The organism is Mesorhizobium sp. M0910, from assembly GCF_040319465.1.
GTDB lineage: Bacteria > Pseudomonadota > Alphaproteobacteria > Rhizobiales > Rhizobiaceae > Mesorhizobium.
Window position 1 is genome coordinate 57,073 of record NZ_JAMYNZ010000006.1, and the last position, 54,451, is coordinate 111,523.

At 61.9% G+C, this 54,451-nt stretch carries 60 protein-coding genes, 2 tRNA genes and 4 pseudogenes (2 of these 66 running past the window's edge); 35 read left to right on the plus strand and 31 right to left on the minus strand.

Annotation, left to right across the window (positions count from 1 at the left end; translation table 11 throughout):
* Both pgl and edd read left to right on the plus strand, forming a co-directional pair.
* Positions 1-104, plus strand: partial view of a 6-phosphogluconolactonase gene (pgl, locus tag NKH78_RS16285; RefSeq protein ID WP_352883287.1) — the final stretch only. The gene continues 610 nt to the left of window position 1, outside the view; the window shows 104 of its 714 coding nt (coding positions 611-714); its start codon lies beyond the left edge, outside the window; it ends in the stop codon at positions 102-104.
* Between the two features lie 72 nt (positions 105-176).
* Positions 177-2,000, plus strand: coding sequence for a phosphogluconate dehydratase (gene edd, locus NKH78_RS16290; RefSeq protein WP_352644218.1), 1,824 nt, complete (start codon positions 177-179; stop codon positions 1,998-2,000).
* A gap of 47 nt (positions 2,001-2,047) precedes the next feature.
* Here edd and NKH78_RS16295 read toward each other — a convergent pair whose 3' ends face one another.
* The 4 genes from NKH78_RS16295 to NKH78_RS16310 form a co-directional block, all read right to left on the minus strand.
* On the minus strand, positions 2,048-3,715 hold the full coding sequence (locus NKH78_RS16295; RefSeq protein WP_352883289.1) for a vWA domain-containing protein: 1,668 nt from the start codon (positions 3,713-3,715) through the stop codon (positions 2,048-2,050).
* A 111-nt stretch (positions 3,716-3,826) separates the two neighbouring features.
* Entirely contained in the window at positions 3,827-4,825 is a 999-nt protein-coding gene (locus NKH78_RS16300) for a GlxA family transcriptional regulator (protein ID WP_254820541.1), read from the minus strand.
* Between the two features lie 16 nt (positions 4,826-4,841).
* Positions 4,842-5,741, minus strand: a complete 900-nt coding sequence (gene folD, locus NKH78_RS16305; protein ID WP_352644222.1) for a bifunctional methylenetetrahydrofolate dehydrogenase/methenyltetrahydrofolate cyclohydrolase FolD — start codon at positions 5,739-5,741, stop codon at positions 4,842-4,844.
* A gap of 201 nt (positions 5,742-5,942) precedes the next feature.
* Positions 5,943-6,680: a hypothetical protein gene (locus tag NKH78_RS16310; RefSeq protein ID WP_352702158.1), complete on the minus strand. Its 738-nt coding sequence runs from the start codon at positions 6,678-6,680 to the stop codon at positions 5,943-5,945.
* A gap of 224 nt (positions 6,681-6,904) precedes the next feature.
* Here NKH78_RS16310 and proC point away from each other — a divergent pair, with 224 nt between their 5' ends.
* Positions 6,905-7,720: a pyrroline-5-carboxylate reductase gene (gene proC, locus NKH78_RS16315; protein ID WP_352644226.1), complete on the plus strand. Its 816-nt coding sequence runs from the start codon at positions 6,905-6,907 to the stop codon at positions 7,718-7,720.
* A 14-nt stretch (positions 7,721-7,734) separates the two neighbouring features.
* On the opposite strand, the gene NKH78_RS16320 is transcribed toward proC, so the two are convergent.
* The 3 genes from NKH78_RS16320 to NKH78_RS16330 form a co-directional block, all read right to left on the minus strand.
* The gene (locus NKH78_RS16320) at positions 7,735-8,127 is read right to left on the minus strand and encodes a type II toxin-antitoxin system VapC family toxin (RefSeq protein ID WP_352644228.1); all 393 of its coding nucleotides are present in this window, start codon (positions 8,125-8,127) and stop codon (positions 7,735-7,737) included.
* Positions 8,127-8,369 carry a type II toxin-antitoxin system VapB family antitoxin gene (locus tag NKH78_RS16325; protein WP_254820546.1) on the minus strand — a complete coding sequence of 81 codons (243 nt, stop codon included), beginning with the start codon at positions 8,367-8,369 and terminating at the stop codon, positions 8,127-8,129. The genes NKH78_RS16320 and NKH78_RS16325 overlap by 1 nt, the downstream gene beginning before the upstream one ends.
* A 102-nt stretch (positions 8,370-8,471) precedes the next feature.
* Positions 8,472-9,785, minus strand: a complete 1,314-nt coding sequence (locus tag NKH78_RS16330) for an NAD(P)H-dependent oxidoreductase (RefSeq protein ID WP_352644230.1) — start codon at positions 9,783-9,785, stop codon at positions 8,472-8,474.
* A gap of 421 nt (positions 9,786-10,206) precedes the next feature.
* Between NKH78_RS16330 and NKH78_RS16335 the strand changes: the two genes are divergently transcribed.
* From NKH78_RS16335 to NKH78_RS16365, 7 genes and pseudogenes are all read left to right on the plus strand, one after another.
* Positions 10,207-11,400 carry a pilus assembly protein TadG-related protein gene (locus tag NKH78_RS16335; RefSeq protein WP_352883293.1) on the plus strand — a complete coding sequence of 398 codons (1,194 nt, stop codon included), beginning with the start codon at positions 10,207-10,209 and terminating at the stop codon, positions 11,398-11,400.
* 26 nt (positions 11,401-11,426) lie between these two features.
* Positions 11,427-11,846 carry a TadE/TadG family type IV pilus assembly protein gene (locus tag NKH78_RS16340; protein WP_352702162.1) on the plus strand — a complete coding sequence of 140 codons (420 nt, stop codon included), beginning with the start codon at positions 11,427-11,429 and terminating at the stop codon, positions 11,844-11,846.
* Between the two features lie 40 nt (positions 11,847-11,886).
* Positions 11,887-12,240, plus strand: a complete 354-nt coding sequence (locus tag NKH78_RS16345) for a TadE/TadG family type IV pilus assembly protein (RefSeq protein ID WP_352475868.1) — start codon at positions 11,887-11,889, stop codon at positions 12,238-12,240.
* Positions 12,241-12,443: 203 nt separating this feature from the next.
* Complete coding sequence (locus NKH78_RS16350) at positions 12,444-13,325, plus strand: YihY/virulence factor BrkB family protein (protein WP_352739995.1); 882 nt, start codon at positions 12,444-12,446, stop codon at positions 13,323-13,325.
* The gene (locus tag NKH78_RS16355; RefSeq protein ID WP_352739997.1) at positions 13,315-13,446 is read left to right on the plus strand and encodes a hypothetical protein; all 132 of its coding nucleotides are present in this window, start codon (positions 13,315-13,317) and stop codon (positions 13,444-13,446) included. Before NKH78_RS16350 ends, NKH78_RS16355 begins: the two co-directional genes overlap by 11 nt.
* Positions 13,413-13,553: pseudogene (locus NKH78_RS16360) on the plus strand (SDR family oxidoreductase); the annotation flags it as partial. The gene NKH78_RS16355 and the pseudogene NKH78_RS16360, both read left to right, overlap by 34 nt.
* Positions 13,554-13,671: 118 nt before the next feature.
* Positions 13,672-14,175, plus strand: coding sequence for a DUF2314 domain-containing protein (locus tag NKH78_RS16365; protein WP_352644236.1), 504 nt, complete (start codon positions 13,672-13,674; stop codon positions 14,173-14,175).
* 69 nt (positions 14,176-14,244) lie between these two features.
* On the opposite strand, the gene NKH78_RS16370 is transcribed toward NKH78_RS16365, so the two are convergent.
* The 4 genes from NKH78_RS16370 to NKH78_RS16385 form a co-directional block, all read right to left on the minus strand.
* Positions 14,245-15,006, minus strand: a complete 762-nt coding sequence (locus tag NKH78_RS16370; RefSeq protein ID WP_352739998.1) for a glutamine amidotransferase — start codon at positions 15,004-15,006, stop codon at positions 14,245-14,247.
* Positions 15,007-15,092: 86 nt separating this feature from the next.
* On the minus strand, positions 15,093-16,094 hold the full coding sequence (locus NKH78_RS16375; protein WP_352508640.1) for a rhamnose ABC transporter substrate-binding protein: 1,002 nt from the start codon (positions 16,092-16,094) through the stop codon (positions 15,093-15,095).
* Positions 16,095-16,140: 46 nt separating this feature from the next.
* Positions 16,141-17,130 (minus strand): ABC transporter permease, encoded by a 990-nt coding sequence (locus NKH78_RS16380; protein WP_352702172.1) that lies wholly within the window; start codon positions 17,128-17,130, stop codon positions 16,141-16,143.
* The gene (locus NKH78_RS16385; RefSeq protein WP_352740000.1) at positions 17,127-19,685 is read right to left on the minus strand and encodes an ATP-binding cassette domain-containing protein; all 2,559 of its coding nucleotides are present in this window, start codon (positions 19,683-19,685) and stop codon (positions 17,127-17,129) included. The genes NKH78_RS16380 and NKH78_RS16385 overlap by 4 nt, the downstream gene beginning before the upstream one ends.
* A 196-nt stretch (positions 19,686-19,881) precedes the next feature.
* Between NKH78_RS16385 and NKH78_RS16390 the strand changes: the two genes are divergently transcribed.
* The 5 genes from NKH78_RS16390 to NKH78_RS16410 all read left to right on the plus strand — a co-directional run bounded on the left by NKH78_RS16390 (position 19,882) and on the right by NKH78_RS16410 (position 23,799).
* Complete coding sequence (locus tag NKH78_RS16390; protein WP_352740002.1) at positions 19,882-21,165, plus strand: ROK family transcriptional regulator; 1,284 nt, start codon at positions 19,882-19,884, stop codon at positions 21,163-21,165.
* Positions 21,166-21,356: 191 nt separating this feature from the next.
* Positions 21,357-21,557 carry a CsbD family protein gene (locus tag NKH78_RS16395; protein ID WP_023677416.1) on the plus strand — a complete coding sequence of 67 codons (201 nt, stop codon included), beginning with the start codon at positions 21,357-21,359 and terminating at the stop codon, positions 21,555-21,557.
* A gap of 510 nt (positions 21,558-22,067) precedes the next feature.
* Positions 22,068-22,595, plus strand: coding sequence for a hypothetical protein (locus tag NKH78_RS16400; protein WP_352740004.1), 528 nt, complete (start codon positions 22,068-22,070; stop codon positions 22,593-22,595).
* A gap of 269 nt (positions 22,596-22,864) precedes the next feature.
* On the plus strand, positions 22,865-23,122 hold the full coding sequence (locus NKH78_RS16405; protein WP_352508634.1) for a hypothetical protein: 258 nt from the start codon (positions 22,865-22,867) through the stop codon (positions 23,120-23,122).
* Between the two features lie 83 nt (positions 23,123-23,205).
* Positions 23,206-23,799 carry an SOS response-associated peptidase gene (locus NKH78_RS16410; protein WP_352740006.1) on the plus strand — a complete coding sequence of 198 codons (594 nt, stop codon included), beginning with the start codon at positions 23,206-23,208 and terminating at the stop codon, positions 23,797-23,799.
* Between the two features lie 92 nt (positions 23,800-23,891).
* Here NKH78_RS16410 and NKH78_RS16415 read toward each other — a convergent pair whose 3' ends face one another.
* Both NKH78_RS16415 and NKH78_RS16420 read right to left on the minus strand, forming a co-directional pair.
* A complete protein-coding gene (locus NKH78_RS16415; RefSeq protein ID WP_352508632.1) occupies positions 23,892-24,437 on the minus strand; it encodes a group I truncated hemoglobin in 546 nt (181 codons plus the stop codon).
* Positions 24,438-24,626: 189 nt separating this feature from the next.
* Complete coding sequence (locus tag NKH78_RS16420; RefSeq protein WP_352740008.1) at positions 24,627-24,935, minus strand: hypothetical protein; 309 nt, start codon at positions 24,933-24,935, stop codon at positions 24,627-24,629.
* A 258-nt stretch (positions 24,936-25,193) separates the two neighbouring features.
* On the opposite strand from NKH78_RS16420, the gene NKH78_RS16425 reads away from it, so the two are divergent.
* The 5 genes and pseudogenes from NKH78_RS16425 to NKH78_RS16445 form a co-directional block, all read left to right on the plus strand.
* Positions 25,194-25,601: a hypothetical protein gene (locus tag NKH78_RS16425; protein WP_352740010.1), complete on the plus strand. Its 408-nt coding sequence runs from the start codon at positions 25,194-25,196 to the stop codon at positions 25,599-25,601.
* Positions 25,602-25,889: 288 nt separating this feature from the next.
* Positions 25,890-26,507, plus strand: coding sequence for a cupin domain-containing protein (locus NKH78_RS16430; RefSeq protein ID WP_352740012.1), 618 nt, complete (start codon positions 25,890-25,892; stop codon positions 26,505-26,507).
* Positions 26,508-27,403: 896 nt separating this feature from the next.
* Positions 27,404-27,787, plus strand: a complete 384-nt coding sequence (locus tag NKH78_RS16435) for a hypothetical protein (RefSeq protein WP_352644254.1) — start codon at positions 27,404-27,406, stop codon at positions 27,785-27,787.
* Positions 27,788-28,036: 249 nt separating this feature from the next.
* Positions 28,037-28,366: pseudogene (locus tag NKH78_RS16440) on the plus strand (tetratricopeptide repeat protein); the annotation flags it as partial.
* Between the two features lie 47 nt (positions 28,367-28,413).
* A pseudogene (locus NKH78_RS16445) lies at positions 28,414-29,199 on the plus strand (tetratricopeptide repeat protein); the annotation flags it as partial.
* Between the two features lie 144 nt (positions 29,200-29,343).
* On the opposite strand, the gene NKH78_RS16450 reads toward NKH78_RS16445, so the two are convergent.
* A tRNA-Thr gene (locus NKH78_RS16450) sits at positions 29,344-29,418 on the minus strand.
* Between the two features lie 174 nt (positions 29,419-29,592).
* On the opposite strand from NKH78_RS16450, the gene NKH78_RS16455 reads away from it, so the two are divergent.
* The 9 genes from NKH78_RS16455 to yacG all read left to right on the plus strand — a co-directional run bounded on the left by NKH78_RS16455 (position 29,593) and on the right by yacG (position 35,174).
* On the plus strand, positions 29,593-29,793 hold the full coding sequence (locus tag NKH78_RS16455) for a hypothetical protein (protein WP_352475882.1): 201 nt from the start codon (positions 29,593-29,595) through the stop codon (positions 29,791-29,793).
* A 158-nt stretch (positions 29,794-29,951) separates the two neighbouring features.
* A complete protein-coding gene (murA, locus tag NKH78_RS16460) occupies positions 29,952-31,244 on the plus strand; it encodes a UDP-N-acetylglucosamine 1-carboxyvinyltransferase (RefSeq protein WP_352740016.1) in 1,293 nt (430 codons plus the stop codon).
* 93 nt (positions 31,245-31,337) lie between these two features.
* Positions 31,338-31,769, plus strand: coding sequence for a DUF2948 family protein (locus NKH78_RS16465; protein ID WP_254820565.1), 432 nt, complete (start codon positions 31,338-31,340; stop codon positions 31,767-31,769).
* Positions 31,770-31,773: 4 nt separating this feature from the next.
* Positions 31,774-33,066, plus strand: a complete 1,293-nt coding sequence (gene hisD / locus NKH78_RS16470) for a histidinol dehydrogenase (protein WP_352778322.1) — start codon at positions 31,774-31,776, stop codon at positions 33,064-33,066.
* A 2-nt stretch (positions 33,067-33,068) separates the two neighbouring features.
* Entirely contained in the window at positions 33,069-33,554 is a 486-nt protein-coding gene (locus NKH78_RS16475; RefSeq protein WP_352475885.1) for a UPF0262 family protein, read from the plus strand.
* A gap of 1 nt (position 33,555) precedes the next feature.
* Positions 33,556-34,023, plus strand: a complete 468-nt coding sequence (locus tag NKH78_RS16480) for an arsenate-mycothiol transferase ArsC (protein ID WP_292663983.1) — start codon at positions 33,556-33,558, stop codon at positions 34,021-34,023.
* Positions 34,024-34,112: 89 nt separating this feature from the next.
* The gene (gene infA / locus NKH78_RS16485; RefSeq protein ID WP_006200926.1) at positions 34,113-34,331 is read left to right on the plus strand and encodes a translation initiation factor IF-1; all 219 of its coding nucleotides are present in this window, start codon (positions 34,113-34,115) and stop codon (positions 34,329-34,331) included.
* Positions 34,332-34,356: 25 nt separating this feature from the next.
* Positions 34,357-34,986, plus strand: coding sequence for a Maf-like protein (locus NKH78_RS16490; protein WP_352883300.1), 630 nt, complete (start codon positions 34,357-34,359; stop codon positions 34,984-34,986).
* Complete coding sequence (gene yacG / locus NKH78_RS16495; protein ID WP_352702195.1) at positions 34,983-35,174, plus strand: DNA gyrase inhibitor YacG; 192 nt, start codon at positions 34,983-34,985, stop codon at positions 35,172-35,174. Before NKH78_RS16490 ends, yacG begins: the two co-directional genes overlap by 4 nt.
* Before the next feature lie 227 nt (positions 35,175-35,401).
* Here yacG and NKH78_RS16500 read toward each other — a convergent pair whose 3' ends face one another.
* The 4 genes from NKH78_RS16500 to tnpA form a co-directional block, all read right to left on the minus strand.
* The gene (locus NKH78_RS16500; protein WP_352688427.1) at positions 35,402-35,956 is read right to left on the minus strand and encodes a DUF6000 family protein; all 555 of its coding nucleotides are present in this window, start codon (positions 35,954-35,956) and stop codon (positions 35,402-35,404) included.
* A 23-nt stretch (positions 35,957-35,979) separates the two neighbouring features.
* Positions 35,980-37,640, minus strand: a protein-coding gene (gene tnpC, locus NKH78_RS16505; protein ID WP_352738473.1) for an IS66 family transposase whose coding sequence is annotated in 2 segments (ribosomal slippage) — positions 35,980-36,290 and positions 36,290-37,640 — 1,662 coding nt in all. Because the reading frame shifts where the segments join, the coding sequence is not laid out codon by codon here.
* Positions 37,641-37,706: 66 nt separating this feature from the next.
* Positions 37,707-37,994, minus strand: a complete 288-nt coding sequence (tnpB, locus tag NKH78_RS16510; protein ID WP_352883303.1) for an IS66 family insertion sequence element accessory protein TnpB — start codon at positions 37,992-37,994, stop codon at positions 37,707-37,709.
* A gap of 29 nt (positions 37,995-38,023) precedes the next feature.
* A complete protein-coding gene (gene tnpA, locus NKH78_RS16515; protein WP_352506222.1) occupies positions 38,024-38,377 on the minus strand; it encodes an IS66-like element accessory protein TnpA in 354 nt (117 codons plus the stop codon).
* A gap of 372 nt (positions 38,378-38,749) precedes the next feature.
* On the opposite strand from tnpA, the gene NKH78_RS16520 reads away from it, so the two are divergent.
* A tRNA-Phe gene (locus tag NKH78_RS16520) sits at positions 38,750-38,825 on the plus strand.
* A gap of 37 nt (positions 38,826-38,862) precedes the next feature.
* Here the strand turns inward: NKH78_RS16520 and NKH78_RS32620 are convergent.
* Positions 38,863-39,044, minus strand: a pseudogene (locus NKH78_RS32620) (transposase); the annotation flags it as partial.
* 126 nt (positions 39,045-39,170) lie between these two features.
* On the opposite strand from NKH78_RS32620, the gene NKH78_RS16525 reads away from it, so the two are divergent.
* Positions 39,171-39,536, plus strand: a complete 366-nt coding sequence (locus NKH78_RS16525) for a VOC family protein (RefSeq protein WP_352506221.1) — start codon at positions 39,171-39,173, stop codon at positions 39,534-39,536.
* 76 nt (positions 39,537-39,612) lie between these two features.
* Here the strand turns inward: NKH78_RS16525 and NKH78_RS16530 are convergent, their stop codons facing one another.
* Complete coding sequence (locus tag NKH78_RS16530; protein WP_352686687.1) at positions 39,613-40,086, minus strand: hypothetical protein; 474 nt, start codon at positions 40,084-40,086, stop codon at positions 39,613-39,615.
* Positions 40,087-40,192: 106 nt separating this feature from the next.
* Between NKH78_RS16530 and NKH78_RS16535 the strand changes: the two genes are divergently transcribed.
* Entirely contained in the window at positions 40,193-41,074 is an 882-nt protein-coding gene (locus tag NKH78_RS16535; protein ID WP_352883306.1) for a sigma-70 family RNA polymerase sigma factor, read from the plus strand.
* A 149-nt stretch (positions 41,075-41,223) separates the two neighbouring features.
* Here NKH78_RS16535 and ggt (NKH78_RS16540) read toward each other — a convergent pair whose 3' ends face one another.
* The 8 genes from ggt (NKH78_RS16540) to NKH78_RS16575 all read right to left on the minus strand — a co-directional run bounded on the left by ggt (NKH78_RS16540) (position 41,224) and on the right by NKH78_RS16575 (position 48,055).
* A complete protein-coding gene (gene ggt, locus NKH78_RS16540; RefSeq protein ID WP_352883308.1) occupies positions 41,224-42,816 on the minus strand; it encodes a gamma-glutamyltransferase in 1,593 nt (530 codons plus the stop codon).
* Between the two features lie 21 nt (positions 42,817-42,837).
* Positions 42,838-43,557 carry an ABC transporter permease gene (locus NKH78_RS16545; RefSeq protein WP_352506235.1) on the minus strand — a complete coding sequence of 240 codons (720 nt, stop codon included), beginning with the start codon at positions 43,555-43,557 and terminating at the stop codon, positions 42,838-42,840.
* Positions 43,554-44,267 (minus strand): ABC transporter permease, encoded by a 714-nt coding sequence (locus tag NKH78_RS16550; protein ID WP_352883310.1) that lies wholly within the window; start codon positions 44,265-44,267, stop codon positions 43,554-43,556. Before NKH78_RS16550 ends, NKH78_RS16545 begins: the two co-directional genes overlap by 4 nt.
* Before the next feature lie 69 nt (positions 44,268-44,336).
* Positions 44,337-45,182 carry a transporter substrate-binding domain-containing protein gene (locus NKH78_RS16555; protein ID WP_352883409.1) on the minus strand — a complete coding sequence of 282 codons (846 nt, stop codon included), beginning with the start codon at positions 45,180-45,182 and terminating at the stop codon, positions 44,337-44,339.
* Between the two features lie 81 nt (positions 45,183-45,263).
* Entirely contained in the window at positions 45,264-45,935 is a 672-nt protein-coding gene (locus tag NKH78_RS16560; protein ID WP_352506217.1) for a GntR family transcriptional regulator, read from the minus strand.
* Between the two features lie 544 nt (positions 45,936-46,479).
* Positions 46,480-46,830, minus strand: a complete 351-nt coding sequence (locus tag NKH78_RS16565) for a VanZ family protein (RefSeq protein ID WP_352506216.1) — start codon at positions 46,828-46,830, stop codon at positions 46,480-46,482.
* A 664-nt stretch (positions 46,831-47,494) separates the two neighbouring features.
* Positions 47,495-47,761, minus strand: coding sequence for a DUF6894 family protein (locus NKH78_RS32625; protein ID WP_502899813.1), 267 nt, complete (start codon positions 47,759-47,761; stop codon positions 47,495-47,497).
* A 102-nt stretch (positions 47,762-47,863) separates the two neighbouring features.
* Positions 47,864-48,055 (minus strand): DUF3606 domain-containing protein, encoded by a 192-nt coding sequence (locus NKH78_RS16575; RefSeq protein ID WP_254820019.1) that lies wholly within the window; start codon positions 48,053-48,055, stop codon positions 47,864-47,866.
* 412 nt (positions 48,056-48,467) lie between these two features.
* Between NKH78_RS16575 and NKH78_RS16580 the strand changes: the two genes are divergently transcribed.
* The 3 genes from NKH78_RS16580 to NKH78_RS16590 all read left to right on the plus strand — a co-directional run bounded on the left by NKH78_RS16580 (position 48,468) and on the right by NKH78_RS16590 (position 49,873).
* Positions 48,468-48,767, plus strand: a complete 300-nt coding sequence (locus tag NKH78_RS16580; RefSeq protein WP_352686707.1) for a DUF1236 domain-containing protein — start codon at positions 48,468-48,470, stop codon at positions 48,765-48,767.
* Positions 48,768-48,903: 136 nt separating this feature from the next.
* Positions 48,904-49,353, plus strand: coding sequence for a hypothetical protein (locus NKH78_RS16585; protein WP_352883312.1), 450 nt, complete (start codon positions 48,904-48,906; stop codon positions 49,351-49,353).
* A gap of 178 nt (positions 49,354-49,531) precedes the next feature.
* Positions 49,532-49,873: a hypothetical protein gene (locus NKH78_RS16590; protein ID WP_292663955.1), complete on the plus strand. Its 342-nt coding sequence runs from the start codon at positions 49,532-49,534 to the stop codon at positions 49,871-49,873.
* 90 nt (positions 49,874-49,963) lie between these two features.
* Here NKH78_RS16590 and ggt (NKH78_RS16595) read toward each other — a convergent pair whose 3' ends face one another.
* From ggt (NKH78_RS16595) to NKH78_RS16605, 3 genes are all read right to left on the minus strand, one after another.
* Positions 49,964-51,700: a gamma-glutamyltransferase gene (gene ggt / locus NKH78_RS16595; protein WP_352686713.1), complete on the minus strand. Its 1,737-nt coding sequence runs from the start codon at positions 51,698-51,700 to the stop codon at positions 49,964-49,966.
* Between the two features lie 279 nt (positions 51,701-51,979).
* On the minus strand, positions 51,980-53,272 hold the full coding sequence (rhaI, locus tag NKH78_RS16600) for an L-rhamnose catabolism isomerase (RefSeq protein WP_352878517.1): 1,293 nt from the start codon (positions 53,270-53,272) through the stop codon (positions 51,980-51,982).
* Between the two features lie 114 nt (positions 53,273-53,386).
* Positions 53,387-54,451: the 3' portion of a bifunctional rhamnulose-1-phosphate aldolase/short-chain dehydrogenase gene (locus tag NKH78_RS16605; protein ID WP_352883315.1), read on the minus strand. It continues 1,038 nt past the right edge of the window; 1,065 of the gene's 2,103 nt are visible here — the last part of the coding sequence; the start codon falls outside the window, past its right edge; its stop codon occupies positions 53,387-53,389.

Sequence of the window (54,451 nt, forward strand, 5' to 3'; positions counted from 1 at the left end):
AACGCACCGCATTCGAGGCCGCGCTTGGAACTGGAACACGAAAGCCCATTCGCGCCATGCTCGATGCCACTCAAAAGCCCGTAGAGGTTTTCTGGGCACCCTGATCTCAACTTGGCTGCAGGTCCCGGCAACAGCCGGAAGGTGTTGCGGGACCTCGCCTGAAAGGACCGACCGCCATGACCGCAAGACGCGACATCGAAGCCATCACCCAGCGCATCCGTGAGCGCTCCAAGCCCGGTCGCGAGGCCTATCTCGGCCGCATCGCCGAAGCCTCGAACCGCACCGCCAACCGGGCCGTGCTGTCCTGCGGCAACCTGGCCCACGGCTTTGCTGTCTGCAGTCCCTCCGAAAAGGTAGCGCTTGGCGGCGACCGGGTGCCGAACCTCGGTATCATCACCTCCTATAACGACATGCTGTCGGCGCATCAGCCTTTCGAGACATTTCCGGCGCTGATCAAGGACGCGGCGCGCGAGGCCGGCGGCATCGCCCAGGTGGCCGGCGGCGTGCCGGCGATGTGCGACGGCGTCACCCAGGGCCAGCCCGGAATGGAGCTGTCGCTGTTCTCGCGCGACGTGATCGCCATGGCCGCGGCAATCGGCCTGTCGCACAACATGTTCGATGCCGCCGTCTATCTCGGCGTCTGCGACAAGATTGTGCCGGGGCTGGTGATCGCGGCGCTGACCTTCGGCCATCTGCCGGCGGTCTTCATCCCGGCCGGGCCGATGACGACCGGCATTCCGAACGACGAAAAAGCCAAGATCCGCCAGCTCTATGCCGAGGGCAAGGCGGGGCGGGCCGAACTGCTCGAAGCGGAATCAAAATCCTATCACGGGCCGGGAACCTGCACTTTCTACGGTACCGCCAATTCCAACCAGATGCTGATGGAGATCATGGGCCTGCACACGCCTGGCGCTTCCTTCGTCAATCCCGGCACGCCGTTGCGCGACGCGCTGACCAGGGAAGCGACGAAGCGGGCGCTGGCGATCACCGCGCTCGGCAACGCCTACACGCCAGTCGGGCGGATGATCGACGAGCGCTCGATCGTCAATGGCATCGTCGGCCTGCACGCCACCGGCGGTTCGACCAACCACACCATCCACCTGATCGCCATGGCAGCGGCGGCCGGCATCGCCATTACCTGGCAGGACATCTCCGATATCTCGGAAGCGGTGCCGCTGCTGGCGCGGGTCTATCCGAACGGCCTTGCCGATGTGAACCATTTCCACGCCGCCGGCGGGCTCGGCTTCCTGATCCGCGAACTGCTCGACGCAGGCGTCTTGCATGAGGATGTGCAGACTGTGTGGGGCGAAGGGCTGCGCCCCTACGCGGTCGAGGCCAAGCTCGGTGCGGACGGCGGCGTCGTACGCGAGGCCTCCCCGCGCCAAAGCGGCGACGAGAAGGTGCTGGCACCGTTCAAGAAGGCGTTCCAGCCGAGCGGCGGGCTGAAAGTGCTTTCAGGCAATCTCGGCCACGCCGTCATCAAGACGTCGGCGGTCAAGCCGGAGCGGCGCATCATCGAGGCGCCGGCCAAGGTGTTCGACAGCCAGCAAGGGCTGAACGAGGCGTTCAAGGCGGGGTCGCTGACCGGCGACTTCATCGCCGTCATTCGGTTTCAGGGTCCGAAGGCCAACGGCATGCCAGAATTGCACAGGCTGACCACCGTGCTCGGCATCCTGCAGGACCGCGGCCAGCATGTGGCGCTGGTCACTGACGGGCGCATGTCGGGCGCTTCAGGCAAGGTGCCGGCGGCGATCCACGTGACTCCGGAAGCGGCGGAGGACGGGCCGATCGCCAGGATCCATGACGGCGATATCATCAGGCTCGACGCCGAGGCTGGGACTCTCGAAGTGCTGGTGCCGGCCGGCGACTTTGCCCTGCGCCGGCCCGCCGACAGCGACCTCATAGGCAATGAATTCGGCTTCGGCCGCGAGCTTTTCGCCGGGTTCCGGCAGTTGGTGGGCCGCGCCGACCATGGCGCCAGCGCCTTCGGTACAGCGTGACCTTTTTTCGGCAATAAGGAAGAGCGGCTGACGGCTCTCCCCTGGATCTATTGAACCGTCAGTTCGGCTCGCGCGCCGGCCCTGACCGTTACCGTGCCTTCCTTCGAGCTGTTGTCCGATTTCTCCGAAACCACCGCGTAGTCACCGGCCGACAGGGTGGCTTCATACTTCTGGTCATAGGCGTAGCCCACCGACTTGCGGGTTCCGTCGATGTTCTTCCTGGCCTCGAATATCTCGATCTTCGAGGCCCCTGGCGCGGTTATCGTCAGCATGCCGGCGTTCATCGCGATCTTCAGATCCTGATGGTCGCCAACCTTGACGCTGAACGGCTGCTCGGCAACCGCAAGGTCGACCGTCGCGACCAGCACATAATCGTCGGGCGGCAGATCGAACTTGCTGTCCGGACCGTAGGCATAAGTCACCTCCCGCCTGGTTCCGTCGACGCTCTTTTTCGCCTGGAGCACCTTGAAGCCGACGCCCGAACCCTCGGCCTTGTCGCCGCCGGCAGCATAATAGGCGTTGGCGACGATACGCCCGACGCCGACGATGACGTCCTTGTCGATGACCCTGCCGGCGGCAAGCGGGATCGTCTCGGTAACCATGCCCTGGCCGATCGTGACGGTCACCTTCTGGTCGCCGGCCGGCAGCACGACTTTCGTGTCGCCGTAATAGGTCGGCGGGGTGTCGACGCCGGGATAGCCGACTACGACAGCCGCGCCGCCGTCAACGTCCGCTCCTTCGCTTGGCCGCGGGTGGATGACCAGCGTGCCGGCATTCAGATTGAAGTGCGGCTTGGCGGCCTGGCCAGGCTCTATCTTGATCTTCTGTTCGGCCCTGGCCTCGCCGGCGCGTGCGACGACGATATAGTCGCCCGGCTCAAGATTGCCCTTGTAGGCGCCATATTCAGTGGTGACGGGATCGCCGCGCGTGCCGTCGGAATTTGCCTTGTAGATCTCCCAGGCATTGCCGTCGGTGACGGGATCGCCACCCTCGGCAAGCACGACGGTGGGCACGAAATTGGACTCCGCCGGCTGCGCGGGCGCCGGCTGGGGAGCAGGCTGCGGGGCGGGAGCCGGTTCAGGGGCGGGTGGCGGAGGCGCGACGGTCTCGACGAGAGCGTCCTGCAATGCCTTTTCATCCGACGCTTCGATATATTTGCCGCCGGTGTTTTCGGCGAGGCAAGCGACCTGCTTGCCCTCGGCCGCCGTCAGGCCGAAGCCGACGACATTGACGGTGAAGTCGACGCCGGCAGCCTCCAGTTCCTTGCCGAGCGCACAGGGGTCGCCGTTGCATGTCTCGATGCCATCGGTGATGAGAACGACCGTCGCCTTGCCCTCGGTGTATTTCAACGCCTCCGCCGCTTGTTTGACGGCGGCGGTCAGCGGCGTCCTGCCCTGAAATTTCAGGCTGTCGGCCGCGGCTGAGATCGCACTGGCCGAGCCGGCCTGCGGTGGCACGATGAGTTCGATGTCGTCACAACTGGCCTTCTCGCGATGGCCATAGGCCATGAGGCCGATTTCCTCGTCGGCGGGGACCGATTGCAGTACGTTCCGCAGCGATTGACGGGCGATTTCGAGCTTGGGCTTGCCGTCGATCTGCGCCCACATCGAGCCGGAGGCATCGAGAACGATAATGACGCGATCGGCGGCGAAGCCGAACCCCGTCATCCACAGCAGCAGGGTCGCCGCCGCGGCGCTCCGCACAAATCCCACCATCGAATATTTCCCCATCAGTCGCCGCCGCTCGGCGCCGGAAAGCTATTTGACGCCGCGTCGCGACACAAGCCCGGCTGGAGCACGAAGCTGCGCCGCCGCTGTGCAAAACCCTCAATAGGTCGTGCGGCGTTCCTCGGAAGGCGGCCGGCCGAACTGCAGCCGATAGCTCTGGGCAAAATAGGAATGCGAGGTGAAGCCGGTGGCGATCGCCACGTCGAGGATCGGCATGTTGGTCTGGCGCAGCAGTTCGCGCGCCCGCTCGAGCCTAAGCCGCATATAGTAGCGCCCGGGCGTCACGCTGAGATGGCGCAGGAACAGGCGCTCGACCTGGCGCACCGACAGGCCCGCCGACTTGGCAAGCTGCACCGCCGACAGCGGCTCGTCGAGATGGTCGGCCATCAGCTCGACGATTCGGCGGAGCTTCTCCGACTTGCCGGTCAGGTCGCGCTCCGGGCCGACGCGCTGGCGGTCACCGGCCGAGCGGATGCGCTCATGCTGGAACTGGTTGGCGACGCCATTGGCGAGGCTCGAACCGAAATCACCGCGCACGATCTCCAGCATCAGGTCGATCGAGGTGGTGCCGCCTGCGCAAGTGTAGCGCTTGCGGTCGATCTCGAAGACGTTGCCGGTGCAGTTGATATCCGGGAAACGCTCGAGGAAACCGGCGCGGTTTTCCCAATGGATGGTGCAGCGATAGCCATCGAGCTGGCCTGCCTCGGCAAGCAGATAGGAGCCGACCGAAAGCGCGCCGAGCGCATTACCGCGCCGGCCCCAGCTGCGCAGCGCCGCCAGCACCTTGCTCTTGCCGGGAAATTCCGTCGTCAGCCCGACCGAGACGAACAGGATATCGACCGGCGGCAGATCGGCGACGGCGTAGTCGATCTTGAGCGGCAGGCCGTTGGACGCCATGACGGCATCGCCGTCGGCCGACACCGTCGTCCAGCCATAGAAATCGCGGCCGAGCAGCCGGTTCGCCGACCGGAACGTGTCGATTGCCGCTGCCAGCGAGAACATAGAGAACTTGTCGACCAGCAGAAACCCGAACTGCCGGCCGCCCTGAACGGGATCATTGGTGACCGGCCGTTCTAAGGGAACAGTGAGGTTCGGCAAGGACGCTGCTTTCTGGTCAGAAGGAAGGCCGTTTCAACCCGGCCGCGAGATAGGCGGAAGCTAGCGTGTTGGCCATCAGCATGGCAATGGTCATCGGTCCGACGCCGCCAGGCACCGGCGTGATGGCGCCGGCCGCCGTCGCTGCTTCGGCAAAGGCGACATCGCCGACGAGGCGGGTCTTGCCTTCACCCTTCTCAGATGCGGCGATGCGGTTGATGCCGACGTCGATGACGGTTGCGCCAGGCTTGACCCAGTCACCGCGGACCATTTCGGGCCGGCCGACGGCTGCAACCAGAATATCGGCGGTGCGGGCAAGCGCCGGCAGGTCCCTGGTGCGGCTGTGTGCGATGGTGACGGTGCAGTTGGCGGCAAGCAGAAGATTGGCCATCGGTTTGCCGACGATGTTCGAACGCCCGACGACGACCGCATTGAGGCCGGACAGGTCCTTGCCGCGCACCCGTTCGATCAGCAGCATCGAGCCGGCCGGCGTGCAAGGCACGAAGGCGGTCTCGAGCTCGCCGGTGCCGAGCTTGCCGACATTGATGAAGTGGAAGCCGTCGACATCCTTCTCCGGCGCTATGGTCTGGATGATCTTGCCGGCGTCGATATGGCCGGGAAGCGGAAGCTGCACCAGGATGCCGTTGATGGCCGGATCGGCATTGAGCTGGCCGATGATCTTCAAAAGGTCCGGCTCGGAGGTTTCGGCCGGCAGCGTGTGCTGAACCGAATGGAAGCCGCATTCCTTGGCGGTACGGGATTTGGATGCGACATAGACCTGGCTCGCCGGATCCTCGCCGACGATGACCACCGCGAGACCGGGCTGCTGCCCACCTTTTTCCGCTAGTTCGGCGGTCAGTGTCTTGACCCGCCGCACCACGTCTTCGGCGACGCTTTTTCCGTCAATCAACTCGGCCATGAACCACCCTCGACGCCTATTGCTAAGCCTGCCGCATCCATGCGGCGTGCTCCAGATATGTTTTTATGCAGGTCGTTGCCCAGAACCATGCGCGGGCGGGCGGACATGCAGCGCGGCATTTTCACGAAAATCGAGCCGGGCAATCCCGTCAATGCGCCGTCCCATGCCGTTAACTCGAAACCGGCATGTTTTATTCGACGCTCAGAAATAGCGGCGATGCGTGCGGTTTTCGGTGAGCTCGCGAACCGCCTCGCGGAATTCGCGCAGGCTGGCGCGGATTTCCTCGATCTGGCTTTGCTGATCGGCGGCTTCCGAGGCCTGAATTGCGTCCCTCGACCAGGCCTGAGTATGTGCCGAATGCGGCGGCGTGCGTTGCTGCGGATACGATGCCCGACCGGCATAGAGCGGCTGCGGGTAGAAGGCAGGCGACATGGCTGCGCTTGAGTTTGTCGCGGTGGAAGTTTCACCGGATGCCCTCTGCGCCGGCGCTCTGCCGGGCATGAGCCGGCTCAGCGCCGACAACACGGCACCGATCGGACCCGGACGTTTGGTGCGCGCGACCTCGACCGGCAGAGCGGGAGGCGGCGCTGCAGGGTATGCGGCGCGATCAGCGGAACCGGAATCGGGGCCGTCAAGGGAGCCTACGGGGTCGAAAAACCGATCGGCAGCTGTAGCCTCTTCCATCAGCATGGTGCCGGCCTTTGGCTCATCAGGATGGGGCTGGCCTATGCCGGCATCTGCCAACAGGATCGGGCTGGCACGCGCTTCGCGGCGCGAGCGGGCCAGACGATGGCGTGTGGCGGCATCCTCGCGCCATGACGGGGCTGTACGGTCCTCCAGGGAAACCAGCGCTGCTTCGTCTTCGTCGCGCGCTGCCTCGACGAACGACAGCAGGGACTGCTCGTTCCTCCAGTGTTCACGATTATTCCTATAAGCCATGGTTTCTGGAGCTTCCCCCTCGGGCTGGGACGTCGCGACCGCCACTGGTTAAGCGATGCTAAACACGCATAGAAAATAAAAGGTTAATGTGATCGCCGCGCGCCTGCGCGGCTACATGCGCATCCAACCGCACGGTCCGAGTTTCCGCCTGATCACAGTCCCAACGGGGCTTCCCCGCCCTGCCGCGAACGGCTATGGGAAGCCATCTCTATGGGAGGCTTTCGATGACGATCAGGCTTGTTCTCGCCGGTTGCGGCAATATGGGCTCCGCAATGCTTTCGGGCTGGCTGAAAGCCGGCAAGCTCGCTCCGGCTGCGGTGTTCGTGGTCGAGCCCAATGCCGAGTTGCGCAAGCGTGCCGAAGCACTGGGCTGCTCTGCTGCCGCGGACGCCGGCGCCATCCCGGCGGACGCCGTGCCGGCCCTCGTCGTGATAGCGGTCAAGCCGCAGGTGATCCGCGACGTCACCGCTGGCTATATCCGCTTCAACGATGGCCGAACCACTTTCCTCAGCATCGCCGCCGGGACGCCGGTCGCTACGTTCGAAGGCATTCTCGGCGATCGTGCGCCGATCCTGCGCTGCATGCCCAACACGCCGGCGGCGATCGGCAAGGGCATGATGGTGCTGTTTCCCAACAGGCTGGTTTCCGAAGACACCAAACGCCTTGTCGCCGACCTGCTTTCGGCAAACGGGCAAGTGGCCGATATCGGCGACGAGGGCCTGATGGACGCGGTGACGGCGGTCTCCGGGTCGGGGCCGGCCTATATCTTCCACTTCATCGAAGCGCTGACCGTGGCCGCCGAGAAGGCCGGCCTGCCTGGCAAGGTCGCGAAGCTCCTGGCCATGCAAACGGTCTACGGCGCCGCCTCGCTTGCCGCCGAAAGCGGCGAGGAGCCCGGCGTGCTTAGACAGCAGGTGACCAGCCCCAACGGCACCACGGCTGCCGCCCTTGCCGTGCTGATGGGCGAGGACCGTCTGACGCGCCTGCTCACTGAGGCGGTGGAAGCGGCGCGGCTGCGATCGATCGAACTGGGGAAGTAACAGCCGATTGCGGATTACGCGGGATCGGTATGCGAAAAGTCGTTGCCCTTGTAGAGCAGTGCGGAGCCATGACTTTTTGCGCAAGCATAAGAAAGGCAGTCGGCTAAGTTGAGCTGGGCGGGATGTCCGCGCCCCTTTCCGTAATCTGAAAATGCATGGATTGCGAGCTTGGCATCGCTGGCGTCGATAGGCACAATTTCGATTTCAGCCTCGCGAAGAAACGCCTCTATCGCATCTCCGGCGACAACCGGCGGCACGGCAAGCATCGTCGAAAGCCGCATCGCCGCTTCAAGCACCACCAACGCCGAAGTTATTCTTGCGGGCGCTGCCTCGATGCGGTTGCTCCACTCGCCGGCATCCTCTTCGCCTGAAAGAATCGCGACAACCACGGAGGTGTCGACGAACATCAGGAATGGCCCCACATCTCATCGATCTCATCCTTCGTCATAGCCCGACCATCTTGGCCTGCCTTGGCCTTGAAGTCGTTGGCAATGGCAGCAAGCCGCTCGGCCAAGGGAATGCGTCCGCTCTCCCGCTTCAACTCGGATTCAAGCGCTTCGATGACCGCTTCCGTCATAGAAATCTTGCGTTTGGCAGCAAGCTCTCGCGCCAGTTCGCGTGCGCGCGGATCCCTGATCTGAAGATTCATGTAATCGCCTCCGCCTTCATCGTCACTACAATATAGAGAATTCGTCATGACAACGCCAGTGCTCGGCCGGAGGCCATTGCGACGGCTCACCGGTCGAGAGCCTTACGCTCCATACAGCATCCCGTCCTGCAGCCGGCGCAAGGCGAACAGCCTGGTCGTCGGGTCGGGCGCGGCATTGTCGGCGGTGAGCAATTCGCCTTGCCGCACCTGTTTCAGCACCTTGCCGCCTTCGAGCAGGCCGACGGGCACGGCGCGATGGGCGCGGGCTTCTTCGACGGTCATGGTCCAGGAGCGGTAGCAGGTCTCGCCGATCGCATCGAACGTCTCGCCCGTCGCCAGATCGCGCTTGGCCACGGCGCAGACCTCGGCCACCGGCCGTGGCAGCGGCACCATGTCGGGCTTGCCATAAAGCGCGATGCGAGCGGCCGTCAGCGGCACTTCCAGCGAGGTCAGATGGTAGGGCCTGAAGAAGCTGTAATAGGGGCCGTGGCCGATATGCAGATCGTCCATGCGCTCGATGATGCGCGGATGCGTCGCCTCGACGATTACGAAGACGCCGGGCGCCACGCCCTTGCCGACGGTGTAGTCGACGACGCCGTTCTTCGACAGGATGCCGCCCTGCTCGCGCGGGATCAGCACCTTGACCAGCTCGTCGCGATCGGCCTTGGGGCCGTGCATGCCGGGAACGTCGGGCACCAGCCCGGTGGCGTTGGCAATGGCGCACATCTCAACCATGGTTTTCGAGCCGTCGACGAACTCGACCAGCATGCGCGGATTCATGTTGCGGCGTAGCGCTTCCTCGCGATAGTCGTCGGGAACGGCGTCGTGGTTGAGCGGGTTGTTCTTGCCCTTGCCGGCGGAGACGATGGTGTAGCCGAGCGCCGAGGCGAACTCGATCAGCTCCATGCAGCTCGACGGCTCGTCGCCGGCGCCGACCGAATAGACGACGCCGAGCCGGTCGGCCTGCTGCTTCAGATAACAGCCGATAGTGACGTCGGCCTCGACATTCATCATCACCAGATGCTTGCCGTGCTGCATCGCCATCAGGTCGAAATCGGCGGCGACGCCGGGCTTGCCGGTAGCATCGATGACGACATCGATAAGCGGATTGGTGACCAGCATTTCGTTCGAGGTGATGGCGATCTTGCCGCTTTCGATCGCCTGGCTGAGCTTCGACGGCGTATTGGCCTCCCGTGCCATCGCCTCGTCGCCATAGGCGATGCGGATGGCATCACGCGCCGTATGCGGGCGGCGCGTCGAGATCGCGCAAACCGAAATGCCCGGCATCAGCATGCCTTGCGTCACCAGGTCGGTTCCCATCTCGCCGGAACCGATGACGCCGATGCGCACCGGGCGGCCTTGTGCGGCGCGCTTGGCAAGATCGCGGGCAAGCCCGGTCAAGGCGACATTGGTCATACGAGAGCGTCCACTGCTTTACGTCTTTGTTTTGTGCATGTCGCTGTCCCAAAACCGCGGCACACTTGGGCAACATGCATCAGGATGCGGGAATAGCAGGGAACGGTAACGGTTTGCCAACGAAACCGGCCGCCGGCGGTGTTTTCTTGCGCTTGGCCCCAAAATTCGGATTGCTTTCTGTGAAGACAATGCACCCGGCCAAAGTGTTACCGACGGTCCTGTGGGCCCAACGTCCGCGTTCTCAGATATTAGAAAATGCCTCTCAGGGCACAACCGGCGAACGGGTGCAGCAGAACCGCTAAGCGCCGTTTGAATGGATCACAGCCAAGAAATGGACGGAAATTCTTAGTTATTCCTTTATGCATCCCGGCTTAAATGAGGAATGGACTGGCGTGCCCGTATCTTCAGGCGTTTTTTCTGCATGCGACGAACCGGCAAGAGTGGCAACGTTGCCACTATTTTTGCCCTGTCGTTGCCGATCGTCGTCGGCGGCGCGGGTCTCGGCGTTGAGACTTCGTACTGGTATTACAGCGGCCTGAAGCTACAAGCGGTGGCGGATGCGGCAGCCTATGCTGGCGCTTTGGAAAAGGTTTCAGGATCCGACAAACCAACGATAGTCTCCGCCGCGACATTGTCTGCGACAACGAATGGCTGGGACCCGTCGACAGGCACAATCGAAATCTTCACGCCCCCGTCCTCCGGCCCGAATGTGGCCCAAAAGGCTGTCGAGGTCATCGTTCATCAGACCCTCGATCGGTTTTTTACATCGATATTCACGCAAAATGCGGTCGGCGCACAGGCAAGAGCGGTGGCTCTTATCACCGACGCCTCAAAGGCCTGCGCTCTAGCTCTCAATCATTCCGCTCCGAAAGCGGCGCTCTTTTCCGGCAGTTCGAATCTCAAACTGAACGGCTGCGTCGTGATGTCGAATTCGATAGCCGCGGACGCCATCAAGCTTCAGGGATCGGCAAGCCTTCAGGTCGATTGCCTGGTATCGGCAGGCGGTGTTTCGTTGAGCAACCCCGTGACGACCGTGTGCGCCAGGCCGATAACCCAGGCGTTGCCCGCTGCCGATCCTTTTGTCGACTTGCCGGCGCCACCGGCCACGAACCCCTGTCGAAACAGCAATCAGTCGGTGTTGCAACCAGGAACATACTGCAGGGGGCTCAGCTTGAGCGGCAATGTAACGCTTTCGCCCGGGATATACGTCATTCAAGGCGGTGATTTCAAAGCGAACTCGAACGCGAATATTTCCGGCGACGGAGTCATCATTTATCTGGCCGGCAGCTCCGGCGTCAGCATGAACGGCACGGCCACCATCAAGCTCAGCGCACCAACGTCGGGCACCTATTCGGGGGTGCTGTTTTACGGCGACAAAGCCAACCTGACTGGATCGAACACGGTTAATGGCACGGCAGATTCGCTTTTGACCGGCGCTTTGTATTTTCCAACGCAAGACGTTAATTATCTCGGCAATTTCTCGGGCAAAGGCGGTTGCACTCAGGTCGTCGCCAGTACCGTGCAGTGGTCCGGCAACGCGAACGTCAATCAGGACTGCACGAGCCTTGGAATGCGAGACATTCCGGCGACGCAATCCATTAAGCTTGTCGAGTAATCTTCGTGACAGGGTCAGCAGTCCGGATGTTCCGCAGCGATTCGGGTGCTGCCGCGGTAGAGTTTGCGCTGATTGTGCCGATCCTTTGCCTGGTACTCCTTGGCATCATTGACGGCTGGTCTTTTGTGTCGAACGCGTTGTCGATGCGTGCAGGCGTCAAAACGGCGGCGAATCTCGTGATGCAGGGAGCAGCCGAGGATGCGACTATCCAAGCTGTCGCTCTTTCAGGCTGGGAAAACCATCCCGGCGACGCGCAGGTGACGCTGAGCCGGAAATATATGTGCGGGACCACCGTGGTCGATCCATCTGTCCTGTGCGACAGTTTGAAAGCTCCCGCGGTTTTCGTCGAAATCCAAGCGACAGCCACCTGGTCACCGCCCTTCAGTTTCGGCGCGTTTTCGCTCTCGCGCGAGCTCACTCACCAACAGGTGATCCGTGTTCGCTAAAGCGAGGGCCTTCATACGGGGAGCATCAGGCGGAGCTGCGTTGGAGTTCGCGCTGATCGCCCCTGTTCTGATAATGGTCTTGATCGGCGTCTTCGCATTCGGCTGGGCCTTGAATGCCATGTCCAGCGTTCGGTATACGCTGGAAACGTCCGCGCGTGCGCTGCAGATGAAGAACTCGCTGACGCAGGCCGAGATAGAAGCCATAGCCACGGCAAAATTGCTGACTTTGGGATTGAAAGACGTAGACGTAACAATAGCAATCGACGCCCCCAGCGGCGGCTTTCGAATGGCACATCTCACGGCCAGGTATGCTTTCGTTATCGAGTTCCCGTACTTCGATCGGTATCCGATAAATTATGGGACGACTGTCGCAGTTCCATTGGTTGGATCATGAGCGCGTCCAATTTCCTTACGCAATAAGGGGCGAGCGGCTCAACGAAAGTGGCTGCGTCGGTTTCTCGCGGGCTACCGCAATTCGGCCAGCAACACCTGCGCCTCGGCGAGGTTTTTTTCAGAGCCGGGGGCCAGGTCGTCCACTACCCCTCGCCCACTTCTATCTCGCCGCTACTTGTTTAATGACAAGTATGCGAGGCCCACATGTGGAACTTGGCGACGGAGGGCTGGGTACTCCTCAGGCAGAGCATCCTCGGCTTCGTCAACGACAATGCGCTGAGCCATGGGGCGGCGATAGCGTTTTATGCTACGACTTCGCTTGCGCCGATCCTGCTCATCGTTGTCGCTATCGCCGGCATGGCCTTCGGGCACGAGGCGGCGCAACTCGCCCTTTCGGCACAGATCGCCGGCCTGATGGGGCCGCAAAGTGCCGAGCTGCTGCAGGCGACGATCGAGAACGCCTCGCAGAAGGAAGCGGGAACCCTTGCCAGCATTCTGGGGCTGGTCACGCTGTTCGTCGCCGCATCCGGCGTGTTCGGCGAAATGCAGCTGGCGCTGAACGAAATCTGGAAAGTCAAACCGAGCGGGGCAACGATCTCGCGGCTGGTTCGGGCACGCATTGCAAGCCTGGGCCTGGTCGCCGCGCTTGGTTTCCTGCTCCTGGTGTCGCTGGTCGTAAGCGCCGTGATTTCGGCGCTCGGAGAGGTCATCAACGCCTATCTGCCGTTCGGCACCATCATCCTGAGCGCCATCAACGGGATCGTCTCGTTTGCCCTGATCACGCTGCTGTTTGCCGCGATCTACAAGGTGCTGCCCGACCGCAGCCTGCAATGGCGCGATGTCGGCCTCGGCGCCGTGGTCACCGGGTTTCTGTTCACCATCGGCAAGTCGCTGATTGGCTGGTATATCGGAACCAGCGCCATCTTATCGTCATACGGCGCGGCCGGCGCGCTGCTCGTCGTGCTGTTATGGGTCTATTATTCGGCGGAGATATTTCTGCTGGGCGCCGAATTCACGCGAGCCTATTCGGTCCGACACGGCAGCCGGACCGATTTGAAGAACAAGGTGGAATCGCATGACAAATGAACTCACGCCGAAATTCGACCTGGCCGGCAAGGTGGTGCTGGTTACCGGCGCCTCGCGCGGCATCGGCCGCGCCTGCGCACTCGCCTGCATGTGCTCGGCCACATCCCGCTCGGCCGCATAGGCGACCCGATCGACGTCGCCGGCACCGTGGTGTTCTTCGCCTTGCCGGCGGCGTCACTGATCACTGGCGCGAATATATTGGTGGATGGCGGTTGGTCGCTAGCGTGATAGGGCTCTTTGGCTGGTAGTGCGACACCGCCTCGCGAGTGCCGCCTCCCCACACCGGAAGAAGCGCGCGGACTTCGCAGGTCGTTGAGCGGTTCAAGGTTAGTCCAAGAGGTCTTTTATGGGCGAAAAATCTCAATCGAACAGTGAATTCGACGAACCGCGGAATGAGCCACTCTTCACGACTATCTCGCAGACAGACCCCGCCTTCCTTGCAGCTTACGATCGCGCACTTGCGAGTGTGCCGACATTTGTCGAACACATCGAGAGAAATGCAGATGCCTTCTGTTCCGCGAAGCTTCGGTTTCGCGATCCCGACGAGTCCGAACGTCTTGGGGAGGACAACTTTGTTTTCCTTTGGCTTGCCGCAGTGCATTATCATGCTGAGGAGCGGCTATTTTCGGGTACGTTTTTCGGGGTGCCACCCGAGCTTCAGAAATGGCATCAAGTCGGACAGCGACTTGCATTTGAAGGCGACGATATTTTCGATTGGATGGTTCTCGACGCGGGGCACTTGCATGGGGGATTCACATTGCGCGTAACCCGAGACAAGCTTCCTGAGAAAGATCGCGGCTCATACGATCGATACATCGGGGTTTCGGTTTATGAGCCACTGCCGTCCTGATTCAACGCATGCTTAATGGCCTGGTCTTTCGTTGGAGGATTGGGCACCGCACTGGTCAAACCAGCTTTCTCATTCATTGCCGGCGAGCCAACGGACCATGTTCGCCATCAGTTTTCCGTAGAACGGCCATGCGAGGAAATCCTGCGAGAGCCAATGCGGGCCGATGTCGGTTGCCCAGGCAATCGCGCGGCCGCGGCCATGGCTGCCGACGGCAAGGAGCGGCCAGTCGGTGCCGCGATGGTGGCAGGTCGCCAGAAGCCGGGACGAACTGTCGCGCCTGAATTCCAGCTTGTTCATGCCGAGAATCGGCGGCAAAGGCCCCTCCACCCCGGAAAAAATCGGATGTGACGACTGCAGGATGGAGGCCTGCAGACCTTGCGGCACCTCCATGCCGTCGCAGTAGGGTAGGCAGCGGACGGGCAGAACGTCCTCGACCGGGGTGTCGTGGAAACGCGCCGTCCCGAACATGCCCTGAAAGCCCATGTAACCGCCGGCCAGCATCAGCCCGCCGCCAGCTTCGACATAGGCCTTGAGCACATCGAGGCGGTTGACGCCGACACGCCCGGCGCGGGCATCCGGCGTGACCAGCAATGTCAGGGCGCCGACATCGGAGATCACCACCGCCTGATATTGGGCGAGCCCATCGAGGTCATAAGGGAACTCCGCGCTGCAACGCTCGCCGCCGATCTGCGTGACGGCGATGCCTTCAGTGGCCAGCGCGGCATTGAAGGCCATAGCGCCATTGGTCGAGGCCGCACTTGTAAGCACGTCGCTGCCGATGGCAACCGACGTCGTCGCTGCAAAGGTTTCGCCTGCAAGCAAGATCTTCATTGCCGCCCCGCACTGTTTTCATTCGAGATGTTTTAGGAAGGGCGCCGGATCGACCGGCGCCCCTCTGGAGCTTGAGCTCCATAGAATCAGAACTTGAACTCGGCCAGATTTTCGGGGGTCACGATCTTGGCCGGACCAAGGATCAGTTCGCCGCCGGCGCCAATCGTGTATTCGCCGAGCCTGCCTGCCGTGAACTTCTCACCCTCCTTGCCGGTGATCTTGCACTGCGCAAGCGCCTGGGCTGTCTGATAGGTAAGATAGCCAAGATCGGTGACGTTCCACCAGATATCCTGAGCCGCCCCGTCCTTGATGTATTTCGAGATCAGAGTGGCCGGCGCGAGGCCGGTCAGCTTGACCTTGCCGATCATGCCCGCTTCCTCGAGTGCACGCGCGGCCGCCGGAAGGCCAATGCCTGCCGGGACGATGATCACCTTGAGATCGGGAAACGCCTGGACCAGCGCCAATGCCTGCTGCTGGTTGATCTGTTCGCTTTCTTCACCATAGGCCACCTGCACCAGCTTCATCTTGGAGAACTTCGGCTCGGCCGCCATCTTCGCCTTCATGAAGTCGATCCAGGCATTCTGGTTGGTCGCCGTCGGCGTCGACGACAGGATCGCGAATTCGCCTTCACCGCCGCTGAGGGCGAATGCACTTTCCAGCATCATCTCGGCGAGGCTGTCGCCCTTCACCTGATTGACAAACACCGCGCGGGCATCGGCGGCCACGTCGGAATCATACGAAATCACCCTGACGCCCTGCTGAACGGCGCGCTTCAGCGCCGGCGCGACGGCATTGGCGTCGTTGCCGGCAATTGCGATGACCCCGACCTTCTGCGACACGAGGCTGTTGATGAATTCGATCTGCGCCTCGGCAGTCGCCTGCGATGGGGCGACCTGGGTGGCGGTGCCGCCAATTTCCTTGGCTGCCTCCTGTGCGCCGCCAAAGGCCACCTTGAAGTAGGGGTCTGTGTCGAGCTTGGGCAGGAAACCGACCGTTACCGGTTCCTTGGCGCATTCCTGGCTGAACGCCAGCGAGGTTGGCGCGAGCAGAACCGCGGACGCGAGCAGGGCTAATCTAAACGCTTTCATTGTGACTCCTCCGTCAAAATTCGGGCTTGAAGGAAGGGGCCCGAGATCACCCCTTTGTCTCGCGCATTGCGCGGGATCTGCTGAGCAGCTCCTGTGTGGAGCGCCAGTAATTGCCGACCAGCAGCGAGCCGATCAGAAGCAGGCCGATGATCATGCCCTGCGCGTCGCCACCGATCTGGTTGAGCGCCAGCACGTTGCGGATGATGGCGATCAGGACCAGCGCCAGCATGACGCCGGTCAGGCGGCCCTTGCCGCCAAAGACGCTGACGCCGCCGAGCAGAACAATGGTGATGACGTCGAGCTCCATGCCGAGCGCATTGTTGGCGCGGGCGTTGGAGAGGCGCGCGGTATAGACGATGCCGGCTATGGCGGCGACGACGCCCGAGACAACGAACAACTTCAGGACCATCCGGCGCGTGTTTATGCCGGAATAGCGCGCCACTTCGGGACTGCCGCCGAGCGCGTAGATGCGCTTGCCGGTCGGCGTCTTCTGCAGCACGACCGCAAACACCGGCGCCAGCACCAGGAAGGGCACGATGGTCCACGGTATCTGGGTGCCCGGCAGGTTGTTGATGCCGAAATCCACGATTGCGGGCGGCAGCATGTTGACCGAGCCGGTTCCGAGCAGGATGTAGCCAATGCCGCGATAGAGCGCCATGGTGCCGAGCGTCACCACCAACGACTGCAGGCCCAGCCCTGAAACCAGATAGCCGTTGAAGGCGCCGAGCAGGCCGCCGAAGACAAGCGTCAGCGGGATTGCGGCGAGCGTCGGCACGCCGGCCTGGAGGAGCAGCCCAAAGATCACGGACGTCAGCGCCAGCACCGAGGCGATCGACAGGTCGATTTCGCGGGTGATGATGAGCAGCGTCATCGGCAGGATCAGCAATGCCTTTTCCGAGGCGCTCGCGGCCAGTTGCGAGAGATTGAAGCCGGAGACGAAATTCGGCACGAAGATCGCCGCGTAGAGGAAGATGGCCAGGCAAGAGGTCGCCAGCAGCAGATCCCAGAAGTCGATCGAACGGAGGAACTTTTTCACCGCGCCCTCGCCTGTCTTGCCTGCTCGGCGCGCCGTACGATGAAGGTGTCGATGCCGATGGCGACCAGGATCACCAGGCCGTAGACGCCCTGCAGCCACAGCGGATCGACGCGCACCAGCGTCAGCCCGTTTTTGATGACCAGCAGCGTGAGGGCTCCGAGGATGATGCCGAGCAGCGTGCCCGAACCACCACGGATGGCGACGCCGCCGACCACCGCTGACGCGATCACCGTGAGTTCGAAGCCGAGCGCAACGCGGGCGTCGATGGTCGCATAGCGCGATGCCCACAGCGCGCCGCACAGGCCGCCGAGCAGGCCGGCCATGCCAAAGGCCAGCAGAATGCGCCGGTCGACAGGGATGCCGATCAGACGCGCGCCGTCGGGATTGGAGCCGGCGGCGAACAATTCGCGCCCGAAGGCGGTGCGATAGAGCAGCACGTAGCCCAGGCACAGGATGACGATTGCGATGACGACGATCAGCGGCACGCCGGCGATCTTCAGGCCGGTCATGTCGAGCCAGGCTTGCGTGACTTCGTCGGCGCTGATCTGGTCGCCGGCTGCCCAGATCGAGTTGAAGCCGCGGAAGATAGACATCGAGGCCAGCGTGACGACGATCGCCGGGATCTTTCCCCTGGTGACGACGAGGCCGTTGATCAGGCCGGCGACGCCACCGACGGCGCATGCGGTCATCAGCCCGATGCCGATGTCGAGCCCTGGATAGGCCTGGACCATGCTGGCCGCCATGTAGGCCGACAGGCCAATCACCGCGGCGATCGAAAGGTCGATGTTGCGGGTAATCAGCACCAGCATCTGCGCGAGTGCTGCAACCACGAGCAGCGCGGCATCCATCGACACGGCGGTCAGGTTTGCCGCGCTCACCATGCGCGGGTTGATGATGGTGACCGGGATCGCGACCGCCAGCATCGCGGCGAGCAGCCCGAACTCCCGCCGCTTCAGTATGTCGAGCGCCCCTTTTCTCTTCTCCTCGCCAGCGGCCTGTGCCGCCGCATCGGCGCTTTCGCCGGCTTTCGTCGCTGCTTCCAGCACCTTTTCCTGGGTGGCTTCGCCCCTGGCAAATTCGGCCGTCCGATGGCCTTCGCGCAGGACGATAATGCGGTCGCACATGCCGATGAGTTCGGGCATTTCGGAGGAGATCAGGATGATGGCCATGCCCTGCGCGGCAAGGTCGGCGATCATCGCATGCACTTCCGCCTTGGTGCCGACATCGATGCCTTGCGTCGGCTCGTCGAGGATGAGGACGCGCGGTTCGGTGCGCAGCCATTTGGCCAACACGACCTTCTGCTGGTTGCCGCCGGACAGTTCCTTCACCGGCTGCGCGTAGCCGGAAAAACGAAGCTTCATGCGTTTCAGCCAACCCGAAACCAGATCGATCGCGCGGTTCGTGCCGTAGAAGCCGGAGCGGGCTGCCTTGTCGAGGACGGGCAGCACCGCATTGTCGAGGATGGAAAAATCCATCACCAGGCTCTGGCCCATGCGGTCTTCCGAGACATAGGCGATGCGCGCATCCATGGCGTCGCGTGCCGAGGCGAGGCGCACAGCTTCGCCGTCGATCAGGATTTCGCCGGCATCGGGCTGGTCGATGCCGAACAGCACGCGCGCGATCTCGGTCCGACCGCTGCCGACCAGGCCGCCGAACCCGAGCACCTCGCCGGCATGGAGCTTGAGGTCGATATTGGAAAAGCCACCGGCGTGCGAAAGCCCCCTCGCCTCCAGCACCAGTGCGCCGGTGGCGTGGCTTCGTTGCGGATAGAGGTCGGTCACCTCGCGGCCGACCATCATGCCGATGGCGGCGGCGCGGCCAAGCTCGGCCTTCGGCTTGACGCCAATGAGACGTCCGTCGCGCAGCACCGCGATGCGGTCGGCGATGCGGAAGATCTCGTCCATGCGGTGGCCGACGAACATCATCGCCACGCCGTGCCGCCGCAGGTCGGCGACGACAGTGAACAGCCGCTCGACTTCGCGTTGCGACAGGGCGGCCGTCGGCTCGTCCATGATCAGCACCCGTGCGTCGAGCGACAGGGCACGGGCGATCTCGACCAGCTGCTGTTCGGAGGTGCGCAACGTTCCGAGCCGGGTTTCGGCCGGCACGTCGAGGCCGACTGTCGACAGCACCCTGCGGGCGCCCGTAAGCATGGCGGCGTTGTCGATGCCGCCGAAGCGGTCGCGCGGCATATGGCCGAGATAGATGTTCTCCGCCACCGAAAGATCAGGGAAAAGACCGGGGTGCTGGTGCATGACCGAGATGCCGGCAGCCTGGGCGTCGTGCGGTGAATGGAAGACCACAGGCTTGCCATCGACTTCGACATGGCCGCCGGTCGGGAGATACACGCCGGCCAGCAGCTTTACGCAGGTGCTCTTGCCGGCGCCGTTTTCGCCAAGCAGAGCCAGCACCTCGCCTGAGCGCAATTCGAAGGACGCGTCCTTGAGGGCAATCGTGCCGCCGAAGGCTTTTGTGGCATGAACCAGGGCAACGGGGACAGCCGTGTCGCTCTTCACCATGGCGTCGGCTTCGCCTAATGCGCCCAAGTGCAGCACCTTTCCTCCCTGGTCCTGTTTTTTCAATTTGCTATATTAAATGACTGAATGTCGCAACTGGAAAATTGACTTCCATGGCCTCGAAAGGCACTGTCGCGTCGCGCACGGGTCCGATTGGAGTGCTCTCTCCCGCGGCAGCCCTAAAGCTGCCGACGACTGGAGTGACTCTGCGGGAATGAATGGGGAGGCGCCGGTTTTGTCCGGAAAAGGCAGCAATTCGGTCAAGGTACGGCATTATAACGAGCGCTTCGTGCTTGATGCCATCCGCCGCCTGAAGGAGGCATCCAAGTCAGATCTGGCGCGCGCCGCAAATCTGACGCCGGCCGCGGTCGCCACTATTGTCGACGGGCTGGAATCGTCAGGATTTGTAAAGCAAGTGGGAAAAAGGTTCGGACAACGCGGATCGCCGTCCACTCTCTACCGACTTGCACCGGAGCGCATCTACAGCGTCGGGATCAAGATCGGCCGGCGCGCGCTGGAAGCCGTGCTCGTCGACTTCGCCGGCGAGGTCCGCTCGCGCGAGTCGCACGAATATCGCTTTCCGGATCCCAACATGGTGCTTAAGGCCGGCAACATGTCGCTGGCCAATTTCGACAAGTTGATCGAGGGGCTTGGCGATGCCAGCATCGTCGGCGTCGGCATCGCCTCGCCCTATTTCCTCGGCGGCTGGAGCGAGGAGCTCGGCTTTCCCGACGACCTTGGCAGCCGCTGGGAAGCAATCGATCTGACGACTTTCTTCGCCACAAAGCCGAAGACCCCGGTCTTCGTGGAAAACGACGCGTCATCGGCTGCACTCGCAGAGCTCATCCAGGGGACCGGCGCACGGTTCCGCGACTTCATGCATATCTCGATCGACACCTTTGTCGGCGGCGGACTGGTGCAAGGCGGCAAGGTCCACACCGGGCCGCACGGCAACAGCGCCGCGCTCGGTCCTTTGCCGGTCTCGCCTTCAAGCCTCGATTCGGTGGCGGCCAAGCCGGCGCGCTACCAGAGCCTGCTGCATCGCGCTTCGATCTATGTGCTGGTCAATCATCTCAAATCGCGCGGCATCGAAATCAATCGCGTGCGCGAACTCGACCCCTTGCCGCCGGGGGCGCGCGAGCCGCTGTCCGAATGGATCGACGATTGCGCCAATGCGCTGATCGAGGCGATCATCGCCATCACCTCGGTCATCGACATCGAGGCGATCGTTCTCGACAGCATCCTGCCGCGGCCGATCCATCTCGAGCTGCTGGCAAAGGTGCAGACCCAGTTCAACAGGATCAGCGCCATCGGCATCGTGGCGCCGGAAATCGTATCGGGACAATTCGGCCCCGAGGCTTCGCCGATCGGCGCGGCGATGCTGCCGTTCTCGGCACTGTTGGCGCCCGACAGCGGCGTGCTGATGATCGGCAAGGACAGAACGATGCTGCTGGGCAGCCTGTCGAGACTTGCCAGCCAAAGCCAACCAGGAAGAAGCTCAGCGACTTCAACGGGATAGGGTGGCGCTGCAAGGAGCATCAAGCTCCAGGCATCATCAACATCACCTCGCAGTCCGGCACGGGCACGGCGGGCTTTTTGCGCCGGCACCGGAACTTTTAGCGGCCGCTAATCTTCATTCGTCACCGACATTGAAATGCCGATCGGTCCGCGCTCCGCTTCAGTGCGGGCCCAGGAAGCAAGGAGGAACATATGAACTGGGATCAAATCAAGGGAAAATGGACGCAGTTCAAAGGCAAGGCGAAAGAGCAGTGGGGTGACTTAACCGACGATGATCTTGATCGGATCGAGGGCAACCGGGACCAGCTCTTGGGGCGTATCCAGGAGCGATATGGCATCGCCAAGGAAGAGGCGGAGCGCCAGGTTGATGACTGGTCCAGAAGCATCAGCTGAGCCTTGGACGCAACGCCGTCTTCTGCCCCCACCGGGGTGAAACTCTGCCTCGCCCGCCGTGCCGACTGGTGCGGTGGGCTCTTTCGACAGCGAGGCCCCGCGAGGAACCTTTAGCCGTATCTAATGTTCTACTTGCGTGGCGGGCTTCGCCCCGGCGTGCGCCCCGCCCGGAGGCGAAGGAGTGCAATCATGAACAACATTATCTGGCTGGTCGGCGCGATCGTGATCATAATAGCCATTTTGAGTTTTTTGGGTCTGCGATAGCATCTGAACCCTCTCTTCGAGCCGGCGACCGTCCCCGCGCGGCATGGCCTCAGCACGCCCAAGCTGGTCAGACTTAGGTCCCAAGCAAGACACTCTGGGGTTGGACCGAAGCCTCGGCTGAGGAACGTAGCCGGCTGGCTCACGTTGTGGTGAGCTTTGGCGCGACGAAGATGCGTCCGGGCGGAAGAGTTCAAAGCCAGGGAGGAGAGGCCCGACGCTGCTAACGAGCGTCGGGCCTGGGCGTAAATGCAAACAATCAGCAGACTGTTCAATTCCCATGCCCAGGCAGCACGTGCCGTTGCCGCGCTTCAGGCTGCCGGGATTCGCCGCCGCCAGATCAGCGTCGTCGGATCTTACAACGACAACGATGAACCGATCAGCGTTGCTGGATATTACGACGATGAGATGAGCGCTGTCTGGCGGAGCGCCGTCGCCGGTGCCGCACTTGGCGCCACGGCTGGTCTGTTGGCCGGTTTCAGCGCTTTTGGAGCTCAAGACGTCGATCCTGCGGGGATGACCGGCATGGCTCTGGTCGGTGCGGCGTGGGGCGGCTTTGCCGGCGTGCTTCTCGGAACTTTCGCCAATTTCGCCCAGAAGCCGCGCAAGCCGAGGATCGCTGAGGGTGTCATACTGGTGATGGCCCGGGTCGATGAAAGGCAGGCCGGCGCCGCGCATACGGTGCTCCGGAGTTTCGCGGAGATGCCTTCCGGGCCGATGAAGAGGAGCGCTTTGCCAAATTCAAGCCGGCGCCGCGTCCGATCTGGTGCCCGATGAAGTTGGTTCGCGAAACAGGAATTCAAACCGGAGGCGCCCGACGAAAGCTTGGCAAACCAACACTTTGGAAGCATGCGGGCTACTTACCGTCGAGTTGTCCTTTATTCTTACCGTTCTGTTGGCTGGTCTCATCCTTGGCTGAACCGAACCCATGCCCTTGCCACCGGCGACACTATGCCCGGCAATTGGCGAAGGTTGTGGCCAGTTCGAAGGATTAAACCATTCGTGCTAAGCGTTAATAGCTTGTAGCCATAGGAGAGGACGCCGACGTGGACAAACGGGCTGAAGGAGACAGGGAGAAATTGGCCCGAGGCGAGTTCGAGCTCAAAGCCGAACGATATGGTGTGAACGCCTTTCTTCTCGTTGTCGAGCTTGTAAACCTGCTGGAAAAGCGCGGAACGATCAGCAGCGACGACGTCGCGAAAATAGCCGAGGCCGCCGCACTTGCGGTCGCCGCATCCAGTCAACCCGACGTGAACAGCATCAATCTGTTGCAGACCATCGCTGCCGCACGCCGGCCCAAATAGGCTTATATCAAATCCGCCGGCAATCAGCGCCAACCAGACGCTATGGATTGAACTGATCTCGGTCGAGCGTCCGGAGCCTTTCCATGTGCAACGACTACGAGCAGCACATCGCCTGGGCCGAATACTGCAGGATGATGGAATCGCTGGCGCTCAAAATCCCCAGCCATCAAACCGAACTGGATCTGCCGCAGGCGGATGACATCCACATCAACGACCCCGCGCCTGTAATGCGCGCCGCCGGCGACGCAATCGAACTGGCGTCGATGACGTTCGGCTTTCCCCCGGCCGGGCCAAAAGGCGGACCTGTATTCAACTTTCGCTCGGAGGGCCGGCAGTTCGGCAACAGCAAGCGCTGTCTCGTTCCGGCGTCGGCATTCTTCGAATTCACGGGAACGAAATATCCAAAAACCAAGCACAGGTTCACGCTGAATGGCCATTCGTTCATGGCGATTGCCGGGTTGTGGCGCGAGGGTATCGGCAACAAGCCGCCGACGTTCACGATGCTGACGAGCGAGCCGGGGCCGGACGTGGCGCCATATCACAACCGGCAAGTGGTTGTGCTGCGGCCATCGGACTGGGCGGCCTGGATCCACTTGACGAGGTCCGAGGCTGAACTCCTGCGCCCGTTGCCGGAAGGGTCGCTCAGAGTGGAGACAGCTCGGGCGGGTTCGGAGTAGGAACCATCGGAAAATTGCGCGGTGCGGCTGCGCCGCATAGCCACGGCGCCGCGCCCCATGCTCAGAACGAATGCCCGCGCGATATAAGCGCTTCAGCCCGGCTTGACGTAGCCGGCGGTGACCTCGTCCTTGTGAGCGGCGAAAGCTTCCAGGACTTCGGTTTTCTCAGGCTTCGGAATTTTGAAATGATCCAAGGTCCGCCCGAGTTCCGCTGCGACCTCATCGAATTCCGCGGGGGAAATCCGCAGGTCGCGATGTGCCTCCTCGAGGCCGAGCGGCGTCGTGCCGGGCTTGGTGGCGACGAACTTGAAGGGCCCGCCAGAAACGTCGCAGACCCACAGCGTCCGCATGAACTTGAGGCCGGGCAACCTTTCAAGGTTCTTGGTGTGCCATTTGCGCAATTGTGGGTTCTTGGACTTCTTGCCGACAATCGGGTTCATCACGACGGCGTCGCTGAAATGATCGATCACCGCCGCGATGGCGAACACACCACCCAGGCGCTCATATAGAGTCTTCCCCGATGTGGTTTTCTTAGCCTGGGCGAGTGCGTTGTCGGCAGGCAATACCGACGTCGATGCGGCGGCCAGCGCCAGCCCGGCGACAACACTTCGTCTTGTCAAAGAGGTCGAAATTTTCATCCCTGGTTCCCTTCGAGGTTAGGCCAGAGCAAGCCGCAGCCTGTCTGGCGGGCTTCATGAAGTGACATTCGGACACGTCGCCGTATTTTTAGCATCATCTAATGAACTAACGCACCCTTCGTCCGAATTATTCCGATGGACGGCATTGCTGTGGTCAACATGCGTAAAGGTCGCGCGGATGAGGAAGGCTTAAGCACGCGTCGCCGCGCGCGGCAGCGGTCGCGAAGCCATTTCGGCCGCATCGGCGGCCCGATCGATGTTGTTGCGGGCACCGTAGTGTTCCTGGCCTTGCTGGCGGCGGTCGCCTGCGGCCAATAGCCTGTGCTTTTCGAAGATCGCTAGCTTCTGCGGATAGGTGATCCGCACCTTTGCGTTGCACCCGTCGCATTTGAAGTGCGCGATTGTTCTTAGTGCAGAGCCCTTTCTTACCGCCGGATGCAAGCAATCCGGACATTCGAATGTGAGCGCGACATCTGATAAGTCTTCGGCTAAGCCCATTTCCATCCCCTTCGCAAGCTCGGTGGCTACACTCTGGCGATTCTCAATGAGCAATTCAGATACCAAATGGCTGTGCCAAAGCGGGACTAGGCCAATTCGCCCCAGAACGTTGCGAAGCTAGTGCGCCTTCTCTGTGCCTTTTGAGCCACGAAGAGACCTAACTTCCTCCAGCAGTTCGCGCTCATTGGTAGTCACGTTTCGGAAGATTGCGACAATCATCACCGCTAAGGCTTCGGCAGCCATGCTTGGAGGGTCAATGTGCTCATCTGCGCAAACCTGATCGAACACGCGTTCACAAATAGCCAAATCGTGAGGGCTGAGGCGGGTGCGATTGAAACGCCGGCGCGACATTTGCGAGCCTTCGAGGCCGCTGCCCGTGCAAAAGAAGCGGGTCTTCGCAAGAAACGCGAGTCATTGAGCGATTGTTCCCGGCTGCAGGCTTTGTCAAGCCGCCTGCAGCGGGGGCAGACCAGAACGCTTCCCCACGCGCATCATGGCGCGTGCGAGCGCGAGCTGTGGCTCGACCTTGGCATTTTCTATCATGGCGAGATGCTTGGCATTCAGGCATTTTCGGACGCCCGCCCGAACGGCGCTGGCCGCCATGCGCGGGCCGATTTCGGACGGCTGGACCGTTGGGCTCACGTCAGACACAGTAGGCTGGGGTAAAGACTGCTTCGAACCCTAAAGGGGCCGTCGGCTACCCATTTGACGACGCGGAGGAGCCACGCCTTCCGCCCCTGACAATCGCCATCGCAGCCAGTGCCACCGCGACGACCGAGTTCCAATATTTGAAAACTATTTGAAAACTCTCCCTAGACGGTTTGGCATCATGAACAGTCTTCTTTGGCGGCAGGCGCTCTAGGGTGACCCGAAACTTGGTCAGTGCTGTAAGGCGGTACATATGCTATAGCTAATATTGGGTCGAGGGGGCGACCATGAAAGGGAGGACCAACCATGAAGCCGCATTCCCTCAGCGCCCGCCGTATTGGCCTGCTTATATTCTCGGTGTGTGCTTTCGGGCTGATAACGTCAGCCGCAATGCCCGCAGACAGCAAATTCGCCGTCGAGCCGGTGGTTGAGAAAAAGGTGAAGGAACTGCCCTCCGGACCGTTGTACTGGCGGCTGGAAAATTTCCCAACGCTGGCGCAGGCCCAAAGCGCTGCGGGCCCGACCTCGCTTGCGGCGGAGGTCGCAGGCAAGGTCTGGCTGTTCACGCTTGGACCGAAGGATGGCCCTACGACCGGCGGAACCAAGGTCGTCGAGATCGGACCGGTCCCTCCGATCAGGGCAAGCGAGTACTTGCTGCGCGTCAACCGCGCCGGTGGAGCGCCCGGCGTCAAGACGAAGATCCATACGCATCCGGGACCGGAGGCCTTCTATGTGCTGACCGGCAAGCTCGGCCAGAGAACGCCCCACGGAGTGACCTATGCTGAAGCTGGTACGGCCATGATCGGACACGGGGCCAACACGCCGATGGAGGTGTTCAGCGCCGGCACAACCAATCTCGATGAGCTGGCGATCTTCGTGGTCGACGCCAATCAGCCGTTTTCGTCGCCGGCCAGCCTCGACTGAGGCGACATTTCCCAGGGTGGTACTTCCGCTCTGTTGCAGACAATCGGTCAACAAGCTGAGAATGTCTGCCCTGGGGTCGAACTCGGGTCCTTCAGGGTGTTGGGTTTTGGCCCCAACGCCATCGGATTGGGTTCGCCTGACCCATAGCCGTCCACTTCCCGCTCGGGGGCGTCGCCACTCCCAGGCCAGCGAGCGTTGCCGCGATCTGACTGGGGTTCCAACCGGCCCCTTCAGCGGCCCAATGGAGGCCGTGAGCTGCTTGGCCTCCACAACGGCCTTGGCCTTGGTCGCCTCAGCCTCGCCAGGGTCCCTGGCCTCAGACCCCGCATCGAGATTGCGCTGGGTCGCGGTCACCTAAGCCAATGGCAAAGACAACTCCTCCTCGGCATTCACGGTCGTCTGGTGAAGTACGGCCCAAACACGAGAAGCGCACCAGGGTGCGATTGTCATCGATCGCTTCAGTGTGGTTCGAATGATGCGGGAGTCTGCCCAGGATACTAGCGACCAGTTGACGCTAACAGGTGCATGCTGAATTCGATGGTGCTGCGAGAGGAAACACAGCCACGAACCCGATGAGCAGTCCACCTGTGGTCCGGCGCCGTTTCGTGGTGCTCAGTGCCTGTTTCTTTGCGATGGAACTGAGCCGATGCAGGATCGCCGAGTTACGGTCTTTCATTTTGATACCCCACCAGAACTGACTCCGCACGTAGACGACAGTAAGCAGGGTATCGAGGCCTAGCTAAGTGCCCTAAGCGATCTATTTCTTGCCAGAGTTTCACTGGGAGCATCGCGTGCCATGTGGTCTCACCGACGCATTGCGGACGCTTTCCGACTTGTATACCTTCCCTTCGCAAACATCCTAATCACAAAAGGCAACCTGCACTGGTGAAGTTCGGATGACACGAGGTTTGATTCTTCTTGCATGGATTGTCGTCGGAGCGTGGACTAGTTCGGCATTAGCTCAAGACGCCACCGAGAAAACCTTTCCCCACGACACCACGCTTAGCGATGTAGCTCCCTTGAAGCTTGCAATCCGGAAGCACCTTGCCATCTCGACGGAACCAACAGTGTGGATCGCGATGGCTCGCATGGGAGAAAGTGGGGTTGTCTACCTTTGTGGGCTTACGGATGGTGGCAGCATGTCGACCTCCATTCTCTTCTTTGCGCATAAGACGGATGGGGCTGTCGAAGTCGAAGAAATTGATAGTGACTCCAAAGTCGATGGCAGGGCCAAAAAGCTTTGCGACACTCACGGCTTCCGCACCCCTATCCCCGGCTGAACCTCCGCAACCTTTAAGGACAGCTCCCATTTCACCCATCTTGGTCATTCCGCATTTATGAGTTTACGACCTAGCCTCCTTTGGAGCGCGGACTCGAGCGCGAGCAAGCCCACATCTCGCGATCAGCTCAATCCAATATTTATCAACCCATTTTCTTTGCGGCGATGCCTTGCGCAGAACCAGGATTTGTTTGATCAGATTGGCAGGAGACCAACAACCCGCAATTGTGATCCGAAATCTGCTGGCATGATGTTTGATGGGCGGCCAATCGAACGGTCAATTCAAGCGGCACAGCGGGTGCTGGTCGGTCTTGTTGTGCTGCTTGCGCTCGCTGCCCCTACCTTGGCTGAGGATACTGACGATTGCGGAGGCGCCGCTGCAGGCTCACAGCGGATCGCCGCCTGCACGCGGATCATCGAGGACGGGGCGCGAAGCCCGAAGAGTCGCGCCAACGCTTACCACAACCGGGCGATCGCCTGGGCTGACAGCGGCGACAATGACCTGGCCATGGTGGACTACGACAACGCCATCGCCCTCGATCCGAACGACACCGATGCCTACAACGAGCGCGGACTTCTTTGGCTCGATAAGGGCGAGAACGACAGCGCCATCAGCGACTTCGCCGGGCGATCGAGCTCGATCCGGAAAAAGCCATGGCCATCTATAACCGCGGTCTCGCTTGGGCTCACAAGGGCCACGACACTCGCGCCATCGCCGACTACAGCCACGCCATCGAGCTCGATCCGAAATATCTGGAGGCCTACAACAACCGCGGCTTCGTTTTCAACAGGATGGGCGAATTCGACCGCGCCATCGCCGATTTCGACGAGACGATCAGCCTCAATCCCCAACACCCCTGCGCTTACAATAACCGGGCCATTTCATGGGGCGCAAAGGGTGATGCAGAGCGCGCCGTCGCCGATTATAGCCAGGCGATCACACTCGATCCGACCTATGTCAACCCGTATGGAAGCAGGGGAATTTACTATTTCTACGGCCGAGATCCGGCGAAAGCGCAAGCCGATCTTGCCACGGCGGCAGCACTAGCACCCGACAATGCCTATTATGCGATTTGGGCGGATCTGGCGGAGCAGCGCAATAGCGGCGTTAGCAATTTGCGTGAGGCTACCAGTAAGTTGGACATGACCAAATGGCCTGCCCCGCTCGTTCGCATGTTCCTTGGGGAGCAGACGCCCGAATCGGCACTCGCCGAAGCAGACGACCCGGTCCCGAGCAGGAACCGGGGAAATGTGTGTGAGGCCGATTTTTATGCCGCGGAGTTCCACCAACTCAAGGGCCATCCCGACAAGGCCTTGCGACTTTACCGGCTAGCCGTCCGCGACTGCCCCCGCGATTTCATCGAATATGTCGCGGCAAGCAAGGCACTGCGCGCCCTGGGCGTAACTCCATAGGGTGCGCTGCGGGTATTATGTTCCGGGGCTCTGTCGGTGGCAACAAAGTCGGTCGGGTCAGCCGCGTGTCGCCCAGGAACGGCGCCTCCCTGCTGACAAAGACCCACCTTCGCCGTTGGCCTGACGTGTGCTGGGTAGGTGATCTGGTGCTGCGAGAGAGGATTGAACTCTCGACCTCTCCCTTACCAAGGGAGTGCTCTACCACTGAGCTACCGCAGCCGCCGATGGCGGGGCTTCTGCCATATCGAACCGGCAAGCGCAAGGCCAAGACAAGGGGCACAAACGGGGCCGGGTTGAAAGGCCGCACCAGGCGATCGTTGCGGACATGGCCGTGCCACAATGTTGGCTATCCCTTGATCCGTACCGGCGGGTCGCCGGGCCGGGGACGGAACGATGAACGACAAGGCAGTTTCTCCGAACAAGCCACCGAAGAAGGATGGTTCCGCGAAAAAGGCAGGAACTGGCCGCAAGGACCGCCTGGCCGAGCAGTTGCGCGCCAATCTGCAGAAGCGCAAGGCGCAATTGCGCTCACGAAGGACCGGCGACGCCGACCAGCGGCCGGACGGGCTGCAGGCCGCGATGAAAAAAGATTAACGCGAATCGGCTATGTTGGTCGCCGGTATTTTAGCCAAATCAGCGTGGGCCAAAGTGGGGAATAGCCTGTTTCTTGAACCAAGCCGGCCAATGGTCTAGATGGGCGGCAACAGACTCAACCGATTTAAACCGGCCTTTTAGCCGAGGGGACGCTCTTCATGGATCGCATCAGAATTGTCGGCGGCAACAAGCTTGCCGGAAGCATCCCGATCTCGGGCGCGAAAAACGCCGCGCTGCCGCTGATGATCGCCGCGCTTTTGACCGACGACACGCTGACGCTGGAAAACGTGCCGCATCTGGCCGATGTCGAACAGCTCATCCGCATCCTCGGCAATCACGGCGTCGACTACTCGGTCAATGGCCGCCGCGAAAAGCAGCAGGAAGGCTATTCGCGCACTATCACTTTCTCCGCCCGCAACATTGTCGACACGACGGCGCCTTACGAGCTGGTGTCGAAGATGCGCGCGTCGTTCTGGGTGATCGGGCCGCTGCTGGCCCGCATGGGCGAAGCCAAAGTGTCGCTGCCCGGCGGCTGCGCGATCGGCACGCGCCCAGTCGACCTCTTCCTCGAAGGCCTGCAGGCGCTGGGCGCCGATATCGACGTCGACACCGGCTACGTGATCGCCAAAACCAGGAACGGCCGGCTTGTCGGCAACCGTTATGTGTTCCCGAAAGTCTCGGTCGGCGCCACCCATGTGCTGATGATGGCGGCCTCGCTGGCCAAGGGCGAGACGGTGCTCGAAAACGCCGCACGCGAGCCGGAGATCGTCAACCTCGCCGAATGCCTCAACGCCATGGGCGCGAAGATCTCCGGCGCCGGCACGGCGACCATCACCATCGACGGCGTCGAGGCGCTGTCGGGCGCCCGCGTCAGGGTGATCCCCGACCGTATCGAGACCGGCACCTATGCGATGGCGGTGGCGATGACCGGCGGCGACGTCGTGCTGGAAGGCGCGCGGCCCGACCTGTTGCAGACGGTGCTGGACATCATTTCGCAGACCGGCGCCGAGATCACGCAGACCAATTCCGGCATCCGCGTCAGGCGCAACGGCGCCGGCATTTCACCGGTTGACGTGACGACGGCGCCCTTCCCGGCTTTCCCGACCGATCTGCAGGCGCAGTTCATGGGCCTGATGACGATGGCCAAGGGCAAGTCGCGCATCACCGAGACGATCTTCGAAAACCGCTTCATGCACGTCCAGGAACTCGCCCGGCTCGGCGCCCACATCACGCTGTCCGGCCAGACCGCGATCGTTGACGGGGTGGCGAAGCTGAAGGGCGCGCCGGTCATGGCGACCGATCTTCGCGCCTCGGTGTCGCTGGTCATCGCCGGCCTCGCCGCCGAAGGCGAAACCACGGTCAACCGCGTCTACCATCTCGACCGCGGCTTCGAGCGGCTGGAGGAAAAGCTGTCCGGCTGCGGCGCGGAGATCGAGCGCATTTCGGGCTAGAGCCTTTCCGCAGGGCTTGTGGCGCGGTTGCACGGACCGGAAAGACCGCCTAACAGAAGGCTGAATAGTCCAACCTTCAGGTGTGAAATCCGCATGGCCCTCAAGCTTGTCGCGCTCGACGATCAGGATCTGAGCATCATCTCGGCGCATGTCCAGGATGCCGTCATGAAGGTCAGCGATCTCGAATACCTGCCTTCGGTAAAGCGCTTCGTGCTGACCATGAATCGCTTCGTCTGGGAGGCCAAATCCGGCTTCTTTCGCCAGCACAACGAGCGGCGGCAGGCTGTGCTCCATTTCGACCGGGTGCTCGGCGCCAAGACCAGCGGCATTGCCCGCGACAAACCCGACGAAGTGCTGTCGCTGCTGGCGATCAGCTTTCTCGCGCTCGACAAGCCGGCCGGCATCGTCGAGCTGATCTTTTCGGGCGGCGGCGCGATCATGCTCGATGTCGAATGCATCGAGGCGCGGCTTGCCGATGTCGGCGGCGCCTGGGAAGCGACGTCGCGCCCGGCCCACAGGGTTTGAGCCGATGGCCATCACGCTTCGCCAGTCCGACGCCGATTTCGAGCAGCGCTTTGCCGCGTTCCTGCTGACCAAGCGGGAGGTCTCGGCCGATGTCGACGCCGTGGTGCGCGAGATCATCGCCAAGGTGCGCGCCGAGGGCGACGCCGCGCTGGTCGAGTACACGCAGAAATTCGGCGGCGGCGACCTGGCCGAGCTCGGCATCGCCGTCTCCAGGGACGACATTGCCCAGGCTTACGATGCAGCCGATCCGCAAACGGTCGAGGCGCTGAAATTCGCCCGCGAGCGCATCCGCGCCCATCACCAGCGCCAGCTGCCGCAGGACGACCGCTACACCGATGCCGCCGGCGTCGAGCTCGGCTCGCGCTGGACGGCGATCGAGGCCGTGGGGCTCTATGTGCCGGGCGGCACGGCGAGCTATCCGAGCTCGGTGCTGATGAACGCGGTGCCGGCCAAGGTCGCCGGCGTCGAGCGCATCGCCATGGTGGTGCCGGCCTCCGGCGGCGACGTGCCGCCGCTGGTGCTGGTGGCGGCCGACCTTGCCGGCGTCTCCGAAATCTACCGCGTCGGTGGCGCCCAGGCGATCGCCGCCCTTGCCTTTGGCACCGAAACGATAAAGCCTGTCGCCAAGATCGTCGGCCCCGGCAATGCCTATGTCGCGGCGGCCAAGCGCCAGGTGTTCGGAACGGTCGGCATCGACATGATCGCCGGGCCTTCGGAAGTGCTGGTTGTGGCGGACGGCAGCAACGATCCGGACTGGATCGCTGCCGACCTGCTCGCCCAGGCCGAGCACGACGTATCGTCGCAGTCGATCCTGATCACCGACGATTCTGCCTTTGGCGAGGCGGTCGAACAGGCGGTGGAGCGGCAGTTGCAGAACCTGCCGCGCGGAGAAACGGCGGCGGCGAGCTGGCGCGATTTCGGCGCCGTGATCCTGGTGCCGACGATCGAGGCGGCACTGCCGCTGGTCGACCGCATCGCCGCCGAACATGTCGAGCTTGCCATCGACGACCCCGAAGCTTTCCTGGCGCGAATGCGCAATGCCGGTGCGGTGTTTCTCGGCCGCCATACGCCGGAGGCCATCGGCGACTATGTCGCCGGCTCCAACCACGTGCTGCCGACAGCGCGCTCGGCGCGCTTCTCGTCCGGACTTTCGGTGCTCGATTTCGTCAAGCGCACTTCGGTCCTGAAGCTCGGGCCGGAGCAGTTGCGGGCGCTGGCGCCGGCGGCGATTACGCTCGCCAAGGCGGAAGGCCTCGATGCGCATGGACGCTCCGTCGGCATCCGGCTGAACATGTAGACATGTCCGACTACGACCAAACCCGCGCCAGGCTGATCGATGTCGAGCTCGACGAGACGATCGGCCGCTCGACGCCCGATGTCGAGCATGAGCGGGCGGTGGCGATCTTCGACCTGATCGAGGAGAACCGTTTTCAACCGGTCAATGACGATGGCGCCGGGCCGTACCGACTAAAACTGTCGCTGGCCCAATCCCGGCTGGTTTTCGCCGTGACGCGCGAGGACGGCGCAGCCGTGGTCACCCACATCCTGTCGCTGACGCCGCTCAGGCGCATCGTCAAGGATTACTACATGATCTGCGAAAGCTATTATGATGCCATCCGAACCGCGACGCCCAGCCATATCGAGGCGATCGACATGGGCCGGCGCGGCCTGCACAATGAAGGCTCGCAAACGCTGATGGACCGGCTTGCCGGCAAGATCGAGATTGACTTCGACACGGCGCGCCGGCTGTTCACGCTGGTTTGCGTGCTGCACTGGCGAGGCTGAACTGGCCGCCCCGCTGCCCCGCCCGATCCTGCCCCGCTCGATCCTGTTTGTCTGCGGCATGAACGCAGTGCGCTCGCCGATGGCCGAATTGCTGGCACGCAAGGTGCTCCCGCCCACCACCTTCGTTGCCTCGGCCGGGGTGCGCGGCGGGGAACGCGATCCGTTCGTCGATGCCGTGCTGGCCGAAGAGGGCCTTTCACTGGGCGAACGGCACCCGAGAACGATGGACGACCTTGAGGACGATTATTTCGACCTGATCGTGACGCTGGCGCCGGAAGCCCACCACACCGCGCTCGAGCTCACCCGTTCGCTGGCCGTCGAAGTCGAATATTGGCCGATGCCCGACCCGACCGGCGTCAGCGGCACGCGCGAGCAGATCATGGCTGCCTATCGCGACGTGCGCGAGCGGCTGAAGGCGCGGATCGGCCGCCGTTTTCTCGGCAACGGGGCTGAAAACGCTGCGGATTAAGCATGTTCACAAGCGGACGTTTATCATATAGGTTCCGCGCAACTTTCCGGCCGGGGCGCTGGAAGTATCCATCCAAGCAAAGGTATCGAATGCCGAAGGAAGAAGTCCTCGAGTTTCCGGGTGTCGTGACAGAACTGCTGCCCAACGCCATGTTCAGGGTCAAGCTCGAAAACGAACATGAAATCATCGCCCATACGGCCGGCCGCATGCGCAAGAACCGCATCCGCGTTCTGACCGGCGACAAGGTCCTGGTCGAGATGACGCCCTACGACCTGACCAAGGGCCGCATCACCTACCGCTTCAAGTAAGTTCAAGGACCCGGCCGGGATCGCGATGGGCATTTTGCAGAAGCTCGTGCTTGCCTCGGGTTCGCCACGCCGGATAGAGCTGCTGCAGCAGGCCGGCATCGAGCCGGACCGTGTGTTGCCGGCTGATGTCGACGAGACGCCGCTGCGTGCCGAGCATCCGCGCTCGCTGGCCAAGCGGTTGGCGACGCAGAAGGCCGAGAAGGCGCTGGCCTCGCTGAAGACCGAGACCGACTACGTGCCGACATTCGTGCTGGCCGCCGACACCGTGGTCGCCGTCGGGCGGCGCATCCTGCCCAAGGCCGAGACGTTCGACGACGCCGCCAACTGCCTCGGGCTTTTGTCCGGCCGTTCGCACCGCGTCTATTCCGGCATCTGCCTGATCACGCCGGGCGGCAAGCAGCGCTTGCGGCTGGTCGAGACCAGGGTGCGTTTCAAGCGGCTGCCGCGCGAGGAGATCGAGGCCTACATCGCATCCGGAGAATGGCGCGGCAAGGCCGGCGGCTATGGCGTCCAGGGGCTTGCCGGCGCCTTCGTCATCAAGCTTGTCGGCTCCTACACGAACGTCGTCGGCCTGCCTCTCTACGAGACGGTGGCGCTGCTCAGCGGCGAAGGCTTCAAGGTGCACGCCAACTGGCTGTCGGGTGCACGGATATGAGCTCGGACGACAAGGTCACGCCGCTGCGTCCCAAGCGGCCCTGCCCGGAATGCGGCAAACCATCGGCGCGCGAAACCTATCCGTTCTGCTCGACGCGCTGCAAGGACATCGACCTCAACCGCTGGCTGAAGGGGGTCTACGTCATCCCGGGCCGCGACGACGAGGATGAGAACGACGACCAGAAATAGCACCGTCCACCTGCGGTTTTCCACAGGCTTGGGACGGTTTCGCAGCCGCGATCGTGACCGATGATCGGCCTTGCGGACTGCCTGTCGCTTCCGACTGAAATCAATGTCCAGAACTTGTTCCATCCGGGCACTGTCGGACGGAACAGGTTCTGGCGTTTTGCCTGTACGCATCCGGTGAAGACCGCAGGTATTAAGCGCACCGAGTGAAGATAGCGGCTCGGGCGTCGTCAGCTCGCGTCATGGATCATGTGGTTCTGGTAAAGGTAAGAGATTATCCTGCTAAATTCTTCGATCCCATTTTGAGGATCCATGAAGTAATCACCATGCCGCCAAAGAGCCTGATCGAGGAATTCTGGAGCGGGGACAGCTTCGATGTGAGCGAGTGCTCCTATCGCCCAATTCTGGTTATAAACTCGACCATTTAGAGGTAGGTAGGCATTGAGGTATGATCTTAAAAGGCCGGCACAATGCTCGCCTCCGACTAAGCCCAACGCTACGCAGTATCCTTGCCCGGAGTAAACCATCTCGCTTGCGAGGAGCAGCTTGCCGATCAAGTTGACGAAGCGAGTACGTTTGCTGAGACCTATAAACCAAGCAGCACAGAGGCGACCCCGCCACTCGCGCTCGATCAAAAGTCTTTCGATTTGTTCGTCCGAAATGGTGTTCGCGGCATTTACGATCGCTTGTCTGATGCCGCTGCCATCAGCCCGATCGGGGCGTCTGAAATTTGCATGCAGGAGACTAAGGTAAAAGGGGCGCACAAACGTGTTGCGCAGTGCCACGTGATCGGAAGGCGCCGTAGGGGTCATGCTACAAGCTTGGTCTGATTTACGAACGGCCGCCAGTTCCAGGGCAGCAGTTCGTCAAGCTTCAATTCCGGGTAATCGTTAATCCGGGCGAGGACGTCGGCGAGCCAGGCCTGCGGGTCGATATCGTTCATCTTGGCGCTGACGATCATGCTGTAGAGAACGGCAGCGCGCTGTCCGCCGCGATCGGAACCGCAGAACAGCCAGGACTTTCTGCCGAGAGCGATGCCGCGCAGGGCTCGCTCGGCTGCATTGTTGGATAGGCAGATCCGCCCATCGTCGAGGAACCGGGTGAAGGATGACCAGCGCGCAGTATGTAGTTGAACGCCTTGATCAGGTCGTGCCCGCGCGAGAGCTTGTCGCGCGTCTCGATCATCCAGCTCTCGAGCTCGGTGACCAGCGGCAGGCTCCGCTCCTGGCGCACGGCGTGGCATTGGCCTGGCGACAGGCCGTTGATCTCGCGTTCGACATCGAACAGGGCATCGATGCGCTTCACGGCTTCAACCGCTAGCGGATAGACTAGGTTGGGCTTCTCGCCGCGCGCCTTCTTGCGCGCCGCCGCTTCGATATCGGCCAGCTCGAACACTTTGCGCCGGCTGTGGGCCCAGCAGCTGGCTTCCAGAACAGGCGCCGGCTGACGGCCCGTCGCATAGAGATCGCCATAACCGCCATAGGCATCGGCCTGCAGAATGCCGCTCCAGCCGGCGAGATGCGCCGCGGGATGTTCGCCTCGACGATCACGGGAATAGTAGAACACCACCGCCGGCGGATCGGCGCCGCCGAACGGTCGGTCATCGCGCACATAGGTCCATAATCGGCCGGTATCGGTCTTGCCCTTGGCCAGGACCGGAACCGTCGTGTCGTCGCCGTGCAGACGTGAAGCGGCCAGCACATGGGCTTCGAGCCGCTTGAACAGCGGCATCAGCGCCGCGGCGCCGGCGCCGACCTGGTCGGCGAGCGTCGACAGGCTGAGCGGCACGCCTTCGCGGGCATAGCGTTCAGCCTGGCGGTTGAGCGGATGATGCTGGCCGAACTTCTCGAACAGGATCATCGCCAGCAGGCCAGGACCGGCCCAGCCGCGCGGGGTGGCGTGGAAGGGCGCCGGAGCCTGGCTGATCGTCTCGCAGTCGCGGCAGGTGAACTTCTCCCGCACGTGCTGGATCACCTTCCATTGCCGCGGCACCACCTCCAGCGTCTCGGTGATATCCTCACCAAGCTTGCGCAGCCGATGACCGCCACAGCAGTGGCAAGCGCTCGGCGCCGGCTCGACCACGCGTTCGCGTGGCAGATGCTCGGGAAATGGCTGGCGCGCTGGTCGTTTGCGCACATAAGGCGCCACCTCGGTGGTCCGGGCCGCGGCCTGTTCGGCGGCGATCTCGTCTTCCGTCGCCGTGCTCTCGAGTTCCTCGAAGGTGAGCTCCATCTGGTCGTGCAGACGGGCTGAGCGTTCAGAACTCTGACCATGCAGCGCCCGCTGCAGCTTCCGGATCGTCAGATCCTGATGTGCGATCAGCGCCGCATCACCCGATGCCTTGGCCCTGGCGACCGCCAGTTCGGCCTCCACCAGCGCAGCGCGCGCGGCCTCGTCTTCGGCTCTGGCCAACGCCGCTCTCAGCGCGCCGATATCGTCCGGAACAGCATCCTGGGCAGTGGCAACCATGCCCCGGAGTGAATCATAAAACGCGCCCGCTGACTCGCGGAAAATGGCGCAAACTCAAAGAAAAACTCAGCCTGCGCGCTGGGGGCGGAACGTGTGGCGCGGGTTGCGCCAATCGATCCCGTCGAGCATGTACGCCAACTGAGAAGGCGATATGGAAACCGTGCCGTCCGCCGGCGACGGCCATAGAAACCGGCCCTTCTCGAGCCGTTTTGCATATAGCGACATGCCGAGCCCATCATGCCAGATAAGGAAGACATAAAGATCGCCGGCATGCGGATCCCGGCCCAACGTCTCCTGAACCTGCAGAGCGAGCCCTTGCATCCCGCGACGCATATCGGTCCGGCCGACCGCCAACCAGATCCGCACCTGGCTCGGAACCGGGATCATGAAACGCCCAGCGCCTTCACCATCGCCGCCGCCAGTGTCGGCGGCGTGGTCAGCGGAATCCGCAGCCGCACCTTGCCGGCGATCTCCAGCTCGATCACCGCTGGCGGCGCCGCCGGCACCGAAGCGGCGACAAGCTTATCGGGAACCACGACAACTTCGGCAAAGCCCGTCTCGCGGGCTCTCACCGTGCGGCGCCACTTATAGATCAGGCTGGTCGCGACATCGCACTGACGCGCCACCGCCGCCACCGTGGCTCCGGGCGCGAATGCCGCGGCCAGTATCCGGCACTGATCCTCTTCACTCCAACGACGCCGCCGCTCCGGCCCGGTCAATAATGTCACATGGCTCATGCTGTGCTGCTAGCTACGGTCGTAAGGACGATCTTAAGAGCGCAGCCTCGCTACCGTGCCGTGCTCGCGCAAGGCGGCCTTCGCCGGAGGCGTACTTTTGTCTGAGCATGATCTTTTCCGAAAACCGGATTCCACTTTCGGGATCATGCTTTTTGTCTGAGCATAATCTTTTTCCGAAAACCGGATTCCACTTTTCGGGATCATGCTTTTTGTCTGAGCATAATCTTTTTTCCGAAAACCGGATTCCACTTTTCGGGATCATGCTCTAAGCGCTGGACAGGCCGAATTCCCGTGCTATAACCCACGCGCTTTCAAGGGGTGCCGACGGCGCTTTCATGAACCCGGTGTGCAGATTGCCGCCCGCCGGAGCAGGCCCAGATAGCTCAGTTGGTAGAGCAGCGGACTGAAAATCCGCGTGTCGGTGGTTCGAATCCGCCTCTGGGCACCATCCACCTCCGGTCCATTCTGGACACATAGGTTACGGTTTATACCGGAGACATGGGTGACAACCTCGTGCCGAACGGGTTGTCGATGGTCTGCAACGTTCTCTGTTCCAGGTCGATATATCCCAGATCATAGTCCACGAAACTGACCAGCCAGATATGGTCCTCGCCCTGTTTGATGCCGACGGTCTGGTCAGCGAAGACCTGCTGAGGTTGATCTTTTTGTCCAAAAACCTCATCCGACTTTTTCGGCTGGCATCCAGAAGGCCCGCTTCTGCACTCAGCTCGACCGACAGGGAAACCTTTGCCGAAGTTGACTGTTGTAGCTCCAAGACAGAGGAGAAGGTTGAATGGCTTCCGTCCGATACATCGTTGCGGACGTCGATGAGGCGGTCGCATTCTATCGAGACTATCTCGATTTCAAGATCGAAATGCACAATCCGGGCAAGTTCGCCGCGCTGCTGCGTGACGACTTGACGCTGTATCTCAGCGCCCCAGGTGCGGGGAGCGGTGGTCAGGCGGGCGGCGATCCGAAGCCGGGCGGGTGGAACCGATTTATGATCGTTACGAAGGGACTCGATGTGCTCATTGAGCGGTTGCGCCGGGCTGATGCAAGATTCCGCGGCGACATCAGCGACGGCGGTGCCGGTCGCGCCATCTTGCTCGAAGATCCATCGGGCAACGTCATCGAGCTATTCGAGTTCAAGAAGGACTGAGCTTGAACAAATAGCCGGTGGTTGAGGGAATACGAATTCCCGCGATCAATGTGGATTGCCGCGCGTTTGCGAGTTGTTACGCCATAGTTCGACTCAGAACCACGCAGAGGAGCGCGAGCCCAAGCACGACCGTTGTCACGACGTTGACCCTTTCGGCTTTGGCGATTGCTGTCGCCACGTCGCTGCCTTGGTCTCCTGTTGCAGAGCCCCGGATGGTCCCGACCAGGTGGACCCACTTCCTCTCGGCGATCCGATTGGCCGATGCACCGAGAAACAGCGCCAGTGTTGCCAAGCCTACGCTCAGCGTTGTCCACACGCCGCGGGCACCGGCCACGTACATCCACATGCCGGTCGCAACCGTCAGAAAGGCCAAGACGGCATAGAAGGGGCCGGTGCCGTAGCGTCGCGCGAGCGTCTGCAGGAATCCGACGCCGGACGGCCCCGCTTGAACGACGGCGGGGGCTATGACCACCACATAAAACACGGCTGCGCCGAACCAAGTCCCGAGCAAGGCAACAAAGATCGGAATCAGTGGGTTGGTCGGTTCCATGATGATATCTCCTTTGTCTCACCCCAGGCCGTTGAAAGGGAGTTGTCACATCGGATGAGCCTCCTCCGTCATCACTGTGACGGACAGCGATGGGAAAATGTGACAGATGGAACCGGATCAATGGCTGGCAAAGCGCTTCGAAGCTGATCGCACGCGTCTGCGGAAGGTTGCATACCGCCTGCTCGGTTCATCGACAGAGGCCGACGATGCAGTGCAAGAAGCGTGGCTGCGCCTCAGCCGCTCAGATGCCCGGAGCGTCGACAACCTTACCGCTTGGCTCACTACTGTCGTTGCGCGCGTCTGCCTCGACATGCTGCGGGCGCGCAAATCACGCGCGGAGACTCTGCAGGCGCTCTCCGCGTGGGGCGCGGATTCGGGAGACGCCGCGGACCTCGACAAGGAATTAGCGATTGCCGATTCGGTCGGCCTTGCGTTGAGTGTCGTACTCGAAAAGCTTGCTCCTGCCGAACGTGTCGCCTTCGTGCTGCACGACGTCTTTGATGTGCCCTTCGAAATTGCCCCTATCGTCGGCCGCACCCCGGTCATGGCGCGGCAACTGGCAAGCCGAGCTCGTCGTCGCATACGGGGTCAGCCCACTGTTTCCGCTGCTGAATTGGACGGGCGACGGCGGCTTGTGGATGAGTTTCTTAACGCAGTTCGTTCCGGCAACATTGATGCGATCGTGGCCCTCCTCGACCCGGATGTCGTAATCCGTGTTGATTCGTCTGCGGCTCCTGACGGAAGAGCGGTGGAAGCACATGGGTCCACAACAGTTGCGAGGGGGGCTCTTGCCTTCGCGGCACGTACGCAATTCGCGACGCCAATGCTTCTGAACGGGGCGCCAGGGATTGTTGTGGCGCCGACCGGACGTGCGCGATATGCACTGACGATAGACGCGGCAGGGGAGAAAATCCGAGCCATTGAAGTGATCGGCGATCCCGCTCGCCTGAGTCAGATCGATTTTGCCACGCTCAATTCACCAGATTAGCCCAAGTCGCGACTTATGATTTGTCGCTACATCCAGCTGCCTGCCGTTGTCGATGGCGTGCGAGAATTATCTGGACCATGGCGCCAGCGACGCCGGTCAAATGTCGATGAAAACGTCTTCGGCATCTCGGATCCCGCTCTGGCCACAACCTACAGACCGAGGGCGCAGCCGTCCTTGCGCGGTTCAGAACCGCCCAGCAGGGTCCCGTTTGCCCAATCGATGCGAATGGCCTGCGCACCGCCGATCGGGTCCGTGGCGGGAATGATTTCGAAACCGCGTCGGCTAAGTTCAGCTAGGGTTTCGCCAGCAAGCCCGTGTTCGGCCTGGACCTTCATCGTGCCGCTGACGGGGGCGATCCGCGGAAGATCGATCGCCTCCTGCAGATCCATCCCGAAGTCGAGCACTTTCGTCAGCAGGTGCGCATGGCCCATTGCCTGGTAGTAGCCACCCATGACACCAAAAGGCATTTCTGCCCGGCCGCCTCTCGCAAGCATCCCGGGTATGATGGTATGCAAAGGTCGCTTGTTCGGTGCCACCGCATTGGGGTGCCTGGGGTCAAGCGAAAAGCTTTGCCCGCGATTGTGCAGGACGACACCGGAGCGTGGCGAGACCAGGCCCGAGCCAAAGCTGTCGAAGACCGAGTTGATGAAACTGACCGCATTGCGATCCTTGTCGACAACCGAAATATAGACCGTGTCGCTGTGCAGCGGCATATCGAACGCCGGCAGATCCGCGCGGGCGCGCTTTAGGTCAATCATGCCGGCCAGACGATCGGCCCAGGCATTCGACAACATGTCGGCCACCGGGACCTCGGACATGTCGGGATCGGCGACGAGCAGGTCACGCGCGGCGTAAGCGAGGCGCGTTGCTTCAATTTCCAGGTGAAGCCGGTCCGCGGATTGCGGATCGCCGTGGGCTTCGAAGCGCGAGAGGATGTTTAGAATCAGCAGGGCGATCACACCCTGGCCATTCGGCGGACATTCGAACACATCGCAGCCTCGAAACGCCGCGCTGATCGGGGTCACGTACTCGCCTGTTGCCGCGGCGAAATCTTCGAGTGTGTGCAATCCGCCGAGCCCACGAAGATAGGCGACCATGTCTTCGGCCACAGGGCCAGTGTAGAAGGCCTCTCGTCCCTTCTTGGCGATCAGCCGCAGCGTTGCAGCCAACTCAGGCTGGCGATGCACTTCGCCAACGTCTGGCGCGCGGCCGTTTGGCAGGAAAATCCGTTTCGCCGTAACATCAGAGGCCAGAAGTTCTTCTTCCAACGCCCAATCACGATGGACCCGCGGTGAAATGGCGTAGCCTTCCTCGGCGAAACGTATAGCGGGGGCCAGAATTTGATCGAAGGGCATATGTCCATGATCAGCGTGCAATCTGGTCCATGCATCGATGGCTCCCGGGATGGTGACGGAGTCAGGAGAATTGCGGACCACCTCGGCCATGCCACGTTCGAGGAACCAGTCAATTGTCAGGGCGGCGGGTGTCCTGCCCGATCCGTTGTAGGCGATGACCTCGCCGGATCCGTTTCGCGACAGAAGAGCGAAGCAGTCGCCTCCAATGCCGGTCGAGGCTGGCTCGACGACACATTGCACCGCGCAGGCTGCGATGGCGGCATCCATGGCGTTGCCGCCGGCCGCCATGATCTCCACCGCCGTCAGGGTCGCCGACGGATGAGAGGTGGCGGCCATGGCCTCGCGTGAAACGACAACCGAGCGCGTTGGTTTCTCAAAATTTCGCATGCTATGCCCTTCTGGTCGTGCTCAAGAGGCGGCGTCGCTCATCGTCGAGGGGCGGTGCCGCAGATGCCGCGACATCCAGTATTCGAGTGCCGCCAAGGCACGGATGATCGCGAAGTTCAAAGTGAGATAAATGGCGCCCGCGCAGATGAAGACTTCAAAGGCGCGGTAGGTCTGGGAGATCAATCCCTGGGCAATTCCAGTCACCTCCATCAAGGTTACGATGGAAGCCAGAGACGTGCCCTTGATCATCAGGATGATTTCATTGCCGTAACTCGGCAGCGCCTGGCGAAAGGCCAGCGGCAGGATAACGTGCCGATAGGTCAAACAGGTGGACAGGCCGACAGACCGGGCCGCTTCGACAAGGCCGTGTGGCACCGATTGAATCGCGCCGCGCAGGATTTCGCTGCCATAGGCGGTGGTGTTGAGTGTCAGCGCGATGATTGCGCACCAGTAGGGTTCGCGGAAAACGGCCCATAATCCAATTGCCGACAGTTGGTGCCGGAACTGACCAAGGCCATAATAGGTCAGAAAAATCTGCACCAGCAGGGGCGTCCCCCTGAACACGGCAACGAAGCCACGGATCGGCAGGACGACGAAGGGCGATTCCGATTGCTGGGCAAGCGCCAATGTGACGGCAAGAACGAAGCCGGCAACGATGGAAGTCAGGGCCAGTTCCATCGTAAGCGGCAGGCCGGCGAGTAGTTTCGGCAGGATTTCGAGGAAAAACCTGAAATCTATCATGCCGACCAGACGCGCCACGGCGCCTTTCGTTCCAGACGGTAAAAGGCATTGCCCGTGACGGAAGCGATAGCCAGATAGAGCAAGGCTGCAGCAATGTAGAAGATGAACGGTTCACGGGTCGAACCGGCGGCGATCTGTGCCTGGCGCATCAGTTCAACGAGGCCGATTACCGATATCAGCGACGAGTCCTTCAGAACCAATTGCCACACATTGCCGAGGCCTGGCAGCGCGTATCTCAGGAGCTGGGGAAAAATAATCTGGCGCAGCCGCTGCAGCCGGTTGAGACCAAGCGCGCAAGCGGCATCGTGCTGTCCCTGGTCGATGGCGACGTAAGCCCCTCGATAGACCTCGGCTTGATAGGCGCCCGAGATGATTGCGATAGCCAAGGTTCCAGTGGCAAAGGCCGGAACGCCGACGAATCCGGACCCTCCCAGGCTATGACCAAGCGAGGTCAGGGCGACACTACCGCCATAGTAAAGCAGATAAATGGTCAGAAGGTCGGGCACGCCCCTGAAAACCGTGCAATAGCCAAGGGCCAAGAACCTTAGCAGTTGGGAGTTGTGGAGACGCCCGGCCGCTGCCAGCCCGCCAAATACAGCGCCAAGCGCAAAGCCCAGCACAGACAGAAGCACTGTGACCGAGGCCGCCATGAGAAGAGCAGCCCCCCAACCTCCGTTCTGGAAACCAAGCAGCCGGAATGCGTCAACCATTAATACCCCCGGCAGGACGAACGGCTCAGCTCCGAAACGGGTCAGGAATGGCCGTTCGCCGGCAAGCGCCTACTTGACTGGAGTGACGTCGCTCTTGAGCCATTTAAGCGACAGGGTTTTGATGGTGCCGTCGGCGGTCGCGGCGTCGATGGCGCCGTTGAGCATGTCTTTCAGCTTGGTGTCCTCTTTGCGGATACCGGCCCCGGAGCCAAGACCGAAGAGACCCCCGACAAATCCTGGTCCTGCAAGCGTATAGTCGCTGAACTCCGGTTTGCTCAGCGTGGCAGCCAGCGCTGTCTGCTGTGCGAAGAGCGCGTCGATGCGACCCGCGGCGAGATCGAGATCGTGTTGCTCGGTGGTCTTGTATTCGCGAATCTCGGCGACGTCCGAGAAGTATTTTTTCACAAATTCCAGGTTTGCCGTCGCAGCCTGAACTCCAATGATCTTTCCCTTCAGCAATGGCTTGAGCCTGTCGATTGCCGCCTGCGCAGAGGCTTCATTGTCCAGCTTGAACCGCTCGTTGGAAATGCCGAGCTTGCCCAGTTCGCTATCCTTGGCGACCGCGAAACCTGAGGGATCCACCGCATATGGCTGGGTAAAATCGATGACCTTCAGACGTTTTTCGGTGATGAACATGCTCGCCATGATCACGTCGAACTTGCCGACGGTCAGCGCGGGGATCATGCCGTCCCAGTCCTGTGCGACTATCTTGCACTCGATCTTCATTCGCCCGCACAGATCATTGGCGAGATCGACCTCGAAGCCGTCCAGTTTGCCGTCGGCCGTTGTGAAGTTCCAAGGCGCGTAGGCTCCTTCGGTGGCAATGGTAATTGCCTTTGGCGTTTCTTGTGCGACAGCGGCGTGGACCAGGCCGAACAGGACCGACGCAATGGCTGCGATGCGGCTAATTTTCATGTCAATCTCCTCTTTTGCCGGTGTGGCAGTTCCCTTTCGTCGTGCCGGATTATCTTCCGGCTTCAACGATTTAGATGGTTCCTAGCGGCGGCCGGGACTTGCAAAGCTAGCCAGAAGCGGCGCTGTCTCGACGATATGATCCCGCATGACGATCTCTGCCTTGCCGGCATCACCTGACCGCAACACCTCGATCAGGATCTCGTGCTCGGCGCGCGCGCTGGCGGGTTTGTCGACATAGTCGAACCAGATGCGCAGGTAGGGCTCGATCACGACGTGCAGGCTGGCAATCTGCCGGACCAGCTTGGCTCTGTTGCTCAATTGGCAAATCTGCAGATGGAAGGCCTGATGGCGCACGACCCAGTCGCTGCTGCCGGTCTGGCTGGCGCGCTCCATCCGGTCGAGCTGGCGTTCCAGTTCTTCAAGCACTTCGACATCGATGTGCGGCATGGCAAGCCTCACCGCCAACCCTTCGAGCACGGAGCGTATTTCAAAGGTTTCGTAGATCTCATCGAGGGTAAGCCCGGCGACGATGCAGCCACGGTTCGGGCGAATGACCACAAGACCTTCCGCAGCCAGTTGGCGGAATGCTTCGCGAACCGGCATGCGGCTCATGCCGATTTCCGTCGCGATCTCTTCCGGGATCAGCCGGTCCCCGGCCCGGTAACGCCCCATCCTCAGGGCCCGCTGAATGTGGCGATAAGCCTCCTCCTCGGCGGTCGTGATACCCAACGGCTCGATTGCGTCTGCTGCCACGTCCTTGGTCCGGTCAAAGCGTATCTGTGTATCCACTTATCCAGTTGTCGAGACCTGTGTCAAGCACAGAAGCTTGCGCGCGTTAGAATTTCTCTTGTGAGAATAAGCACTTGATAGGGAAAGTCGGGCAAGCGCACCGTAATCAGCTAAGCCGCTGATCGGCCGCTTTTCGACGCCCACGGGTCGGAAACCTTCGACGCCACCGAACTTTACAAAAAGGCCCGCCGCCCCATTTGCGAAGCGGCGAGGCCCCATATCGGGGACGATCGCCGGAGTGTTCCCCGGCATTGCTTACAGTGCAATTCAGGTGCCAGAATTGTTGACCCAAAACGGGTCACCGCACCGGAGGCGCGAGCGCGGACATTCCGCGATCACGCTACTGCCGCGCATTGCCATTCCTGCTACGTTACTTTGCGGCGGATCTGATTTTTCCGCCTGGCCGGCGCCCGATCAGGCAACTTACCCCAACGCGCCCCCCAAGTGGCGCCGGCCATTTTCACAACCCTGGAGCGCGGGTGCGCCGGCGACGTTAGGCTCTCAGCACCTATGGCAATCCGCCAGCGAGCCGCTTTGTCCAGCCTGCAACCATCAGTCCGCACGCAATTCCCACGCAGTCGGCAACCCAGTCGAACAGATCCGGGTCGCGCCCTATCAGTTGCACGGCCTGAAGCCCCTCGATCGCTGCGCCCGTGAGAACGAGCAGTACGATCAGCTTCGCCTTGCGTTCCGGCCAGCCGAGACTTCCGAGAGCCGCCAAGACGACGAAGGCGGCGGCGTGATTGAGCTTGTCGTGATCAAACGTGAAAGCCAGGCCAAGACCCAGCAGGAGCTGCTCCGGCAAAAGGGCGAACAGCAGAACGCCGGCAAACGCGGCCGGAAAGGCAATCCTTGCCACGATCTGATAGGAATCCAGGCGCAACAAGGATAAAATGGCCTTTCGTCCGAAATCTGCGGGGGAACACCACCGGCCAGAGCGAGCGCGGCGTCCAATTTCCGCCGTCGGGGCGTCCGGTGCATCGTCAGAATGAATGAATGCCTCGGGTCAGCCGCTGCACAGGCGGGCTCGTGGCGAGTGCAATAGGCCAGCGGCAGCTTCCGCGATCACGCAATTCCCTGCCGCGCTGACCCGGCTACTATCTGGCTGCGGCGGACCTGATTTCCGCTTGGCCGGCGCTGCGTCGGGGCACCTCACCCATGCCACACGAATTGGCGCCGGCCAGAATTCCACCGATTGCGCACAGCGTCAAAAGCCCGCCGCCCTGTCGGACGACGGGCTCCGTTGCCTGGGCGCCAGGGCGCCGCGGTAGCGACTGATGCTACGAATGCTCCCGCAGGTCTCCAATATGCTGCTGCCGAACGGCGTTGCGCATCGGCTAAACAAACGAAGCCCGCGCCTCTGGCGGAGGGCGCGGGCCGACCGGGTTTGCACCCCGATCTGCAGCAGAAACCCGGGAGGTTCCCGCTGCTTAGGATAACAATTAGAGACTTCTAATGTTCCAGTCTAGAGAAGATGCGGCTGCACCAGAAACCTCATGGTCGGCGCGATGACGATCGAGGCGTCAGTTCGTGCGCAAGTCGATCTGGAAAATACGCTCGTCGAAATGCCGCGTTTCGACGGCAAAGGTCAAAGCCACTTCAAGGACCAGACCGCCACGGTCGTCCCGGACCTTGACTGCAATCCTGCGGTGAGGAAGGCCATCCCTGGCCATCTCGGCCAATGTGCGAAGGGCTTCTTTCCTGACCAGCGGGAAATCGTCATATAAGGTTCCCTGATCGTCGGAATAGACGATTCCGCCTTCATCGGAATCAAGGAAGTAGCGGGGCATTGCGCTTGGCCGAAGCTCGGCATCCGGGAACGTTGTCGGCCGATGGCCGCGATCTCGGCCAATCGCGATCAGTGCCTCTCCACCGTTGGCTTCGCCACCATCTCACTTGCGCTCGCGCAATGCCTTCACCGCCTGCGAGAGGATCATCCGGTCACCGCCGGTCCTTTTGATCAGCTTGCTCACCTGGCTGGGCGAAACACCATTTTCCCGCGCGAAATATTCGACCTCGTAATACTCATCCACCGAAACACGCTTGCGGTCGCTGAAGTCTCGCTTGCTCTTGTCGTCGGCCATTTCTGTTCTCCTCGCCCCTTCTCTTCGGGGGTCAGCTTTGATGCACGCAGCAATTTGAGGGTTCGCTCGCCACAAGGTGACGGGCGAACCTATCGGCGCAGGAAGGGACAGGCTGCGCAGCTGCCGGGTTGGATCGGAGTGGAAACAGCCAAGATCGGTGCGAGCAACCGTCGACTTTTCCATGGAATCCTCCCGGAACGTGCAGCCAGCAACGGCTAGGCGCCGCCGCGGTTCCGGGTCACGCGGCGAACCCACCCTTTGCGCGCAAGGATCAGACTTAGGTCCTGCGGCAACACGTCGGTTGGTCCCTGCCGGACGGGACCGAAGCCCCGTCGACGGAACGTTTTCAGCTGCCTTCCGTTCGAGTGAGCCTTGGCGTGAAGAGCGGACCGAGTTCGCAAAGGAGACGACCATGAGAATGCATTTATCCACCGCAGTGGCGGGATTTCTGCTGCTGGCAGGCGTCGGCGCCGCTGCGGCGCAAGACGTCGTGATCGAGCCGGAGCAGGAAACGGTCATCAAGGAGTATGTGAAGAAGCAGCCGCTGGCCTCGGTGAAAATCCCTGGGGTGGAGCTCAATATCGGCTCGACGCTTCCCGATACCGTCGAGCTTCATGAGGTCCCCAACGTCAAATACCGCTATGTCGTCGTCGACAACCGCACCGTCGTCGTCGACCCCGGCACGCGCAAGATCGTCAAGATCATCGAGTGACGTGAAATTCAGGCAGCCGTCACCCGCCGCTCAGAACGAGCGGCGGGTGACGTTTGCGTTAGGCGGCTCCGCGGCGTCGTCGCTCGGCAGGAACCCGCCGTACATGGACGGCCGGGGGTCCTCACAGGCAGTTTCAATGCGAACAATCAGCAGACTTTTCGATTCCCATGACCAGGCCGCGCGTGCCGTCGAAACGCTTCAGGCGGCAGGAATTGCGCGCCACCAGATCAGCGTCATCGGACCCTACGATGATGAAATCGGCGCCGTCTTGCGCGGTCCAGGCAGCGGTGCCGCCCTTGGCGCGGCGGGGGGTTTGTTGGCCGGCCTCGGCGCCTTCGATATCCCAGGCATCGATCCCGTCGGCGCGGGATGGCTGGCATCGGCCCTCGTCGGCGCGGTCCTGGGCTGCGTTGCCGGCAGGCTTTTCGACACATCGTCCGCTAGCGGCAGGCAGCCAGGCCGGCGGGATGCCGAACAGGGTGTGATTCTGGTGCTGGCGCATGTCGATGAAAGGCAGGCCGACACCGCACAGGCGGTGCTTGGAGCTTCCGTTCAGGCAACGCAGTCTTTGGCCAGAGCGGCATGAAGATTCAACTCCTGCAAAGCGCTTGACCAGACCGCACAGCGGGGCGATCAAGGCACGCACCCAAAAATCTCTGGCAAGCCGCCGCCAGAAAGTGTTGAACACCGTGCCAATCACATTCGGCGAGCGGTTGCGCTCGGCGAGGCTTGATGATTTGCTGTCGGTTTGCGGAGAACGAATAATGCATGAGCCTGTCGGTCAAGACGAATATGGGTCGACCAGCCCGTTCGATCCGGACGATCTGTCGAGGTTGAACGCAATCGGCCCGAGCGCCGGCAGCAACGATTTCGAAAAATACGCAGTCGCCGTGATCATCGTGTTCGGCGCTCTGATCATCGGCGGCCTGATGGCTGCGGGCTTGAGCTTCGGGCGCCGCAGCACCTTCTTTTTCGCCCTTGGCGGCGCCACCGCGGCATGGATCTCCGGCAATGCGCTTCTGCTCGACCGGCCGCGCATCTATGCGCTGTTCGTCGGCATCGCGGCGCTGATGCTGATTGCGTCGACGATCGCGCTGGTCACCTGAAGCAAGGCGCAATCTTCTTGTTGACCATGATCTTATCCGAAACCGGTTCCCACTTTTTGCTGCGCTGACCCTTCGGTTCGGGATCATCGTCTAATACCCGATGGCCTCGCCGGCTGCGGCGCGGCTGTCGATGGCGCCATTGTAGCGGGCGCCGCCACCTTTCTCGATTTCCGCCAGGCTCTTGCCGCCGACCAGGATGCCAGCCGCCTGGCCCCAGGTCGTGTCGGCAATATCGAGGCGGTAGCCCATGCCGGTAAGCAGCTTTTCAGTATCCGGCGACAGGCCGAAGGGTTCGATATAGACCGTGTCGGGCAGCCATTGGTGGTGGATGCGCGGCGCGTCGATCGCCTCCTGGATGTTCATGCCGTGATCGATGACGTTGACGATCGCCTCCAGCGTGATGGTGATGATGCGTGAACCGCCGGGGCTGCCGATGACCATGAACGGCTTGCCGTCTTTGGCGAGGATGGTCGGGCTCATCGACGACAGCGGCGTCTTTTTCGGCGCGATCGCATTCGCCTCGCCCTGGACCAGGCCATAGAGATTGGGTACGCCGGGTTTCTGCGTGAAGTCGTCCATCTCGTTGTTGAGCAGGAAGCCGGTGCCGGCGGCGACGACGCCGGCGCCGAAAGAGCCGTTCAGCGTGTAGGTCACCGCGACGGCGTTGCCGTCCTTGTCGATGATCGAATAATGCGTCGTCTCGCTGCTCTCGCCAAAGCCCTTCGGCATCAGTTCCTGCGACACCTCGGCCCGGAACGGATCGATCTTTTCGCGGATTTCCCTGGCGTAATTCTTGTCGAGCAGTTTTGCGACCGGATTGTCCACGAAGCCGGGATCGCCGAGCGCCGAATTGCGGTCGACATAGGCGTGGCGCATCGCCTCGACCATGACGTGAACCGTCTCGGCCGAACCGGCACCTAGATAGGACAGCGGGTAGAACTCAAGCACGTTGAGTATCTCGCAGATGATGACGCCGCCGGAGCTTGGCGGCGGCGAGGAAATGATCTCGTAGCCGCGATAATTGCAGGTCACCGGTTTGAGCTCGCGCACGGCATAATTTTCGAAATCCGCCTTGGTCAGAATGCCGCCCTTCTCGCCGCTAGCCTTGACGATGGCGTCGGCGATCGCACCTTTATAGAAGGCATCCACGCCGCGTTCCGAAATCGCGGCAAGCGAGGCCGCGAGATCGGTCTGGATGAGGCGCTCGCCGACGGCATAGGGCTTGCCGTCCGGCTTGAGGAAAATGGCGGCCGCCGCTGGGTCCCTGGCCAGCCGCTCGGCGCCGCCCAGGAGCGAGGCCACATCGCCCTGCTCCAGCACGAAACCGTCCTTGGCATAGCGGATAGCCGGCGCCAGCAAATCCTGCCGCGTCAGCGTGCCGTATTTCTCCCGCGCCATCTCGAAGCCGGCCACCGAACCGGGCACGCCGACCGCCAGATAGCCGTCGAGACTGGCGCCCTTTACCGGCTTGCCGTCCTTGTCGAGATACATGGTTTTGGTCGCGGCGAGCGGCGCGCGCTCGCGGAAATCGACGAAGGTCGAACGGCCGTCCTTGAAGCGGATGGTCATGAAGCCGCCGCCGCCGATGTTGCCGGCGGTCGGGTAGACGACAGCCAGAGCGTAGCCGACAGCGACCGCTGCATCGACCGCGTTGCCGCCCTTCTTCAGCACCTCGACGCCGACTTCCGACGCCAGATGCTGGGCGGTCACCACCATGCCGTGCTCGCCCTTCGCCGGCTGCGGCGAGGCGGCAAAGGCGAGGAACGGCACGAAGGTCAGGGTGAGGGAAAGGGTGACGGCGATTAGGGTTTGGCGGGTGTTGTGCATGGCCGTTCTCCGAGGCGTGGGTGGGCCTAGGAAACGCGCTTGGAGAGGTTGAGTCTACTGACATTAATGGGAAGATACGGCGACGCTTGCACCTTCTATCGACACCATTCATGGCACCCATTCATGGCGGAGAGGAACCCAAGCTGAAATGAAGCCACGATCCAACGCTGACAAGCAATTTTGTTCTTGCTTTGTGCCGGCAGCTATGCTATTAATTTGGGTATGGTGCTATTTGGCTCCAACGATCCGCCTCAGGCGGGCTTTTCATTTTCACCAGCATCAAACAATCCCGCCGCCGACGCTCGCCACCGCCGGCCGTTCCGCTGCAACCTTCGCCCGGTAGCCGGCGGCGCGGTAGGCGGCGACCGGATCGATGGCGCCGCCTGTCTTCAGCCGTGCCGTGGCAAGTATCGGCTCGACATCGGTGCGATAGGCTATCTTCAGCGCCTGCGTCGCCATCAGCGCGTCGTTGGTATCCTGGAAGCCTTCGAGCGCCCTGCGGTCGACCAGCAGCGCCTGCGCATAGGCGCGCTGCACTTCTATCGCCGACAGCATCAGGCTTTCGATCGGATCGGTGATGTTGTGGCTCTGGTCGAGCATGTGGGCCGGATCGAAGCCTTCGGAGCCTGAAAGCTCGGCATCGACCAGTTCGTTGAAGACCAGAAAGAGGCGGTAGGGATCGATCGAGCCGGCGTCGAGGTCGTCGTCGCCATATTTCGAATCGTTGAAGTGGAAGCCTCCGAGTTTTTTGAACTGGATCAGCCGCGACACGATCATCTCGATATTGACGTTGGGGGCGTGATGGCCGAGGTCGACCAGGCAGAACGCCTTGTCGCCAAGCTCTTTGGCGATGATGTAGTTGGTGCCCCAATCCTGCACGACGGTCGAATAGAAGGCCGGCTCGTACATCTTGTGCTCGGTGAACAGCTTCCAGTCGTCCGGCAGCCCGGCATAGATCTCCTTCATCGCGTCGATATAGCGCTCGAATGCCTTGGCGAAGTTGACCTGGCCGGGGAAGTTCGAGCCGTCGCCGATCCACACCGTCAGCGCTTTCGAGCCCAGCGTCCTGCCGATCTCGATGCATTCGAGGTTGTGCTCGACCGCCTGCCGGCGTGTTGCTGCATCGGCATGTGACAGCGAGCCGAATTTATAGGAAAGCTTTTGGTCGCTGGCGTCGGAGAAGGTGTTGGAGTTGATGGCGTCGAAGCCGAGACCGAAGCGGGATGCCGCCTGCTTCAGCCGGTTCGGATTGGCCTTGTCCCAGGGAATATGCAGCGAGACGGTCGGCGTCGCCTGCGTCAATTGCCGGATGACGGCGCAGTCCTCGATCTTGTCGAAAATGTCGCGCGGCTCGCCAGCGCCGGGAAAACGGGCAAAGCGGGTGCCCCCGGTGCCGACGCCCCAGGACGGGATCGCCACGGCGAATTTCTCGACCTTGTCTCTGACAGCGTCGATGGCGATGCCGCGGCGGTCGAGACGCTCGCCGAGAGAGTCGTAATCGCGCTTGAGGTCGGCGTTGCGCGCGGCATTATGCTTGTCGACGAGGTCGACGGAGATGATGGTTTCGGACATGGTTCCTCCCAAATGCGTTCGGTTGGCGCGGCCCCTTACCCGCCTGCCGACACCTTCTCCCCGGGGAGAAGGGTAAAGCTCCGGCCTCGGCGCCAACCCCTCAAAGACGGTCGCTTATCGCGTAAAACTCTGCGCGTTGCCGGCATCGACGTTGATGATGTTGCCGGTCGATTTTGCCGACATATCGGAGGCGAAGAAATAGATCGCTTCGGCGATGTCCTCTGGGAATACCGAGCGCTTCAGCATCGAACGCGAGCGGTAATGCTCCTCGAGATCGTCGGTCGACATCTTGTAGGCGGCGGCGCGCTGTTCCTTCCACTCGCCACTCCAGATCTTCGAGCCGCGCAGCACGGCGTCGGGATTGACGACATTGACCCTGATCTGTGCTTCCGCGCCTTCCAGCGCCAGACAGCGTGCCAGATGAATTTCGGCGGCCTTGGCCGTGCAATAGGCGGCGGCGTTGGGCGATGCGGCAAGCCCGTTCTTGGAAGCGACGAAGACGACGTTACCGCCGATCTTCTGCGCCCGGAACAGCCGGAACGCTTCGCGCGAAACGAGGAAGTAGCCGGTCGACAAGATGTCCATGTTCTTATTCCACAGCGCCAGCGTGGTTTCCTCGATCGGCGCCGAGGAGGCCAGACCGGCATTCGACACGAGGATATCGATGCCGCCGAATTCGACAGCCGTCTCGGCAAAGCCGGAGATCACCTGGTCCTCGGACGTGACGTTGATGACGACGGGCCGCACGAAATCCTTGTCATAGGCCTTGGCAAGCTCGTCATTGGCGCTGGCAAGGGCTGCTTCGTCGATGTCGGCCAGCACGACGCAGGCGCCTTCGCGCAGCAGCCGGTTGGCGGTGGCCCGGCCGATGCCGCCGGCGCCGCCGGTGACCAGCGCGATCTGGCCGGCAAGGGCCTTTGGTTTCGGCAGGCGCTGCAGCTTTGCCTCTTCGAGCAGCCAGTATTCGATGTCGAAGGCTTCCTGGTCGGGCAGGCCGACATAGGCCGACACCGTCGAGGCGCCGCGCATGACGTTGATGGCGTTGACGTAGAATTCGCCTGAAATGCGCGCCGTCGCCTTGTCGCCGGCGAAGGTGAACATGCCGACGCCGGGCACCAGATAGACCACGGCGTTGGGATCGCGCGCCGGCGGCGAATCCGGGTGCTTGCAGCGGTCATG

Bases quoted from the DNA above. Each gene is read 5' to 3' on its own strand.
- tnpA (WP_352506222.1), bottom strand. From the start codon at position 38,377: ATGAGCCATGTGACATTATTGACCGGGCCGGAGCGGCGGCGTCGTTGG.
- NKH78_RS16415 (WP_352508632.1), bottom strand. From the start codon at position 24,437: ATGAAAATTTCGACCTCTTTGACAAGACGAAGTGTTGTCGCCGGGCTG.
- NKH78_RS16550 (WP_352883310.1), bottom strand. From the start codon at position 44,267: ATGGTTGACGCATTCCGGCTGCTTGGTTTCCAGAACGGAGGTTGGGGG.
- NKH78_RS16590 (WP_292663955.1), top strand. From the start codon at position 49,532: ATGCATGAGCCTGTCGGTCAAGACGAATATGGGTCGACCAGCCCGTTC.
- NKH78_RS16355 (WP_352739997.1), top strand. From the start codon at position 13,315: ATGACAAATGAACTCACGCCGAAATTCGACCTGGCCGGCAAGGTGGTG.
- NKH78_RS16545 (WP_352506235.1), bottom strand. From the start codon at position 43,557: ATGATAGATTTCAGGTTTTTCCTCGAAATCCTGCCGAAACTACTCGCC.
- NKH78_RS16530 (WP_352686687.1), bottom strand. From the start codon at position 40,086: ATGGAACCGACCAACCCACTGATTCCGATCTTTGTTGCCTTGCTCGGG.
- NKH78_RS16490 (WP_352883300.1), top strand. From the start codon at position 34,357: ATGGGCATTTTGCAGAAGCTCGTGCTTGCCTCGGGTTCGCCACGCCGG.
- murA (WP_352740016.1), top strand. From the start codon at position 29,952: ATGGATCGCATCAGAATTGTCGGCGGCAACAAGCTTGCCGGAAGCATC.
- NKH78_RS16310 (WP_352702158.1), bottom strand. From the start codon at position 6,680: ATGGCTTATAGGAATAATCGTGAACACTGGAGGAACGAGCAGTCCCTG.
- NKH78_RS16330 (WP_352644230.1), bottom strand. From the start codon at position 9,785: ATGACCAATGTCGCCTTGACCGGGCTTGCCCGCGATCTTGCCAAGCGC.
- ggt (WP_352686713.1), bottom strand. From the start codon at position 51,700: ATGCACAACACCCGCCAAACCCTAATCGCCGTCACCCTTTCCCTCACC.
- NKH78_RS16400 (WP_352740004.1), top strand. From the start codon at position 22,068: ATGCAAACAATCAGCAGACTGTTCAATTCCCATGCCCAGGCAGCACGT.
- NKH78_RS16350 (WP_352739995.1), top strand. From the start codon at position 12,444: ATGTGGAACTTGGCGACGGAGGGCTGGGTACTCCTCAGGCAGAGCATC.
- NKH78_RS16475 (WP_352475885.1), top strand. From the start codon at position 33,069: ATGTCCGACTACGACCAAACCCGCGCCAGGCTGATCGATGTCGAGCTC.
- NKH78_RS32625 (WP_502899813.1), bottom strand. From the start codon at position 47,761: ATGCCCCGCTACTTCCTTGATTCCGATGAAGGCGGAATCGTCTATTCC.
- proC (WP_352644226.1), top strand. From the start codon at position 6,905: ATGACGATCAGGCTTGTTCTCGCCGGTTGCGGCAATATGGGCTCCGCA.
- NKH78_RS16420 (WP_352740008.1), bottom strand. From the start codon at position 24,935: ATGGGCTTAGCCGAAGACTTATCAGATGTCGCGCTCACATTCGAATGT.
- NKH78_RS16365 (WP_352644236.1), top strand. From the start codon at position 13,672: ATGGGCGAAAAATCTCAATCGAACAGTGAATTCGACGAACCGCGGAAT.
- NKH78_RS16525 (WP_352506221.1), top strand. From the start codon at position 39,171: ATGGCTTCCGTCCGATACATCGTTGCGGACGTCGATGAGGCGGTCGCA.
- NKH78_RS16335 (WP_352883293.1), top strand. From the start codon at position 10,207: ATGCGACGAACCGGCAAGAGTGGCAACGTTGCCACTATTTTTGCCCTG.
- folD (WP_352644222.1), bottom strand. From the start codon at position 5,741: ATGGCCGAGTTGATTGACGGAAAAAGCGTCGCCGAAGACGTGGTGCGG.
- NKH78_RS16325 (WP_254820546.1), bottom strand. From the start codon at position 8,369: ATGAATCTTCAGATCAGGGATCCGCGCGCACGCGAACTGGCGCGAGAG.
- NKH78_RS16410 (WP_352740006.1), top strand. From the start codon at position 23,206: ATGTGCAACGACTACGAGCAGCACATCGCCTGGGCCGAATACTGCAGG.
- ggt (WP_352883308.1), bottom strand. From the start codon at position 42,816: ATGCGAAATTTTGAGAAACCAACGCGCTCGGTTGTCGTTTCACGCGAG.
- yacG (WP_352702195.1), top strand. From the start codon at position 34,983: ATGAGCTCGGACGACAAGGTCACGCCGCTGCGTCCCAAGCGGCCCTGC.
- NKH78_RS16430 (WP_352740012.1), top strand. From the start codon at position 25,890: ATGAAGCCGCATTCCCTCAGCGCCCGCCGTATTGGCCTGCTTATATTC.
- NKH78_RS16435 (WP_352644254.1), top strand. From the start codon at position 27,404: ATGACACGAGGTTTGATTCTTCTTGCATGGATTGTCGTCGGAGCGTGG.
- NKH78_RS16555 (WP_352883409.1), bottom strand. From the start codon at position 45,182: ATGAAAATTAGCCGCATCGCAGCCATTGCGTCGGTCCTGTTCGGCCTG.
- NKH78_RS16295 (WP_352883289.1), bottom strand. From the start codon at position 3,715: ATGGTGGGATTTGTGCGGAGCGCCGCGGCGGCGACCCTGCTGCTGTGG.
- NKH78_RS16535 (WP_352883306.1), top strand. From the start codon at position 40,193: ATGGAACCGGATCAATGGCTGGCAAAGCGCTTCGAAGCTGATCGCACG.
- NKH78_RS16370 (WP_352739998.1), bottom strand. From the start codon at position 15,006: ATGAAGATCTTGCTTGCAGGCGAAACCTTTGCAGCGACGACGTCGGTT.
- infA (WP_006200926.1), top strand. From the start codon at position 34,113: ATGCCGAAGGAAGAAGTCCTCGAGTTTCCGGGTGTCGTGACAGAACTG.
- NKH78_RS16580 (WP_352686707.1), top strand. From the start codon at position 48,468: ATGAGAATGCATTTATCCACCGCAGTGGCGGGATTTCTGCTGCTGGCA.
- NKH78_RS16320 (WP_352644228.1), bottom strand. From the start codon at position 8,127: ATGTTCGTCGACACCTCCGTGGTTGTCGCGATTCTTTCAGGCGAAGAG.
- edd (WP_352644218.1), top strand. From the start codon at position 177: ATGACCGCAAGACGCGACATCGAAGCCATCACCCAGCGCATCCGTGAG.
- NKH78_RS16455 (WP_352475882.1), top strand. From the start codon at position 29,593: ATGAACGACAAGGCAGTTTCTCCGAACAAGCCACCGAAGAAGGATGGT.
- NKH78_RS16395 (WP_023677416.1), top strand. From the start codon at position 21,357: ATGAACTGGGATCAAATCAAGGGAAAATGGACGCAGTTCAAAGGCAAG.
- rhaI (WP_352878517.1), bottom strand. From the start codon at position 53,272: ATGTCCGAAACCATCATCTCCGTCGACCTCGTCGACAAGCATAATGCC.
- NKH78_RS16340 (WP_352702162.1), top strand. From the start codon at position 11,427: ATGTTCCGCAGCGATTCGGGTGCTGCCGCGGTAGAGTTTGCGCTGATT.
- NKH78_RS16585 (WP_352883312.1), top strand. From the start codon at position 48,904: ATGCGAACAATCAGCAGACTTTTCGATTCCCATGACCAGGCCGCGCGT.
- hisD (WP_352778322.1), top strand. From the start codon at position 31,774: ATGGCCATCACGCTTCGCCAGTCCGACGCCGATTTCGAGCAGCGCTTT.
- NKH78_RS16575 (WP_254820019.1), bottom strand. From the start codon at position 48,055: ATGGCCGACGACAAGAGCAAGCGAGACTTCAGCGACCGCAAGCGTGTT.
- NKH78_RS16465 (WP_254820565.1), top strand. From the start codon at position 31,338: ATGGCCCTCAAGCTTGTCGCGCTCGACGATCAGGATCTGAGCATCATC.
- NKH78_RS16375 (WP_352508640.1), bottom strand. From the start codon at position 16,094: ATGAAAGCGTTTAGATTAGCCCTGCTCGCGTCCGCGGTTCTGCTCGCG.